This is a genomic window from Pleomorphomonas diazotrophica (assembly GCF_002844595.1).
GTDB lineage: Bacteria > Pseudomonadota > Alphaproteobacteria > Rhizobiales > Pleomorphomonadaceae > Pleomorphomonas > Pleomorphomonas diazotrophica.
In genome coordinates this window covers 169687-224417 of sequence record NZ_PJNW01000011.1, presented here as the reverse complement: position 1 = coordinate 224417, position 54731 = coordinate 169687, and the positions used below count along the sequence as shown (strand labels likewise).

The following is a 54731-nucleotide window of genomic DNA, read 5'->3' as shown; positions in this document are numbered from 1 at the left end:
CGAGGCGCCCCTGGTGCCGGTTGACGATATGCTTGACGATGGCAAGGCCCAGGCCGGTCCCGCGCTGTTCGCGGCTCCTCGCCGCGTCGACCCGGTAGAAGCGTTCGGTAAGGCGCGGCAAATGTTCCGCCGCTATGCCGGGGCCGTCGTCGGACACGCTGGCTCGGAAGCCGGCACGGCCGTCGTCACCGATCTCCTCGCGAATTTCCAGCGTGATGCGTCCGCCGTCGCGACCATATTTGACGGCATTCTCAACGAGATTGGCGAACACCTGTGTCAACTCGTCGCGGTCGCCGGCGGTCGGCGCGGCAGCAAGGGTGTTTTCCGCAATGACGACTGCGTGTCGGTCGGCTGCCACCGGTGCCAGCATGTCGGCGACCGCCGGCAGCACCTCGGCAAGGTCCACGGCGCCAGTCGGGCGGACATGTGCCTTCATTTCGAGGCGCGACAACGACATCAGGTCGTCGATCAATCGCCCCATGCGCCGCGCCTGCTCCAGCATGATGGTGAGGAAGCGCTCGCGATTGGCTTCGTCGCGCCGGGCCGGACCGAGCAGCGTCTCGATGAAGCCGGTCAGCGAAGCAAGCGGCGTCCGGAGTTCGTGGCTGGCGTTGGCGACGAAATCGCTCCGCATGCGGTCGAGCCGGACGGCCTCGCTTTCATCGCGCAGGCGCAGCAACACGAAGTCCGGCCGTTTGCGCGGCTCGGGACGCGGCAAACGCAACGGAGAGCAGCGGACGACGAAGTGCCGTTCGCCACCAATGCCCCGTTCGATGAAGCGCACCGGCGGCAGGGTCTCCCCTCGTCCGGCACGCTGGAGCGCGTCGAGGATCTCCGGCGCGCGCAGGCGGAAGGCGAGCGGGTCGCCGATGCGGGCCGACCCGAACTCGGCGGCCGCGGCAGCGTTCTGGTAGCGCAGCGTGCCATCGGCATCGGTCAGAAAAGCCGGCTCCTCCATCCCGTCGAGCAACAGCTTCATGCCGGTGTCCGGCCAGCGGCGGGCCGGCAGTCGGTCGGCCGGCCGAGGTTGCGCCGTCTTTCCGCCGGTCGGCAACACCGAGACGGCGGCAATGGCGGTGGCAACGAACCCCATAAGCGCCACGGCCGTCGGCAGGTCGGCGATGAACAGCATGATCAGCCAGAAGGCGGCCGCGGCGGCGAGCACCGTCTGCAAGCGTCCTTCGGTGATCGCCTCGGCGAGACGCCCCCGCCCCTCGCGCGGCGTATCCTCCGGCCTGTCCGGCGTGGAACTCATGATGTTTATTGGTCCTTAAGCGGAAGAGCGGACTCTGTCATATTGATAAACGTCTTTTATGACGCTTGTAGCGTGGTTTGCCGTGCCCGTGCCGATTGAGAGCGCGCGGATTCTGGGGGAAAGCCGATGGGAAAGAAAGACAAATCGACGAACGACATGACGCGTCGCTTCGTATCGAGCGTCGAGCTGATCGCTGCCCGGGAAGGGGCCGCCGTGCTGGCGACGCAGGCGCCCGACGCACCGCCGATCACGCTCGGCAAGGTTACCTTCGATCTCGATAACCCTTATCTCCCGGAGGAGATCGAGATGGAGGCGCTCGGCTCCGGCGGCTACCCCTACAAGGAAAGCCTGAAGGAAAAGGCCTATCTCGAAGAACTGCGGGTGCTGCAGATCGAACTGGTGAAGCTGCAGAAATGGGCCAACGACACCGGCCAGCGCATCGTGCTGCTGCTGGAGGGCCGCGACGCGGCCGGCAAGGGCGGCACCATCGGCACCTTCCTCGAATACATGAACCCGCGTTCGGCCCGCCATGTGGCGCTGGCCAAGCCATCCGACGTCGAACGAGGCCAGTGGTATTTCCAGCGCTACGTCAAGGAGCTGCCGACCAAGGGCGAAATCGTGTTCTTCGACCGCTCCTGGTACAACCGCGCCGTCGTCGAGCCGGTGATGGGCTTCTGCACGCCCGAGGAAGCCGAGCTGTTCCTCGAGGAGGTGCCGCATTTCGAGCGCATGCTGATCCACGACGGCATCGTGCTGATCAAGATCTGGCTCGACATCGGCCGCGAGATGCAGCTCAAGCGGTTCCACGACCGCCGTCACGATCCCCTGCGCATCTGGAAGCTGTCGCCGGTCGACCTCAAGGCGCTGGGCATGTGGGATCAGTATACCGCTGCCCGCGACCGCATGTTGAAGGCCAGCCATTCCGACCTCAGCCCTTGGGTCGTCGTTCGCTCCAACGACAAGAAGCGGGCTCGTCTCAATGCCATCCGCTACCTGCTGTCGAGGCTTGACTACGACCGCAAGAACCTGGCCGCCATCGGTGAGATCGACGACAAGATTCTCGGCAAGGGTCCGAAGTTCCTGAAGATCAAGGATGCCAAGGGCAAGGATTGAGGAGCGGCATCAGGCCAGCCTCAGGTACCAGTGGATGTCGCGATCGCTCACTTCGGCGAAGAAGCGGTCGCACTCCGTCTCCTTGATGGTGAGATAGATGTCGGTGAGCCGTTCGCCGAGCCGTCGCTTCAGGAAGTCGGAGCTACGGGCGCGCCGGAGCGCTTCCGGCCAGAAGCGTGGCAGCGACGGCGGCACCTGCGAATAGCCGTTACCGGTGACCGGCTTCGACGGCTCGCGCTTTGCCTCGATGCCCTCGATCATGCCGGCGATCACCGTGGCGAGCGCCAGATAGGGATTGGCGTCGGCGCCGGCCACCCGCTGTTCGAGATGGCGCGCTTGCGGTGGGCCGCCGGTGACGCGGATCGGCACCGAGCGGTTGTCCATTGCCCAAGCCGGGCCGAGCGGCGCGTAGGAGTTGGGCTTGAAGCGCCTGAAACTGTTGGCATTGGGGGCGAAGATCGCCATGCTCTCGGCCATGGTCGCCTCAAGACCGGCGATGGCGTGGCGGAGAAGCGCATTGCCCTCCGGTTCGCTGCCGGCGAAAAGGTTGTTGCCGGCTTCATCGCAGAGACTGACGTGGAAATGGGCGCCGGAGCCTGCGAAGGCTTCGTAGGGCTTGGCCATGAACGTGGCGACGAAGCCGTGGCGTTCGGCGACGCCCTTGACCAGCCGCTTCCAGAGAATGGCGTCATCGGCGGCGCGGAGCGCATCGTCGCGGTGTTCCAGCACGATCTCGAACTGGCCGGGCGAGTATTCCGAGATCAACGTGCGGGCTGGCAGACCGGCCACCTCGGCGGCGGCGTAGACGGCTTCCAGGAACTCGGAAAAATCGGAGAGATCCTGAACGAGATAGGCCTGGAGGTCGGTCTGGCGGAATCCATTCGGCGCCGCCGGCGGCACCACCCTGCCCTCGGCCGCCGCCCGACCATCGATCAGATAGAATTCCAACTCGACCGCGGCGACCGGCCGGAAGCCGAGGCTTCTTGCCTCATCGACGACCCGGGCGAGTGCGTGGCGAGGATCGCTCGCCGATCCCGTTCCGTCGCCCTCGAAGGACGTGAGAAGAAACTGGGCGGTGGGTGCCTGCCGCCAGGGCGAGCGGACGAGCGTGCCGGCAACCGGCCGACACATGCGGTCCGCATCGCCCTGCTCCCAGAGAAGGCCGGTTTCCTCGACGTCGGCACCCTTGATGTCGAGCGACAGCACCGAACAGGGTAGCGGGCGGCCGGCGCGGTAGGCGCCGAGAAGCTCGGATCGACGCAAGATTTTGCCGCGCTGCACGCCGGAGCAATCAGTCAGAAAACACTCGAACTGAACGACGTCGGAGTTGGCGGCGAGGAAGGCTTCGGCCTCGGCGACATCGGCGATCTTGGCGGCGGACATGAATGACGGCCCCGACATGTCGGCAACCGGAAGAGCCGGCGGCGACAGGATGAAGAACCAGGCTGTCATGGCATTTCCCGCCGGCCGTTGTCCAGCCGGCGAGTTCGGCATGGTCTCTTGGCATTCGCTCCGCTAGAACTGCATTGTTCTTGTTGCAGGTCGCCATGCGCTTTCGCCTTGCCCTTGTCCTTTCCCTGCTGTTCCTCGCGGCTTGCGCCGGGTCGCGCCCCGATGGCGGCGCCCTTGAGGTGACGGCGCTACCGGCCTCCGGCGCCATCGAGCATGAGTTGCTGGTGGCGGCCACCCGCGAGCGTGCTGCGAGCGGACCGGCAATGTTCAATGGCGAGCGGGCAAGCCGGCTCGATTTCGCCGATCTCTCCATCTCGGTGCCGGCAAAGCATCGGTCCGGCGACATCGAATGGCCGTCACCGCTGCCGGGCGACCCCAAGACGCAGTTCGTGGCGCGGTCGCTCGCCTATGTCGACGGTGCCAGCACTTTCAAGAAGCGTCTTTCGGAACGGGTCGCCGCCTTGCCAAAGGGGCGGCGCGCCGTGGCGGTGATCGTCCATGGTTTCAACAACGATTTCGACGAAGCCGTTTTCCGCGCCACTCAGATCGTCCATGACACGGGGTTTGACGGCGTCCCCGTACTGTTCACCTGGGCTTCGCGCGGTTCAGTGTTCGACTATGTTTACGACCGCGACAGTGCCACCATCGCTCGCGATGGCCTGGAAGAGCTGCTGCGCATTGCCTCCGACAGCGGCGTCGAAGACCTCTATGTGTTTGCCCATTCCATGGGAACCTGGGCGACCGTTGAAGCGCTGCGTCAGGCCAAGATCGCCGGCAATGGCGATTTCAAGGGCAAGCTCCGCACCGTGGTGCTGGCCGCACCCGACATCGACGTCGACGTGTTCAAGTCTGAGATGCAGGTGATCGGCCGGCCGAAATATCCCTTCATTCTCTTTTCTTCATCCGACGATCAGGCGCTCTGGCTGTCCGGCCTGATCGCCGGCGAAAAGCCGCGTCTCGGCGCCTATACGGAAGACAAGAAGGCCATCGCCGATCTCGGCGTCATCGTCATCGACATATCGGGTACCGAGGCCAAAGACTCGCTTGCCCACAACAAGTTCGCCGTCGTCCTGCCCGAGTTCGTGAACAGGATCGGCGAGCGCCTGCGGCATGGCGACCGCCTGGCAACGGGGCGCAGCAGCCTTTCGGAGTCGGCCCGCAGCCTGACCGGCTCCTTCGGCAGCCTCCTCGGCACGACGGCCGGAGCCGTGGTGACCTTGCCGGCTTATCTCCTGACGCTGCCGGTGAAGGCCGTGGGTGGCTGAATCCTTGTCGGGTCAGCGTCTGCCCAGGAGGTCGATCATTTGATCGAGCCGGCTCTCGTCGAGGCTGCCGATGCGTTCGGCAAGACGGTTGGCGAGCTCGGTGGCCTTTGGCGTGAGGCCCTCGGTATCGATGACGATGCGCGGATGCGACAGGTCGGCCAGCCGTTCGAGTTCCTCGGCCTCGTCCCAGATGATGTTGAGGTGGCCGATGATCCGCTGCAGAAGATCCCAGGTCGGGCGGCCCCGTCGGCCGTGCTCCAGCGCCGACAGATAGGCCGGCGACACACCGATCGCCGCCGCCATCGACTTCAGGGTCATGCCGCGCGCCTCACGCAGCTCGCGCAGGCGGGCGCCGAACGGGGTCATGTCACTTCCTCTTGCGGATCCGCACATAGAGCGCGCCGCCGCCGCCGTGCCCCGGCCCGGCATCCTCGTAGCCCAGCACGACCCGGCGGAACTCCGGCAGGCTCAGCCAGAGTGGCACGACGCGTCTCAGCACGCCACGCTCATGATCGTGCAGGCTCTGGAAATCCCCTCCCGGCCGCCCCTTGCCGGTGATCACCAGCACCACCTTCCAGCCCATGACCTGGGCGTGGGAAAGAAAACCGGAAAGGCGGGCATGCGCCTCGTCCTGCCGGTAACCATGCAGGTCGAGGCGGCCGTCGATGGCGATGCGACCGCGATTGACGGCTTGCCGCTCGCGCTTGCCGAAGGGGTGCAGCTTCGGCAGGGTCGGCTTGGGCGGCGGGGCGGGGGCTGCTGTAGGCGGTGCGTGGACAAGCGGCCGCTGCGCTTCGGGCTCGGCGGCCGAAAGCGCTGCGGGTGGTGGTGGCCCTATCTTCTCGGGAAAGAGCGGCGTCACGGTCTTCTTCACCGCCCGCCAGAGGTCTTCCTCCTCGGGGGCGAGCGGCCGACCTCTGCGGCGGGACATCGGTCAGCCCTCCCGCGGCACGAGCAAGGTGAAGCGGGCCGCATCGCGGACCCGCGCCGCCAGCGCGAAAGCGGCGTCACCTGAGCCGAAGAAGATGTCGCCGCGCGCCGGACCGATGATCGCCGAACCGGTATCCTGCGCCATCATCAGGTGGCGGAACGGCCCGGCGGCGAGATCGGCTTCGACGAAGACCGGCGCATGAAAGGTGATCAGCGATCGGTCGACGGCCAGCGATCGTCCCGGTGTCAGTGGCACGCCGGCAGCGGCGACCGGCCCTAGAGCAGGATCATCGACCGGCGCCTCGCGAAAGAAGATGTAGGAGCGGTTTCGGATCAGCGCGGCCCGTCGTTCCTGAGGAGCGAGGCCTTCGAGCCAGGCACGCAGGGCATCGGCGGTGGCTTCGGCGGCGCTGGTGACGATGCCGCGTTCGAGCATCAGGCGCGCCACCGGAAAATAGGGGTGGCCGCTTTTGGCTGCGAAGGTGATGCGTAGGAGATCGCCATCCGGCAGGCGCAGCCGCGCCGCGCCCTGCACATGGATGAAGAAGGCCTCGACGGCACTCTTCACATAGGCGACCGGTCGTGCCCGCCCGTCGAGGGCTCCGGCCATGATCGCTCCCCGGTCGGGGCAGGCGGCAAGGCGCCCCAGTCCATCCTCGAGCGCCCAGGTCAGCGCCGGATCGAGGTTTCGCCGATCGTCGTCCGTGCCGATTTCTCTGAGGCCACGCGGCGGCGCAAGCAAGGGCACCGGAAAGGCGAGCGAAGGCTGAAGCCGCGCATCCACCTCTGGCTCGAAGAAGCCGGTGACGAAGCCTTCTCCGGCGATCGGCTCGACGCGGAACGGCTTGAAATGGGTCTCGAAAAAGGCACGGGCATCCGCAGGGCCAACCGCCTCGCCCAGTTCAAGAGCCAACCGACCCTTTTTGACCAGCGCCGCGCCCTCCGGACCAAGCGCCTTGGTGGTGGGCGCCTTATCGGTGAGGCGGACCGCCGAGCGACGGAAGGCCGTGAAAGCGGCAGCGTGATCGTCATCGGTCCAGCCAGGAAGATCGGCGAAGGCCACGGCGACGAGGCGGGCGGCGGAAAAAGCGTCGGCCAAGATGCTGTCAGCCCCCGGCGTCGGTGGCAACCAGCTTCCAGTTCGGGTCGGACGACCTGACTTCGCGGGCGAAGGTCCAGACGTCGGTCACCTCGGCGACTTTCTGTGGGTCGCCCTCGATCACCGAGCCGTCGCGGCTGCGGGTGACCGAAATGAGCTGCGAGGAGAAGCGCACCGTCACCTGTGCCACGCCGCCCTCAAGCCCGGCGTCGACCACGTCCGACTTGTCGATGCCGACGAAGGTGAAGTCGATCTTCTCACCGCGTCCCTCACGCTCGGTGATCACACCGGAAAATCCATCGAACACTTCGCGCGACAACAGCGGCTTCAACGTCGCCCGGTCGCCGGCGGCAAAGGCCGAGACGATCATCTCATAGGCGGCGCTGGCGCCACCCATGAAGCTGTCGATGTCGAAGTTCCGATCGGCGGCAGCGATGGCCTTGAGGCCGGCGTTGGCCTTGCCCTCAGGGATCATCTCGTCGATGCGGGCGAGCACCGTCTCCCGCGGATCGGACCGGCCCTCGCGTGGCAGCGTCACCACGTTGTCGCCGGCCGGCGGCGCCTCGACTTCCGCCTTGCGACCGGCAAAGGGATCGAAGGGTGGCTTTTCATTGCCGGTGCGCGTGCCGAGAACGCTTCTGAGGCGCCAGAAGATGACAACGGCGATCACGAGGAAGATGAGGCTGGTCAGATCGAGGAAGGCGTTCATCCGAGCTTCGTTTCCCTCAGTTGGCGCCAACAGGGCGCAGCATCGCGTTTGTGTCGTCTGCCTATGTAGGCGACCGCGGCGGCGAGGGAAAGACGGACATGCGGTGAATCTGCGGCGACTTCTATGATGGCGCCACCGCTTGCAGTCTCCATCACTCCGACCATATGGAGCGATGCCTACCCTTGCGCCGGGCGGGCCGGGCGGCGCATCATGTCTAACCACGCCGATCGAACCGGAACCGCCATGCGCCTTTCGCCTTACCTGCCTCTTCTTCTCATCGCTTGGCCGATTGCCGAGATCGCGGCGCTCGTCTGGGTAGGCGGCCATCTTGGCGTCATCAACACCATAGCCTTGGTCCTGCTCGCCGCGTTCGGCGGTCTGGTGCTGTTTCGCTATGTCGGCTTCGGTCTTCTGCGCCGGGTGCAGGCCGAGCTTGCCGGCGGCCGCATGCCGACCGGGACGCTGCTCGAAGGCTTTGTGGTGCTTGTGGCCGGCGTGCTGCTGATCCTGCCGGGCTTCCTGTCCGACGTACTGGCCTTCCTGTTGCTTTTCGCCCCGCTGCGGCGGCTGATCATCGCGGCGATCGCCACCCGATTTGTGGTTTCGACCGTTTCGCCCGGCCGCGCCCGTCCCAAGGAAGACGGCGTCGTCGATCTCGATGAGGACCAGTGGGAAAGCCGGAGCAGCGATGAGTCGCCCTGGTCGGATCGCCCGCCCATCCCGCCGCCGGATCGCAACGGCAATCGGCCTTGATCTCATCCGCCAAGCCTGATAGCGCTCGGACCCGCAGGAAAACCGGGAAACGGCCACCAACAGCCGCCGGTTCCAACAAAACAACGGGTCATCCTTGTGGGCGCTGGTGCCCCGGCTGGCCGGAGGAGTGCGGAGAATGAGTTCGGTTCAGCCCGAAAACGGGGCCGCTGAAGCCCAGCCGTCGATGAGCGTCGTCGCCCAGTACGTCAAGGACCTGTCCTTTGAAAACCCGAAGGCGCCTGACAGCCTCAGGGCTCGCGAAGCCGCGCCGCAGATTTCCATCGGCGTCAACGTGAATTCGCGCCAGCGCAGCCAGAGCGACTACGAGATCGAGCTGCATCTCGAGGCCAAGGCGGCGATCGGTGAGGAAGTGGTCTTCAACGTCGAACTGACCTACGGCGGCCTCGTCACCGTGCAGAACGTGCCGGCGCAGCACCTGCATCCTTACGTCAACATCGAGGGGCCGCGCCTTCTGTTCCCCTTTGCTCGCCAGATCATCGCCGATGCCGTCATCCGTGGCGGCTTCCCGCCGCTGCTGATCGACCCGATCGATTTTGTCGCTCTTTATCAGCAGTATCTCGCTCGCCTGCAGCAGATGCAGCAGCAGCAGGGCGCCGCTGCCGCCAACTGAGGCGGACGCTGGCTGGATTTCGCGACGGCGCGTTCCGCAAGGGCGCGCCGTTTGCATGTTGGCCTCTCCATCAGGCTTTGAGATCGGACAGATAGGTATTTTCGGCGCGCGAGCGGGCATAGGTTTCGGGGACGATCGGCGCGAACAGCAGCGCCTCGTCTCGGCCGCTCGGCGCGGCGAGAATAGCGCCGTCAGGCGCGGCGATGCGGGTGAGGCCGGCATAGGCGAAATCGCCATCCCGGCCGCAGTTGTCGACATAGGCGACGAAGACCTGATTCTCGAAGGCGCGCACGGCGATCATGTGCGCGGCGATGAAATCGCCCGACCCGCCGGCCGGCAGGGCCGTCGGCACCAGCACCGCGTCGGCACCGGCCTTCGCCAGACGGCGAACATTTTCAGGGAATTCAATATCATAGCAAATGAGAAGGCCGAAGTTCAGCCCCTCGTGGCGGAAAAGTTGGGCCGACGGTGGCGCAGCTCGGAACCAACGCTTCTCATAGGGACCGTAGAGGTGGCTCTTGCGGTAGACCGTCCGGCTGTCGCCGGCAACGAACAGCGCGCTGTTGTAGACCGCGTCGCCGTCGCGTTCGGCAAATCCCGCAACGATGCCCAGGGAGTGCCGCCGGGCGATGGTTGCGACGCTTTCGACGAGCGAGCCATCGGGCGGTTCCGCAAGAAGCGGCAGATCCGGTCCCGTGCCATAACCGACAAGACCGAGTTCCGGCGTTACCAGAAGGCGGGCACCACCGGCCGCCGCCTCGCCGGCAGCCCTGTCCAGCCGGTCTAGGTTGGCGGCGACATCGGACGGTCGGGATCGCATCTGCAAGGCGGCGAGAAGCATCGGCAGCTCCACGGAAGAAGGTGAGCCAGCGAGGCATACAGGCGGGGAAAGCCTGGCTCAAGCCGCTGCGGTCCGCAGAGCAAAAAATGCTCCGATTACAGGCGTCTTTGGCGTCCTGACGGACTGGATCGCTCCCGGTTTTGGCTTAAAACGGTAGCGACGCTACCGGCGGTGACCGGTGCCTTCCGAGGAGTTTGAAAAAGATGGGTCCGCAGGTCGATCCCGTTCCGTCCGACATCGCCATGCCGAAGGAGGCCGACGTCGTCATTGTCGGCGGTGGCATCATCGGCACCACGTCGGCTCTCTATCTGGCCGAGCGGGGCCTCAAGGTGGCGCTCCTCGAGAAAGGCCATGTCGGCGGCGAGCAGTCGAGCCGCAACTGGGGCTGGGTGCGGCAGGCCGACCGCGATCCGCGCGAGTTCGATCTGATCCGCGAGGCGCTTCGTCTATGGCGGGAAATGGGCGCCCATGGCGTTGGTAATCCCGGCTTCAGGGAGACGGGCATCTTCTTCGCCGCCCGCAAGGCCCGGGAGGTCGATGGCTACCGCGCCTGGGTGAAGGCGGCGGCCGAACATGGCATCGCTGCCGAAGTGATTGAAGGCGAGGCAGCCCGAGCCGTCATGAAGGACGATACTGCGCCGCCTCCGGCCGGTCTCTGGTGCCCGAGCGACGGCTGCGCAGAGCCGCAGAAGGCGGCGCCGGCTATCGCGCTCGCCGCTCGCGCCAAGGGCGCCATCATCGTCACCGATTGCGCGGTGCGCGGCCTCGAGACGGCATTGGGCGAGATCGTCTCGGTGGTTACCGAGCGCGGCGTCATCAAGACCAAGCGCGTGGTGCTCGCCGCCGGCGCCTGGTCGCGGCGGTTCCTGAAGGATCTCGGCGTCACGTTGCCGCAGCTCAAGATGCGCTCGACGGTGTCGCGTACCAATCCGGTGACGGGCGGACCCGATGCCGGCGTCTGGGACGACGTGATCGGCATCCGCAAGCGGGCCGATGGCGGCCTGACGGTGGCGAACGGCGTTGCCAATGTCGCCGACCTCACGCCCGACCATATCCGCTTTACCCTGGATTTCCTGCCGGCGCTGATGGCCGACTGGAAGCACGTGTCGCTCTCCTTCGGCTCGCGCTTCTTCCGCGAAATCGATGATTGGCCGACCAAGCCGCTCGACAAGACGTCGCCCTATGAGAAGACCCGCGTCCTCGATCCGAAACCCGACGTCCGCTTCCTGCGCCGCACCATGACCGAGCTGAAGCGGCGCTTCCCTTCGTTCAAGGAGACGCGCATCGTTCAGGCTTGGGCCGGTTATATCGACGTGACGCCCGACGTGGTGCCGGTGATCTCGGAAGTGGACGGGTTCTCGGGCCTCGTCGTCGCCACCGGCTTCTCAGGCCACGGCTTCGGTATCGGGCCAGGTGCCGGCTGGCTGGTCGCCGACCTCGTCACGGGGGCGACGCCCTTCGTCGATTCCAGGCATTTCCGTCTGTCGCGCTTCTCCGACGGGTCGAAGCCGAAGCCGGCTTCGCGACTGTAGAGGCCTTACGCGGCAAGATCGGCGACCACGGCATCCAGGACAAAGGCGCCGGCCGGTGTGGTGCGGATGCGGCCATCAGGTAGCACCTCCACCATGCCGTGGGTCACCAGGTCGGAAATCCGTGCCGGATCGAAACGCCGGCCGGATAGCCGCTGATACCGGGCCGCGTCGATACCCTCGACGAGGCGGAGACCCATCAGCAGCATTTCGTCACCGGCCGTTTCGCCGAAGATTTCTTCGGTCTCGATCACACTATGGCCGGTCTCGGCCACCCGCTTCATCCAGGCTTCCGGGTTGCGCTCGGCAATGGTGGCGAGGCGGCCGCGATCATCACCCTGGACGATTCGGCCATGGGCGCCCGGCCCGAGGCCGACATACTCGCCATAGCGCCAGTAGAGGAGATTGTGCCGGCTCTCGCCGCCCGGCGTGGCGTGGTTTGAAATCTCATAGGCCGGCAGGCCCGCCGCCCCGGCGACCGCTTGCGTCAGCTCGTAGAGGTCGGCCGCCGCGTCGGCATCGGGTACCACCAGCTTTCCGGCGGCGTGAAGCTTCTCGAAGGCGGTGTCCGGCTCGATGGTGAGTTGGTAGAGCGACAGATGATCGGCCGCAAAGCCGATGGCACGCCTCAGCTCCGCTTCCCAAGCTTCAAGGCTCTGGTCGGGCCGGGCGTAGATGAGGTCGAAGGACAGGCGAGGAAACGTCTCGCGCGCCAACTCAAGCGCCCGGAGCGCTTCGCCAACATTGTGCAGCCGCCCGAGGAATTTGAGATCGGCATCATTGAGCGCCTGCACGCCGAGCGACAGGCGGTTGACGCCGGCTGAGCGGTAACCCCGGAATCGCTCGGCTTCCACCGACGACGGATTGGCTTCAAGCGTGATCTCGGCATCGGCCGATATTTGCCAGTGACTGCCGATCAGTTCGAGGAGACGGCCGACGCTTTCGGGCTTCATCAGCGATGGCGTGCCGCCACCGAGGAAGACCGAGGTCACCGTACGGTTCGGCGTCAGGCGGGCATGGGCGGCGATCTCCCGCTCCATGGCCTGGAGATAGCCGGCCTCGTCGATGCCCTTGGGGCGGACGTGGCTGTTGAAGTCGCAATAGGGACACTTGCGGGCACAGAAGGGCCAATGGATATAGACGCCGAAACCGATGTCCGGCGTGCCCTCAATCGCTGCTTCCACACCTGAAAGAAGATCCCGCTCGCTCATCGGTTCAGCCCTGCGGTCCGAAGCCGATAGGGAAAGCGCCTTCGACCAGCAGCTTCAATGAGCGTGACCGGTGCGACAGGGGGCCTGGCGGACCCCAGATGGAGCCGTGCTTTTCAGCTTCGGTCATTTCGCCGAAGGTTCTGGTTTCGCCATCCGGCATGAAGACCGGGTCGTAGCCGTGGCCGAAGTCGCCCGAGCGCGGCGGCCAGACCAGCGTACCATCCCGCTTGCCAAGATACTCCTGGGTATGTCCATCCGGCCAGGCAAGACAAAGCAGCGACACGAAGGTGCCTTTTCGCTGCTCCGGCGTCGTGGCGCCCGCTTTGTATAGCTCTTCCTCGACGAGGCGCATGGCCATCGACCAGTCGCGGTTGGGTCCGGCCCAATCGGCGGTGTAAACCCCCGGCCGGCCGTCGAGCGCTTCGACACATAGCCCGGAATCGTCGGCAAGCGCCACTTCGCCGGCGGCGCGGGCGGCGGCCAACGCCTTGATGCGAGCGTTCTCAACAAAGGTCTGGCCATCTTCCACCGGCACCGGCAGGCCGAGATCGCCGGCCGACACCAGCTCGATGGAAAGGCCGCCCAGCAGGAAGTAGAACTCCCGGAGCTTGCCATTGTTGTGCGTCGCGACGATGAGACGCTTGCCGTCGATGCGGCGCTGTTCGGTCATATCAAGCCCCTTCAGGACGCGATGGCCGCTTTCTGCAGCTCGACCAGCTTGGCGATGCCGCCCTTGGCCAGCCCGAGCAACTGCTGCAGCTCGGCTTCGGAGAAGGGCGCGCCTTCGGCGGTACCCTGGATCTCGACGAGGCCGCCGGAGCCGGTGATCACGAAATTGGCGTCGGTCTCGGCCGAGGAGTCCTCGATATAGTCGAGGTCGAGCACCGGCACCCCGTCGGAAATGCCGCAGGAGATGGCGGCGACATGGTCGCGCAACACCTTGGCGTTGGCGGGCACCAGATTGCGTCGGCGCATCCATTCGATGGCATCATAGAGCGCCACGTAGGCGCCGGTGATCGAGGCGGTGCGGGTGCCGCCGTCGGCCTGGATCACGTCGCAGTCGATGACAATCTGCCGCTCGCCGAGAGCGATCAGGTCGACGACGGCACGCAGGCTGCGGCCGATCAGCCGCTGGATCTCCTGCGTGCGGCCGGACTGCTTGCCGGCCGCCGCCTCGCGCTTCATGCGCTCGCCGGTGGCACGCGGCAGCATACCGTATTCGGCGGTCACCCAGCCCTTGCCACCGCCCCTCAACCACGGCGGCACCTTCTCGTCCACCGAGGCGGTGACGAGCACGTGGGTGTCGCCGAATTTCACTAGACAGGAGCCTTCGGCATGGCGCGACACGCCGCGCTCGAGGCTGACGGGACGCAACTCGTCGGGAGCGCGACGGGACGGACGCATGATCTCTCCATAGATACTGGTCGCGAGGCGGCAGCCGCGCGAGGTTTGCGCCCTTGTATCCTTGTCGGGGAAGTCCCGTAAAGGGCGGCGATCAATGAACGGCCAGGAATGCGGCGCTTCATTCCGGCCGGGGGGCGTGTATAAGGGGCCGAAGTACCTTTCCTGCCGGACAACCGCCTTGGCCAAGCCACCCTTCCCCACCAAATCCTCCCCTCGCACTGGCCGCCCTGCCGCCCGCCGGCCTGAAAGACCCGGAGACGCGGCCAAGGTGGAGGCGCGCACTCAGGAGTTGCGCGGCCCAGCCCGCCCGTCGGGCGCCGCAACGCTCAAGCGCCCCATGCCCGCCGTGCTCGGACCGCGTATCGTCAGCGAGGAAGTTGGATCCCTGCTCGTCACCGAGGGTTGGGACGATTATCGCCTTCTCGACATGGGCGAGGGCGAGAAGCTCGAACGCTACGGCGCGCTGACGGTCATCCGGCCGGAGCCGCAGGCCATGGGACCACGACGGCTGGCGCCGTCGATCTGGGCCGCGGCCGGCGCCGCTTTCACCGGCGATATCGAAGAGGATGGTCCGGGCCGCTGGCGCACCGAGCCCGGCATCGGCACGGCCTGGGAAATGCGGGTGATGGATATCCCCGTCGTCTGCCAGCTGACCTCGTTCCGTCATGTTGGCATCTTCGCCGAGCAGATCGCCCACTGGACCTGGATGGTCGAGCGTCTCAAGGCCCATCGCGGCCCGGAAAAGCCGAGACTGCTCAACCTGTTCGGTTACACTGGCATCGCCTCGCTGATTGCCGCTCAGGCTGGCGCCGAGGTGACGCATGTCGACGCCTCCAAGAAGTCGGTCGCCTGGGGGCGGGAAAACCAGGCGCTCGCCGGCCTCGATGCGGCGCCGATCCGCTGGATCGTCGACGATGCCGTCAAGTTCGCCGAACGGGAGGTACGACGCGGCAAACGCTACGACGGCATCCTGCTCGACCCGCCGCGCTTCGGCCGCGGACCGGATGGCGAGGTCTGGTCGCTGGAAGCCGACCTGCCCTATCTCCTCGACCTGACGCGCCAGATTCTCGCGCCCGGTCCGTCCTTCATGGTGCTGACGGCCTACGCCATCCGCGCCTCCTTCCTGTCCATCCACGAGATTACGGCCGATCTCCTCGGCCACCGTGCCGGCACGCTGTCCTCGGGCGAACTCGCCGTGCGCGAAACCGGCGATCCGACACGGCCGGGCCGATTGCTCGCCACCTCGATGTTCTCACGTTTTCTCGGAGCCTGAGCCATGGCCGACAGGGAAAGGGCGCCTGGCGCCGTCCGGCAGATCACCTCGCTGACCAACCCGCTGGTCAAGGATATCCGGGCGCTCGCCATGAAGAAGGCGCGCGAGGAAACGGGCCGCTTCATCGGCGAGGGTCTGAAGCTCGTCACCGATGCTCTGGAAGAAAACTGGCCGATCGCCGCCATCGCCTATGCGCCGGCGGTGCGTGACCAGCCGCATGTCGCCAAGGCCGCCGCCGCCGTGCGGGCGCGTGGCGGCGACGTGCTGGAAATGGGCGAGGCGGTGCTCGCCAAGATCACCCATCGCGACAATCCGCAGATGGTGGTGGGCGTGTTCGGCCAGCGGTTGAAGCCACTGGCCGAGGTCAAGGTTGGTGAGGGCGAGGTCTGGGTGGCGCTCGAGCAGGTGCGCGACCCCGGCAATCTCGGCACCATCATCCGCACCGTGGATTCGGTGGGCGCCAAGGGCGTCATCCTGGTTGGCGAGACCTGCGATCCCTTCTCCTTCGAGACAGTGCGCGCCACCATGGGCTCGCTGTTCCATGTGCCGCTGGTCAAAACCGGCCGTGACGCCTTCCTCGCCTGGGCGAAGGGAGCGGGCGTTCGCCTCGTCGGCACGCATCTCAAGGCGACGCACGACTATCGCAAGATCGAGAGCCGCGCGCCGACGGTGCTGGTGATGGGCAACGAGCAGGCCGGCATGACCGAGGACATGACTAGGGCTTGCGACGTTCGCGTCAAGATCCCGATGGCCGGTCGTGCCGACAGCCTCAATCTGGCGGTGGCCACCGGCGTCATGCTCTACGAGCTCCGGCGCGGCCAGTTGAGCTAGGCCAACTCCTTGTAATAGTAGAGCGTGCCGGTGTAGCCGCCATGCGGCTTCAGCGCATAGTTCGGGATCTCGCCGGCGAGACGAAAGCCGCAACGCTCGTAGAGCGGCCCGGCGCCACCGTCGCTCGCCGTGTCCAGCACGATCAGCGTCCGTCCCTTGGCGCGGGCGATTTGCTCAGCAGCGCGGATCAACGCCGTAGCGACGCCGCGCCCACGGTGGCTTGGCCGCGTCATCATCTTGGCGAACTCCGCCCGATGAGGCTGGTTGGGCGGGCAGTCGAGCAGCAGAGTCAGCGTGCCCACCAGCATCCCGCCGTCGAAGGCCCCGAGCACGATGCGCTGCCCCTCGTCGGCCGCCGTCAGCGATCCACGCCAGAAAGCGCGTGCATCCTCCAAGGCGAATGGGTGCATGAAACTGACCGAACCGCCGCCGGCCACCGTCTCAACGATCAGCGCGGCCAGCGCATCGACGGTGGCGGCATTGAGACCGAGCGGGTGAATGGTGATGTCCGACATGTCAGCTCCTCGACAGCGCCACCACGTAGCGGGCCGGCGCATCGCTCTCGTTTGAAATGGTCACGTCGGCAGGCGGTCCGAAGCCGAGGCAGTCGCCGGCGGCGAGAACATGCCGACCGTCCGCGTCGCTGACGGTGAGCTCGCCCTCGATCAGCCAGACCACCTGCCGGATGAAGGCGTAGGAAGCCGCCGGCAGCACCGCGCTCTTCCCGGCGGGCATGGAGACCTCGACGATTTCAAGCGGATGGTCGGGACGGATGAAGACCTGCCGGCGGAGATAGCCGGTATCCGGGTCGCGCCAGACGGATTGATCCGACGCACGAACCAGCCGGTCGGCGCCGGCTTCGGCCCGCACCAGCAGGCTTGCGAGTGTCAGATCGAAGGCAGCCGCGAGACGGACCAGGATGCCGGCGGTCGGCGAGGCGTCGCCGCGCTCGATCTTGGAAATCGTCGCCTTGCCAACGCCGGAGCGGGCAGCAAGGTCGGCCAGCGACCAGCCACGTCCCTCGCGTTCAAGGCGGATGCGGGCGGCAAGCCGGGTGCTGGTTTCGTCTTCAAAAGTATCCATACGTCTCTTTTAAGAGACGAAAGGGTGAAAGGCAACAAGAAAGCAAGGCTTTCCCTGCGGGAACAAACGACCTTGCTTTGTTCTCTTCTCGTTCTTGACAGCGGCTCAAATGTCCGCTTAGGTTGCAGCGGCTCGGGAGCAATACGATGGTTGCGCACGTCAGAACCGTGTGTTTTCAGGGCGTCGAGGCGACGCCGGTCGACGTTCAGGTCCACATGGGGCCGGGCAAGGTGCTGTTCAACATTGTTGGTCTCGGCGACAAGGCAGTGACCGAGAGCCGCGAGCGCGTCCGCGCTGCGCTGGCCGCCTCCGGCCTCGCCCTGCCGGCCAAGCGCATCACGGTCAATCTGGCGCCCGCCGACTTGCCCAAGGAAGGCAGTCATTACGATCTGCCCATAGCGCTTGCCCTCATGGTGGCGATGGGCGCACTGCCGGGTGATGCCCTCACCGACTATGTCGTGCTCGGCGAGCTTTCGCTTGACGGGACCGTCGCACCGGTGGCCGGCGTGCTGCCGGCGGCAATCGCCGCCAATGCCGAAGGGCTGGGGTTGATGTGCCCGCGCGCCTCCGGACCGGAGGCGGCCTGGGCGGATGCCGAAATGCCGATCCTGGCGCCGATCAGCCTGATCGCCGTCGTCAATCACTTCAAGGGCACCCAGGTGCTGTCGCGGCCCGAACCGAAGGTGGCCGATGCCTTGGCGGCGCTGCCCGACCTCGCCGATGTCAAGGGCCAGGAGAGCGCGCGGCGGGCGCTGGAGGTGGCGGCAGCCGGCGGACACAATCTCATGATGGTCGGCCCGCCAGGGTCCGGCAAGTCGATGCTTGCGAGCCGTTTGCCCTCCATCCTGCCGGCGTTGAGGCCGCAGGAGCTCCTGGAAATCTCGATGATCGCCTCGATTGCCGGCACGCTCGCCGATGGGCGGCTTTCCGATCGGCGGCCGTTCCGCGCGCCGCACCATTCGGCGTCGATGGCGGCGCTGGTGGGTGGTGGCGTGCGGGCAAAACCGGGCGAGATCTCGCTGGCCCATCGCGGTGTGCTGTTCCTCGACGAACTGCCGGAGTTCAATCCGGCCGTGCTCGACAGCCTGCGCCAGCCGTTGGAAACCGGCGACGTGGTGATCGCCCGCGCCAACAACCGCGTCACCTATCCGGCCCGCTTCCAGCTCGTCGCCGCCATGAATCCTTGCCGCTGCGGCCTTGCCGGCACGCCGGGCCATACCTGTCGTCGCGGACCGGCCTGTGCCGCCGAGTATCAGGAACGCATCTCCGGCCCGCTGCTCGACCGCTTCGATCTCACCGTCGAGGTGCCCGCCGTGTCGGCATCCGACCTGATCGGCGCGCGTCGAAGCGGCGAGCCATCGTCGACGGTTGCCGCTCGCGTCGCGGCGGCGCGGGCCATTCAGTCCGATCGTTACGTCTCCCTCGGCCTCGATGCCTCGGTCACCAATGCCACGGCGCCGGCCGCCGTGATCGACGGCGTTGCCGAGCCCGACAGCGCCGGCCTTTCCCTGCTGAAACAAGCCGCTGAACGGCTGTCGCTCTCGGCGCGTGGCTATCATCGTGTGCTGAAAGTGGCCCGTACCCTCGCTGATCTCGACGGTGCGGATAACGTCAGCCGCCTGCATGTCGGCGAGGCCCTCGTCTATCGCACCGGCCCCGATCGGCGGGTGCGAGCGGCGTAACCGGCTCGCAGCGATCCGAGCGAAAGACAACCGGGCGTGGCGCGGCCGTCTGGCGGGCCGCACACTCAACCATTTGACACCGCTGCGTAAAAACTGGTCGGAGGTGGCGGCCCGCCCTCCCGCTCATGCCACTTGAGCGCATTCCGAATCCGCGCCACGCAATGTCATTAAACCAGGTGGTTGACCATGCTAGGTCGAGTCGATATAAAACCATATGGTTGAACGAAATCTCGATGCGACATTTACCGCTCTCGCCGATCCGACCCGCCGGGCAATGCTCGCGGCGCTATCGACCGGCGAGAAATCGATCGGAGAGCTTGCGGCGCCACACGCGATGAGCTTCGCGGGAGCTTCCAAGCATGTCGGCGTTCTGGTTCGCGCCGGCTTGGTTCGACGCCGCAAGGTAGGACGTCAGCAAGTCTGTACATTGGAAGCCGCCCCCCTTCGGGATGCCGAGGAATGGTTGCATCGCTGGGAAGGCTTCTGGACGCGCAGACTGGACGCCCTGGAAGCTGCCTTGAGGGACAAGCCCCAGTGAAGGGTACCTTCCCTCGCGACCAGCATCAGGAGGACACGGATTTGGCCGACCACATATCGACGTCCAAGCTTGTCCTGGAACGCCATTTCGACGCTTCCATCGAAAGGGTCTGGCAGTTCATTGTCGACCCGGATCTCCGGGCGCGCTGGTTCATGGCGGCGCCCGACGACCTGCGTCCCGAGGGTACCATCGGGCTCACCATGGATCACGACCGGTTGTCGGATCAGGTGGTTCCCACGCCATCGCAGTACCGTGACTTCATCGGCCAAAGCTGGACAGAACGCATACTGGCCTTCGAGCCGCCGCATCGCATGGTGTTCACCTGGGAACAAGGCGCGGCCGGAGAGGTCGAGATATGTCTTCTTGCCGAAGGTGCCGGCACGCGACTGGTCCTGACCCATTCGCGGCTGCGCGGCCGCGAGGATGCCATCGACTTCGGTAGCGGTTGGCACTCGCACCTCGCCGCACTTGCTCGGCGGATCGCCGGCGAGGGCGTCGCGGATTTCTGGGCACTGGTCTCGGAGGGAAAGCGTGCGATGACAGACGCACTCGACGGCAAGTAGGAACTTTCTCCTGGACGAAACATGGGAATCTAGGGTGCCATTGCATGCCGGAGCGAGACGGTCGCCTTCTATCGGGATAGTGTCGGCTTGGACGTCGTGCGCCAACTCGAAGCAAGCATCGGTTTTCGCTTTGGCGGAGTGACGCTTTGGATCAAGCAGGTCCTCGAACGGTATCGTTATCGGTTCCCTTCATATCCGGTCGAGGTAGCGTTCCAGCCGATCGAGCCGCTCCTCAGCATGCCGGCGCTCATTAGCCATCCAGTCTGCCGCCTCGTCGAAACGCTCCGGCACCAGCCGGCACCAGCGGCTCCGTCCGCGCTTTTCACTGACGATCAGACCACACTCCTCCAGCACCCTAAGATGCTGCGCAAAAGAGGGCAGGGCCATATCGTATGGTTCCGCCAGCTTGGTCACCGGCAGTTCGCCATCGCGCAACTGCGATATTACCGCGCGCCGCGTCGGGTCGCTCAGGGCGTGAAAGGCTAAATCCAACGGGCTCGAATGGTACGGCATGGCCGAGGCCTAACCCCACCCGTTTGCCCCGTCAATATAAAAAGGCACTTGCCTCACTGTCAGCGCCATAATATGAAGGTAACTACCTTAGTAATCCCGTTTGGGAGCTTATCCATGATTGTTCGCGTCGACCTGATGATTTCGCTCGATGGCTTCGCCACCACCACCGATATCACCCCTGAAAAGCCCTTCGGTGACGATTGGGGACGGCTCACTGCTTCCTATGTCGCCACCCGCACTTTCCGCGAGCGCGTCTTCCATGACAATTCTGGGGCTGGCACCACAGGCCTCGATGATGCCTACGCACTCGCTTATTTCGAGAACACCGGAGCCGAGATTATGGGCGCCGGCAAGTTCGGCCTCCATAACTACCCCGACGATCCGGACTGGAAGGGCTGGTGGGGCGACGAGCCGCCCTTCCACTGCCCGGTTTTCGTGCTCACTCACAACCCGCGGCCCACGTTTAAGCTTTCCGACACGACCTTTCATTTCATCGATGCCAACATCGAAGACGCGATGGCCCAGGCCACGGCCGCCGCCGGTGGTAAGGACGTTCGCATCGGCGGCGGCCCCACCACCGTACGAGCTTTCCTCGAGGCAGATCTTGTTGATCACCTGCACGTCGCCATCGCGCCGATCGTGCTTGGTAGTGGCGTCCGCCTGTGGGACAACCAGCGAGGCCTCGAAACCCGTCTGCCCACGGTTAAGTCCGAGGTCGCCGAGAGCGGCACCATTCACCTGACTTTCGCGCGCTGAGATCACCGGCGAGGTGAAAGTCTCCACCTCACCATCATAGGTGGCTTCGCCACGGCCCTGAGGGCCACTCCAACCTCACAGCATAACGTCGAGCCACGCAGTTCCAGGATCAGTAATGGTATTCACTGAGCTATTTGTGCGCTCGAAGTCGACATGGCAGCAGCCATTCCCGGCAAAAAACTGGGCGGTACGATCAACCCTGCTCGCACAATTGGCCCGCTGCATCTCGCGCACGTCAGGTCAACGTTTGAGAATCGGCATCGACGGGCGGACCGGCGCGGGAAAAACCAGTTTTGGCCACGAGATTGCTCAGCATCTTGCACAACTTGGACGTCCGGCGTTCAGAGCCTGCCTGGACGATTTCAAGAAGTCCTGGAACGACGGTCATCTGTATGATCGGTCAACTGGTGAGGGTTACTATCGAAATGCGTACGATTACCAGGCTGTTCGGAGCCTTCTTCTCAATCCCTTAGGACCTGCAGGAAGCGGAAATTGCTCCCTCTGCAGCATCGATCCCATTACGCAGACAGACTACTCTAAAGAGTCAATCTATATTCCTCCCAATGGGGTACTGGTTGTTGACGGAGTCTTCGGCTTCCGCCCCGAACTTGTTGGCCTCTGGGAGGTGAGAATCTGGCTCGAAGCGGAGAGAGAAGAGGCATTCAAACGCGGTACTGAGCGCGACGCTGGTCAAGGAGTGACGCTTCGCAGAGTTCATGATGTGCACAAAAGCCGCTACGAAGCCGCTGACGATATCTACATCCAGGAAGTGAACCCAGCGGTTTGTGCTGACATTGTGGTCGACAACACGGAGCTGGCCGCGCCAAAGCTTGTGAGGCTGTGCAAACGGCTCGGCTGATCTGTCCAAATTCGGTGGGTGCATGGATTCGCAACTGTCCCGACAGGTTCACCAAGGCACCTGCCGCCAACTCTGCGGCTTCTTCAGCGGCACGGCCTTGCGCGCGGCAGATGGACCTGGCCCGCCTTGGTCAGTGCCAGTTCTCGCGTTGTTCGGTTCAGTAGACGAACCCTTAGCTGCGATTTGAGCGCACTTATCTCTGGCCGGCGCCGCGAGCCGGACAGAGCCGACCTTTCCTTGCTGAAACAGGCCGCTGAACGGCTGTCGCTCTCGGCGCGTGGCTATCATCGTGTACTGAGAGTGGCCCGCGCCCTCGCCGGTCTCGACGGCGCGGCTGAAGTCAGCTGCCTGCATGTCGGCGAGGCGCTCGCCTATCGCACCGGCCCCGATCGGCGGGCGCGAGCCGCGTGATCGAAAGGCATCGGACGGAAAAGCTCATATTTCGCCAAGCCATCAACCGATTGGCAACCTTGCCGGCCTAGCCTTCGCATGCCCCGTCGAAAGCGGCGGGGTGGGCGCATTCCCCCGCCGGGAGCGTCGCAGGATCGCGCCGCACCTCCGGGACGGACATGACCAACCAACCGCATAGCTCGTCCGACGACGCCTCGTCGCCACACCCGTCTGCCGGCCGGTTGCGCCTGTCGCGTCGCCGGTGGCGTCGTGCTCTGTTCATCAGTGCGGCGGCGCTGGCACTGACCGCTGCCGCCGGAACCGTTCTCGTGTCGCTTGCTGCGTCGCCGGCGCTTGTTGTTGCCATCGGCGCTGCCCTGTTAGGCGCCGGCCTGTTTGAAGCGGGTCGCCGCTCGGCCCGCCGCGCCCTCGGTCGCCTTTATGATGCCGCCATCGGCCCGACCGATGAGGGCGAAGGGCTCGGCGACCTCGTCATCTGTCGCGATGACGCCGGCCGGATCACCTCCACCAACACGGCCACGACCGCACGCCTCGGCCAGTCGCCGGGCGCGTTCATCGGCCTGGATTTCTCAACCTTTGCCGCTGATCTGGCCGCCGGCGACCTGTTCGTCGCGTCCGATGTGGTGGCAAGCGACGTGCATCAGCCGCGCGCCGACCCTTGGCAGCAACTGCGCCGCCGGCTGACGGCGCTCGCCGCTCTGTCCGGCCATGGTGCGGGTGAGCAGAGCATAAACGGGCTCTTGGGCGACATCCGTATCGAGACGGTCGACGGCCCCCGCTGGTTCTCCTTCTCGGAGGCGCCGATCGTCGAGGACGGCAGGGTGACCGGAACCCGCACCCTTGGCCGCGACATTACCGAGCGCAAGGCCATCGAGGCGGCGCTCGAAAAGACCCGCGACGAGGCCGAGGCGGCGAGCGCCGCCAAGAGCCGCTTCCTTGCCATGGTCAGCCACGAAATCCGAACGCCGCTCAATGGCATCCTGGGCATGACCGCGCTGATGCAGAAGACGCCGCTGTCGGCCGAGCAACGGACCTATGCCCGCGCCATCGAAACGTCCGGCGAGGCTTTGCTTACGCTGATCGAAGATCTTCTGGACTTCTCCAAGATCGAGGCGGGGCGGCTGAGCCTGCAGCTTGAACCGACCTCGCTTGCCACCATCGTCGAGGACCTCGTCGAACTGATGGCGCCGCGTGCCGAGATGAAAGGCATCGAGCTTGCCGCCTATATCGACCCTCGGCTCGATCGCCTTGTTCAGGCCGATCCAATCCGCGTCCGTCAGGTACTGTTCAACCTGGCCGGCAACGGCATCAAGTTTACGGCCGAGGGCGGTGTTGCCATCGAACTGCAGATGACGAACGAAGAGGATGGCGCGGTTGGTGTCTCCTTTCTGGTTCGCGACACCGGTATCGGTATCGCCGAAGCCGACCAGCAGCGCATCTTCGGCGAGTTTGAGCAGGCCGATCCCGGCCCGGCCCGCTCCCATGGCGGCACCGGTCTCGGCCTTGCCATTGCCCGCGAGCTGACCCGCCTGATGGGCGGTGACATTCGTTTGATATCGACGCCCGGCGAGGGGGCAAGTTTCAGCTTTGCCTTGCGCTTTCCGCTGGCAGAGGCGGGCATGCCTATCGCCATCCCGACGCAGACGGCTCCGGTGGAGACGGCAGACATCGCCGAGGTTCCGTCTTCCAGCGATGCGGTTGGGGCGCGTGCCGCTCTGGCGCTGCTCACCGCCAGCTTTGCGGCAAAGGGCGACGCGCCGCTTCCGGCGCCATCGGTCTCTCCGCCGACCGATCGGCGTTTCGCCGGCCGACGCATCCTTGTGGTGTCGCACGCGCTCATCGAGGGACCGTTCCTCATTCGTCGCCTGTTCGATGCCGGCGCCGACGTGACGCTGGCAACCCAGAAGGACATCGAGCAGGAGGTGGTCGGATCCTGGCAGCCGGATGCCGTTCTCATCGACGCCGCCGCCGGCGACCCGCTCGCGGTCATCGAGCGCATCCGCGCCTTCTCGACGACACCGGTCGGCGTCCTGATCAGTGCCACCGAGCGGCCGATGCTGCCGGAGCTTCAGGCTGCCGGCTATGGTGCCTATCTGGTCAAGCCGGTCAGGGCACGCTCTCTTTCGGCGGTCATCGAAACACTGCTCGGCCATGGCCAATTCGCCGCCGCTGCCGAGCCGGTTCTCGCCGAACCGCCGTCGCCGCCCCATCGTCTCTCGGTTCTGCTTTGCGACGACAACGAGATCAACCTTCTGCTCGGCCGGGCACTGGTCGAGCGGGCCGGCCACGCCGTCACGCTGAGCGCCGATGGCCAGAAGGCGCTGACGGCCACCGCGGCCATGCTGTCGTCGGGCGGCGGCTTCGACGTGGTGCTGATGGACCTGCACATGCCGGAAATGGACGGCATCGAGGCGGCGCGGCGCATCCGCGCCATGATCGCCGACCGTGACGGTCGCCAGCCGGTGATCGCCGCGCTGACCGCCGACGCGCTGCCGGAGACGAGGGCGCGCTGTGAAGACGGCCTGTTCGACGCCTGGCTGTCGAAGCCGCTGCGGCCGGCCGACCTTGAGTCGCTTCTGGAGGCCAGCGCCAACGGCGAGGTCGCTCACGCCTCCTGAGTGGTCGAAAACGATCTGAAGACAAGAAAGAGGCGGGACCGTCGGGTCCCGCCTCCTTGCTTTGAACTATCCTCGTTCCGGTCTCAGCCGCGGCGGCGGCGCAACTGGTCGAAGTAGACGATCAGGATGATCAGGAGACCGGTGATGATGCGCTGCCAGAACGAGTTGACGTTCAGGAGGTTGGCGCCGTTGTTGATGGTGGCGAGGATGAAGGCGCCGATCAGCGGACCATGCACCGAACCGATGGCGCCGAACAGCGACGTACCACCGATCACCGAGGAGGCAATGGCTTGCAGCTCCCAGCCGTCGGCCTGCATGGCGTTGCCGACGCCGATGCGGGCGGCGAGCAGCAGGCCGACGAAGGCGGCGCAGGTCGAGGACAGGGTGTAGGCCAGGTAGACGGTCAGCTTGACGTTGACGCCGGAAAGGCGAGCCGCCTCCATGTTGGAGCCGACGGCGAAGATGTAGCGGCCGTAGCGGCTGTGGTGGAGGAAAATGTAGGCGGGTACGCCGACCAGGATCACCATCCAGAACAAGTTCGGCAAGCCCATGAAGTCGTTGCGCGAGAACTCGGTGAACGTGTCATTGACGATGTTGATGGTGGCACCGTTGGTGATCAGGAGGCCGATGCCGCGCAGCGACGTCAGCGTCGCCAGGGTGATGATGAACGGCGGCAGTCCCATCTGCACGATGCCGAAGCCATGGAACATGCCGATGGCCACGCCGACGCCCAGCGTGATGATCACCGTCGTCATGATAGAAAAGTCGTGGGTCAGCAGCCAGGCCGCGATGACGGTGCAAAAGCCGACCACCGCGCCGACGGACAGGTCGATGCCGGTGGTGATGATGACGAAGGTTTCGCCAACCGCCAGGATGGCGATCATGGCGCCCTGGCGCATCAGGTTCATAATGTTGGCTTCGGTCAGGAAGCTCTTGGTCGTCAGGCTTAAGACAATGCACATGGCAAGCAGAAGTCCCAGCAGCGTCAGGCCGAACAGCCAGTTGGCGCTGCTTTTGCGGGCGACCGTCGCCGTCTTGGTATCCGTGGACATGTATTTCTCCCCCGTGAACGCTCCCCGTTCACACACCGATCGCTTCGGACAGAATTTCCTCGTGGCTCGCCGTATGATAGGCGTGCCGGGCGACATCCTCGCCGCGCCGGAAGACGTGCAGCTCGTCAGCGAGCTCGTAGACTTCTGGCAGGTAGGACGAGATCAGGATGATGCCGGCCCCTTCGGCCAAGAGGCGCGCCAGCAGGCGATAGATCTCTGCCTTCGTGCCGACGTCGACGCCGACCGTCGGCTCATCGAAGATGAACAGCCGGGCACCGTGATTGAGCCACTTGCCAATGACGATCTTCTGCTGGTTGCCGCCTGATAGCGAGGACACCAGCGCGCCGCGGCCGGAGGTCTTCACCTGGAGGTCGGCGATCTGCCGATCTGCGCGCTGTCGATCCGCAGAGAACGGCACCAGGCCAGCCATGGTGATGTGCGGGAAAATCGGCAGGTTGAGGTTGAAGCCGACCGGAAGGTTGATGCAGAGGCCCTGGTCGCGGCGGCTTTCCGGCGCGAGCGCAATGCCGAGGTCCATCGCCTCGCGCTCGGAGCGGATGTCTACCTCTTTGCCCTGCCAGAAGATGCTGCCGCCGGTCTTGCGATGGCGGCCGAACAGCGACATCACGAACTCCGAACGACCGGCGCCGATCAGTCCATAGAGGCCGACGATCTGTCCGGCACGAACGCTGAGTGACACGTCGCGGAAGCCGGGACCGCTGAGGTTCTTCGTCTCGATCAGCACGTCGCCGGCCGGGAAGAACTCCTTGTGATAAATCTGCTCGAGCGAGCGGTTGATCATCAGCGAGATCAGCTCGGTCTCGTTGGTTTCCGCCGTCACGCGCGTGCCCACCAGCGTGCCGTCGCGCAGGATCGACACGCGGTCGGACAACTCGAACACTTCCTCGAGACGATGGCTGATATAGACGATGGTGACGCCACGCTCCTTGAGGCGGCGGATCAGCGCGAAGAGCTGTGCTGCTTCGGTACGCGTGAGGTAGGCGGTTGGCTCGTCGAAGATCAGGAAGCGGGTGCCGCGGATGGCGGCGCGAGCTGTGGCGATCAGCTGCTGCTGGCCGATCGTCAGATCGCCGAGCAACACATGCGCCGGCAGATCGAAGCCGAGGTCGTCGAGGATCGCCTGCGCCTTCCGCGTCATCTCACCCTTGCGAAGAAGGCCGAAGCCGACGGCCTCGTCGCCGAGGAACATGTTGGCGGCAACCGTCAGGTGACGGCAAAGCACCACCTCCTGGTGGACGGCGTTGATGCCGAACTCGATGGCTTCGTGCGGCGTGGCGAGCGCCACCGGCTGTCCTTCCCAGAACACCTCTCCGGAGGTACGGGTGATGACGCCGGTCAGGAGTTTGATGAGCGTCGACTTGCCTGCGCCATTCTCACCAACGATGGCGTGAATTTCGCCGCTGACGAAGGCGAGATCGGCTGGCTTCAACGCATGAGTGGCGCCGTAGCGCTTCTCGAGGCCGCGCAGCTCGAGAATGGGCACACTCGCGGTGGCGACGACGGCCTCGGCCGCCTGCCCGTGGGGATTGGTTCCGACCATGATCGACCCGCGTCAGTTGGAAATGCTGGGCATGCGGCCACAAGCGTGGCTACAGATGCCGACATCAGCCGGCACCGGCGGCGAGCCGCGGCTCGCTCGGCATGCAGGGACGCCGAAAAGGATGGCGTGGAGTTTCCGGCGCCCGGCCGACCCCGTATAGGGTTAGCCGGGCGCCGGAGCCTTGCTTACTTCACCTTGGGATACAGCAGTTCCTGGGCGCGCGGCTCGTTCATGTTGGCCGTGGTCACCAGATTGGCGCCGGTATCGACGAAGGCTTCGACCTTCTCCTTCTTGACGGCGGCGAGCGCCGTCTTGATGCCGTCGTAGCCCATGCGGTAGGGGTCCTGCACCACGAGCGCGTCGATCACGCCGTCCTTCAGGAAGCCGACCAGCTTGTCGTCATTGTCGAAGCCGATCAACCCAACCTTGTCGCCCATCTTGTTCTCGGCGATGGCCTGGCCGGCGCCCTGGGCGGCGATCAGGTTCGAGGCGAACACGCCCTTGAGGTCGGGATTGGCGGTCAACAGGTCGGTCATGATGTTGAGAGCGGTGGTCGCCTGACCGTCGCCGACCTTGTCGGCCACCAGCTTCAGGCCGGGATACTTGGCCGCCAGCTGTTCCTTGAAGCCCTGGGCGCGCTGCTCGAGCGAACCGGCGCCCGGCAGGTTGGTGATGAGGGCAACATCGCCTTCCACCTTGCCACCATTGGCGGCGCCGATGGCGGCGGCGAGACCGTCAGCGGCGATGCGACCGCCCTGGACGTTGTCGGTCGTCAGGAACGACGTGAAGGCCTTGGAGTCGGCACCCGAGTCGATGCCGATCACCGGAACGGACTTCGCGGCTTCATCGATCGGCTTGCCAAGCGCCTTGAACTCGGTCGGCGCGACGACGAGGGCGTTGGCACCCGAAGAAACGGCGTTTTCAATGATGGAGATCTGGCCGTTGATGTCGGCCTCGGACTGGGCGCCGAGCTCGGGCACGTTCACGCCGAGATCCGTGCCGGCCTTGCGGGCACCGGCCAGAACGATCTGCCAGTAGAAGGACGTGGTGTCCTTAACGATGATCGGAATCGTGTAGTCTTCCGCATGCGCGGCGACCGGGGCGACGGCCGACAGCGCGACGGCGCCAGCCAGCGCGACGAGCGTGCGACGTGTAATGCCAACAGCTTTCATGTTGCGATCCTCCCGAGATCAGCGTCGCCTTCAACAAAGGCCCGATCTTGCTCCTCAGCCATCGGACTTTATCGATAAAAAACAGCGACAGATGACAATTAGCCGAAACTCCTTTGCGACGCAAGGCCCACAGACCCGAGGCGACCGACCCTTTGGTCGACACCGCCCGCATTCCTCAATGCCGCCATCAAGCGAAGCTGGACAGGAGCTTCTTACCCCATTTCGCGCAAAAATGAAACGAACTTGTTTCAGCCTTTCGGGCATCCTCCATATTTTCTAATTCTCAGAACATTTCATAACGTTTCAATATCAACCAATACATTATAAATCAATATGTTATATGTAGACATCGACTTTTGTCGAATATCCAAGTTGGAACTCACGTTCTCGGTGTGGTACGTGAGGGAATATATATTCTGCCAAAAATGGTTTCAGCAGGCTGAACGAGACCGAGGCGGGACTCTTTTGATTGACGGCGTGGCCCGCGCAGCTCTTGCTTCGACGTCTTCATAACCATCGCGACCAAGTTGGGATGGATTGGCAACCCGTGCTACCGACCCTTGCGAAAGACTTGTTCCGTTTTGTGTTCTTTGTCGATAAAGTGCAGCCCGGCGCCGCCGCATCCGTCCGCCGCGCCCTGGCAGATCCGCTTCGGAGCGTCCGGCTAAAGCATCTGGCTGCCAGGGCTGGTTGCGGGCTTCCGCGTGGAGCTGCGGCAAGAAGTTGGGGTGCGGGTCGGTTCGATCCGCCGAGCCATGCCTTTCCGTGATCGGGCATGGTCATATGAGGTGCACATGCCGAAGCAGAACACCGTCTTCAAGGATGCCTACAACAGGTGTCTGCGGTTGCTGGTGGTAGGCGAGAGCTTGCCGTCCGAGCCCGAACTTTGCAATCTGCTTGGCGTTTCCCGGACAACGGTGCGCTCGATTCTGTCGCAAATGGTCGAGGCCGGCCTCATCGAGTGGAACAAGCGCTCCAAGGCGGTGCAGAGATCGCCCGTCAAGGCCGATTTCTTTCCCGAACACGAAACGAACTCGCTGTCCGAGGTGATCGAGCGCACCTTCATGAAGCGCATTTTGATTGGCGGCGGCGAACCGGGCATGCAGATAAACGAGCTGGAGCTGGCCCGCGAAATCGGTGTCGGGACAACATCAGTGCGGGAGTTTCTGATACGCTTCAGTCGCTTCGGTCTGATCGAGAAGCGGCCGAACAGCCACTGGGTGCTGAAGGGCTTCACCCGTCAGTTTGCGGAGGAACTGATCGACGTCCGCGAAATGTTCGAGCTGAAGTCGGCCGCCGCGTTCGTCAGCCTTCCCGCCGAGGATCCCGCCTGGGTCGAGCTTGAAGCCCTGCGTCGCGCTCATGTCGAGGTTCTCGCCGATATCGACAGCCGCTATCTCGAATTTTCCGAACTCGACGACCGCCTCCACCGGCTCATCCAGCAAGCCTCGGGCAATCGCTTCATCATCGACTTCTACGACATCATCGCCATCGTCTTCCACTATCATTACCAGTGGAACAAGGCGAACGCCCGCGAGCGTAACGGCAAGGCGATCCTTGAGCATCTTGACTATATCGAGGCCCTCAAGACGCGCCGGCCGGAGGCCGTCGAGGCCGCCTGCCGGCTGCATCTCTCATCGGCGCGCCTTTCGCTGATGCAATCGCTGTCAACCGCCGCTTGAGGGGACGGCATCGCTCAATAGAGCGCCACTTTCTGGTGCTGCTCGCCCAGCCCCTCGACGGTGAGGCGCAGCATATCGCCCGCCTTGAGAAACTCCGGCGGCTTACGGCCCATGCCGACGCCCGGCGGCGTGCCGGTGGTGATGACGTCGCCCGGATCGAGCTTGATGAAGCGGGATACGTAGGACACCAGCGTCCGGACGCCGAACACCATCGTCGCGGTGTTGCCGCGCTGGCGCGGCGCGCCGTTGAGGTCGAGCTCCATGGCAAGTTTCTGGACGTCGGTGATCTCGTCCGGCGTCACCAGCCATGGGCCGAGCGGGCCGAAGGTCGGGGCGCTCTTGCCCTTCAACCACTGGCCGGTGCCTTCCATCTGAAAGGCACGCTCGGATACGTCGTTGCACAACACAAAGCCCGCGATGTGGTCGAAGGCGCCGGCTTCCTCGACTTGCCATGCGGTCTCGCCGATGACGATCGCCAGCTCCACCTCCCAGTCCAGCTTTGTAGCTCCTGGGGGAATCAGAATGTCGTCGTTCGGGCCGACGATGCAGTTGGGCGCCTTGCTGAACAGCAGCGGCTCGGGTGGCACCGTGCCGCCGGTCTCGGCGGCATGGTCAGCATAGTTCATGCCGACGGCGATGAAGTTGCGCGTGCCGGCCACCGGCGCGCCGAGACGCGTTCCTTCCGCCACCAAGGGCAGGCTTTCCGGATCGATGGCGGCAAGCTTCGCAAGCGATGCCTTGGACAACGCAGCGCCGGAAAGATCGTCGATATGGGCGGAGAGATCGCGGTGGCGACCGGCAGCGTCGACAAGGCCCGGCTTCTCAGCGCCGACAGCGCCATGGCGAATGAACTTCATGAGGATCATCCCGTAAAACAAGCGGTATCCGCTTCTATCGCAGGATGGCCATGCCGGGAAGGCGCCAAACGATCTCTCCTGACGAGGGGGGAGTTTGCAACCTTCGTCGGACTCCTGAGGCCGCCTTTTTCCTTTACTGTTCGGCTGTCACCGACCACGCCCTGCTAGCCCGAGGCTTCTGATGAGTGTTCCGACGCGCCTGATCGATACGCATCTGCACCTCGTCTACCGGGACAGTCTTGTCTATCCCTGGCTCGGCAGCGAGCCGACGCTTGCCGCTCACGACTGGACCTATGAGCTTTATGCCGCCGAGGCGCACCCGCTTGGCGTCACCGACTGCCTTCACATGGAGGTTGACGTCGTCGAGGCGGATATCGACCGGGAGATCGAGTTCATTCGCGATCTTGCCGGCGGCCCCGTTCGCCACATCCGCGCCGCCATCTCCAATGCGCGGCCCGAGCATGCCGGGTTCGCTCAACAGGTGGAGCGTGCCTGCGCCGATCCGTTCATCCGCGGCTTCAGACGTATCCTGCATGTCGTGCCGGATGAGGTCTCTCGTACGCGGCTTTTCCGCGAGAACGTCGGCCGCCTCGCCGGCACCGGTCTCACCTTTGACATCTGCGTCCGCCCCGATCAGCTCGGCATCGCCGCCGAGCTCGTCGACGCCTGTCCCGGCGTCGCCTTCGTGCTCGATCACTGTGGCGGCGGTTCGGCCTCGCGGCCGGATCTATTTGCCACCTGGAAGACGGCTCTCGTTGAACTCGCGCGCCGCCCAGGCGTTGTTGCGAAGGTGTCCGGTGTCATCGGCACCGTTGCCGATGGCTGGACGGTGGATGACCTCAGGCCTGTGGTCGAGACAACCATCGAAGCCTTCGGTTGGGATCGTGTGGTCTGGGGAAGTGATTGGCCGTGGTCGGCGCAGCGCGCCTCGCTGACCGACTGGATCGAGGCAACGTGGCGCTTGGTTGAAAGCGCCAGTGAAACGGAGCGGGAAAAGCTGTTCCACCGCAACGCCACCCGCATCTATGGAATAGGCTGATCCGTAGCCCGGCGATCTGCCGGCAGAAGGAGGTTCGCCATGGAAGACGACGCACTGTTCCTCGGCTTCGATCTCACTGCCGTTGAGCCGGAGGACGGCGGGCCTGACCCTGACCGGATCATCAAGGGCAATCCGAGGAGCCGAACTTGGCTCGTCGAGGAGCGCGACGCCGAAAAGCTTTATGCCGGCGTCTGGGAATCGACACCGGGCGCTTGGCGTGTCGCCTATGACGAGTGGGAGTTCTGCACCATCCTCTCCGGCGTCTCCATCGTGCATGAGACGGGCAAGGAAACGCCGCGCATCCTCAGGACCGGCGACAGTTTCATCCTGCGGCCTGGTTTCTCCGGCATCTGGGAAGTGGTGGAAACCACGCGAAAGATGTTCGTGGTGCGCATGCCCTGAGCGTGTCACCGAGAGACACGACTGAGGGTAGGGGAGAGGCCTGCAATCCCGTGCATTCGACGGACAGGCAGAAGCGAAAAAGCGAGGCTGGACGCCTTGCAAACACACACTCTCGGGCGGCGACAGGGTGCCGCCGCCCGGAGTTATCGATTGTCGTGGCGATCAGTCGAGAAGGCTGATCTCGACCGCCTCGCGCCCCTTCGGGGTTTCGACGATCTTCATGGCAACGCGCTGACCGTCGGTCAGCGGCCCCATGCCAGCCGACTGCAGGACGGAGATGTGGACGAACACGTCCTTGCCACCATCCTCGCCGGCCACGAAGCCGAAGCCCTTCTCGGGGTTGAACCACTTGACCGTGCCATCGAGCGGCGTCGCAGACGACGTGTCGACCGAACGGCGCGGCGGGCGAGGAGCACCAAAGCCGCCGCCGCCGAAGCCGCCGCGGTCACCACCAAAGCCGCCCGGACGCGGACCACGGTCACCGCCGCCGAACCCACCCGGACGCGGCGCGCGCGGCGCCTGCGGCGTCGCAGTGGACTCGTCGACCTCGACCACCTTGACAACCTGCTTGCCCTTGGCGCCCTGCGCCACCTGGACTTTCAGCGTGGCACCCGGCGGTACGCTGTCGCGCCCCACCGCCTGCAGCTGGCCGATGTGCAGGAAGGCATCGCCCGAACCGTCGGTGAGCGCGGTAAAGCCGAAACCCTTCTCGGGGTTGAACCAGGATACCGTCGCTTCCACCACCGGACCGGCCGGGGGGGCGCTGTCATACGGCGAAGGACCGCCGAAACTGCGCGCCGGCCGCTCGGGACGAATGTCGAACGACGGCATCATGTCGTCATCAAATCCGCCACGCCGCCGCGGCGGGCGGAAATCCTTACCCTTACCCATTCTGTCTTCTCATCTCCGCCAAAACATAGCCCCAGACCGATGCCCGCGGAGAGCTGCATCGAGCCAGTTTGTTTCTAAAAGAGCTATTCCACCGCCGAATTCGTCTTTTTACCCGGCACATCGCGCCATCGCCATGGCAATGACGCGCCAGACCGCCCGCACTTCAGAACCGCTCCACTCCTAGTCTTACCACAGAAGTTAGCGTTTCTGCTGCTTGAAAATCGCGTGGAGGGTGTCCGGCGGGTCACTTTTTGCGTTTTTTTACGTGCTTGACGCACCCTGTGCGCCGACCAAAGGCGAGCATCCCCAAACGAATCGCCGATGTCGGCCACCCGTGGGCCGAGGGGAGCGAGGATTGGCTGTCATTGGCCAAGTCGAATCGTCCTGCGAGCAGTGCCCACCCTTCTCGCAAGATCAGAATGGTTCCAGTCCCTCGTCCAAAAAAGTCCTCGACGGCTCTTGAAGGCGGCTTTGACCAGGGCCACTTCGGTATCGTTGCTCGGAACACTCCGAAAGGGAAGAAAAATGAGAAGCTGCGTGATGAGGCCCGGCTTTCATCCGCTATCCATCGCGGCGATGATCGTCGGTTTCGTGATCTTCTGGCCGATCGGCCTGGCAGTACTTGCCTATATACTTTGGGGGGATCGCATGCGCGCCCGCTGGAACGACCTTCGCCCGGACCTCGAACGCGCCGCCCGTCGTGCCGGCTTCGAGCGTGGCGGCTTTCAACACTACCGTGCCGGCTCGACTGGCAACACGGCCTTCGACGCCTACCGCGAAGCCGAGCTGAAGCGCCTCGAAGAGGAGCGCGCGGCCCTCGACCGGATGCGGGACGAGTTCGACGAGTTCCTCGCCAACCTGCGTCGCGCCAAGGACCAGGAAGAGTTCGACCGCTTCAAGGCGAGCCGCAATCCGGCGCCGGATGCAGGGGTCTGACCCGGCTCCCTCCACGACCGGCAGGCCAAGAGCCCCCGCGCTCCAACCGAGCGCGGGGGCTTTGTCATATCAGCTACCGCCCCTACACTCTCGCCATGTCGATTCGTCTGCCCTTCCTGCAAACTCCCGAAAAGAAGCGCTCGGCGCCCGCGAGCTTTCCGATCCTGGCCGGCGACAGCATGGTCGAGGTGGCGGTGCGCCGGAACGCCCGCGCTCGCCGTTACACCTTGCGGCTCGACCGGCGGGGCGACGGCGCCGTTGTCACCATTCCCCGTCGCGGAACGCTCGCCGAGGCCAAGGCTTTCGTCGCCCGTCATGCCCAATGGATCGCCGAGCGGCTCGCGGCGAGGCCCGACACCCCTGAATTGCCGGTCGCCGTTCCGATCCGTGGCGTTGTCCATCGCGTCATCTCCACCGGCTTGTCGCGCGGCCGCATCCGGCTCGTTGCCAGCGACGAGGGCCCGGCGATCGAGGTGCCCGGCGACACGCCACATGTTCGTCGTCGTCTTGCCGACCATCTGAAGAAAGAGGCACGCGCCGATCTCGCTGCCGCCGTGGCGCACCACGCAGCGGCGCTCGGCGTCCGACCCTCGGCCATCCGACTCAAGGACACTACGTCCCGCTGGGGATCGGCATCGGCGCGTGGCGTGTTGGCCTTCTCATGGCGGCTGGTCATGGCACCGCCCTTCGTTCTCGATTACGTGGCCGCCCACGAGGTTGCCCATCTCAAGGAAATGAACCATTCCGACCGTTTCTGGGCGATCTGTCATCGGCTCTGTCCGGCAACGGAGGCGGCCAAGGACTGGCTGAAAAAGAACGGAGCCGGTTTGCACCGGCTGCCGTGATCTCCGGTCAGTTGCCGAACAGGCGCTGCAGCAGTCCCCTCTCGGCAGGGCTTGCCTCGGTGACCGGCACGTTGAGCGGCGGTGCCGGCATGTTGCCTGGCAACTGCGGCCCCTGCATCGGCAGACCGTCCGTCTCGCCAAAGCTGACGCCGACATTGGTGGGCGGCGGCACCAGTTCGACGCCCGGTAGTGGCCTGGCCGGCATGTCGCGAGCGGCTTCGGTCATGAACCGGTTCCAGAGCAGGGCGGTCAACGCGCCGCCGGTTGCCTTCTTGGTCGGCGTGTTGTCGTCGTTGCCGAGCCAGACGCCGGCGGTAAGGCCGTTAGTGTAGCCGATGAACCAGGCGTCGCGGAAATCCTGGCTGGTGCCGGTCTTGCCGGCCACCGGCCGATCGGAGAGCAGCGCCTTCTGCCCGGTGCCGTCGGTGACGACGGTCGACAGCATGCGGTTCATGGTGCCGACGGCCACCTCCGAGATCACCCGGCCGGGCCCGTCGCCCTGGCGATGGAACAGCACCTTGCCGTCCTTGGTGCGAATGTCCTCGACGAGATAGGGAATGATGCCCCAGCCACCGTTGGCGAAAGGCACGTAGGCGGCGGTGATTTCGAGCGGCGTCACCTCGCCCGTGCCGAGGGCGATGGACGGGTTGTCGTGGAGCTGGCTGACGATGCCGACGCGACGGGCAGTCTGTACCACGGTGTCCGGTCCGAGCGTGGCGGTGAGACGGGCCGCAACCGTGTTGAGCGATCGGGCCAGCGCCGTCGTCAGCGTCACCGGGCCGAGATACTCGTTCTCATAGTTCTTGGGCGCCCAGCCGTTGATGGAAATCGGCTCGTCGACGACGATCGAATCGGGCGAGAAGCCGTGCTCGATAGCGGCGAGGTAGACGAAGGGCTTGAAGGCCGAGCCGGGCTGGCGCCGCGCCTCGATGGCACGATCGAACTGGCTTGCCGCGTAATCCTTGCCACCCACCAACGCCTTGACGGCGCCGTCGTTGTCGACGGCGACCAGGGCGCCCTGGCTTACCTTGTACTTGACGCCTTCCTTGTCGAGCGTCGCGCGGATGGCGTTTTCCGCCGCCACCTGGAGGCGGGCATCGATGGTTGTCGTCACCACGAGATCGGTGCGGTAGCGGGCAACGTAGCCGGGCAGCAGATCCATCACCCAGTCGGCGACGTAATTGGCGGCCGATCCGCTCTTGGTGGGCAGGGGTGGCGCTCCGACGGCGGTGGCCCGTGCCGCCTCGTCGCGGCTGACGTAGCCTTGGTCGACCATGGCGGCGAGGACCACCTTGGCGCGCTCGGCGGCGAGCTTGGGCGAGTTGGTCGGCGCGTAGCGTGACGGCGCCTTCAGAAGGCCGGCGATGGTGGCGGCCTCGGCAAGATTGACGTCGCGGGCCGACTTGCCGAAATAGCGCCGCGCCGCCGCATCGACGCCATAGGCGCCAGCGCCGAGATAGACCCGGTTGAGATACATCTCCAGGAGCTCATCCTTGGAGAAGCGCCATTCCAGCCAGAGGGCGAGCACAGCCTCCTGCAGCTTGCGCTCGAGCGTGCGATCCGGCTGCAGGAACAGGTTCTTGGCGAGCTGCTGGGTTAGCGTCGAGCCGCCCTGCACCACCGATCCTGCGGCGAGATTGGTGACCATCGCGCGAGAGAGGCCGATCGGGTCGACGCCGAAATGGTGATAGAAGCGCCGATCCTCGATGGCCACCACAGCCTCGGGCAGGAAGCGCGACATGTCGGATAGCGTCACCTCTTCGCCGCCGGTGTCGCCGCGATTGGCGATGATCGTGCCCGAAGCGTCGACGATCTCGACGTTGGGCGGCCGGGCGGGAACCTTCCAGTCGTCGATCTGCGGCATGGTGGCGACGGTGTAGCCGATGATCCCGGCGACCCCGATCAGCCCCCAGATGCAAAGCACGATGCTCCAATAGACAAGGCGACCGACCAGTCCCATGCTTGACCGGCGGGCTCGTTTCGCCGAGCGTTTCGAGGATTTGCGGCGACGACGCGGCTGCCGTTCGGCCATCTCCGTCTCCTCGTCGTAGCGGTCGTCGTCAAAGCGCGGCTCCACCCGCTCCGGTCGCGCTGATCGGCTGCCACGCGAGTTGGGCAGGCTACGGGGTGGCGTGAAGCGGTCGCCGTCGCGCGCGGCGAAGTCTCCCTCGCGGGACGGCGTCTCGAACGTCGGCTCGGCCCGGTCGCGCCGAATGTCACGTCTGTCGCTCCGCATCGTCCGCCGCCACTCCTTGGATCTCGGCCACGCTGGCCCATGGAGCATCCGATTCACCTTAAATGCGGCAGTTTAAGGGGCCGTAAAGGATAACCACTCCGTCGCTCGGTTGACTTTGGCTCGCAACAAGCCGCAAATGGCCCGGCGCGACGGTCCCTCCTCCCGGAGGAGGGCGAAAGAGGGAACGCGGAATCGGAGTTTCCGAAAGCCGCGGCTGCCCCCGCAACTGTGAGCGGCGAGCCGGATGCTCAGCGTGCCACTGGTCGAAAGACCGGGAAGGCCGCATCCGGTGACGAACCGCGAGCCAGGAGACCTGCCGCCGCGCGCGGAAGTCAGACCGCCGGTGGGGCGGGAAAGGACCAGATCATGACGCGTGCCCCGGCAGCTTACGGCTGCCGCTTTTCGACGTTTCCGGAGTGCCGAGCATGACGGCGCATCCGGTCACCCTGCATGTTTGCGTCAACTGCCGCGCTGCCGACGATGACGAGACCTCGCGGGCCGGCGCGCGCCTCCATGCCGCTCTCGTCGATCGGCTCGAGGGCCGGAGCGACGTCTGCGTTTCCGGTGTTGACTGCCTTTCGGTCTGTAAACGGCCCGTTACGGTCGCCTTCGCCGCGCCGGACAGATGGACCTATGTCGCCGCCGACGCCGCCGATCCCGACGAAGTGATCGTTGCGGCCGAGCGCTACGCCGCGAGCGAGGATGGCCGTGTGCCCTGGCGCGAGCGGCCGCCACTCCTCAAATCGGGCCTCGTCGCCCGCATCCCGCCCCAGTCGGAGACCTGCCGATGAACGCCCAGCCGAAAATTCCAGTCACCATCGTCACCGGCTTCCTCGGTTCCGGCAAAACGACGCTGATCCGCCATGTCATCGAGCGGGCCGGCGGCCGCCGGCTCGCGCTGATTGTCAACGAGTTCGGCGACGTCGGTGTCGACGGCGACATACTCAAATCCTGCGGTGCGGCGGATTGCCCGGAGGATGCGATCGTCGAGCTTGCCAACGGCTGCCTCTGCTGCACCGTCGCCGACGATTTTCTGCCGGCCATTGAGGCGCTGACTAGAGGGGACCGGCGGCCGGACCATATCATCGTCGAAACCTCGGGTCTGGCGCTGCCCAAGCCGCTGATCAAGGCTTTCGACTGGCCTGATGTCCGCGCCCGCCTCACGATCGACGGCGTGATCGCCGTGGTCGATGCCGCCGCCGTGGCGGCCGGACGCTTTGCCGACGATCCCGAGGCCGTGCTCGCCCAGCGGCAGGACGACCCGTTGGTCGATCATGACAACCCGCTCGAGGAAGTCTACGAGGACCAGCTGCTGGCGGCCGATCTCGTCGTGCTCAACAAGGCCGACCTTCTCAGCGCCGAGGAACTGGCCCAAGTCTCCGGCGATATTGCCGCTTCGCTGCCCAAGGCGGTGCGTGTCGTGCCGACCTCCGAGGGTGAGATCGCGCCTGAAGTCCTGCTGGGGATTGCGGCTGCTGCCGAAGATGATCTGTCGAGCCGACCCAGCCATCACGACGGCCTCGGCGATCACGACCACGACGATTTCTCGACCTTCGCCGTCGAGATCGGTGCGGCCAGCGATCCGGACAGCCTCATCGCCCGGCTGAAGGCGGTGGCCGAGGCGCACGACATCCTGCGCATCAAGGGCTTCGTGGAAATCGCCGGCAAGCCGATGCGCCTTTTGGTGCAGGGCGTTGGCGGCCGCTTCCGTCACGCCTTCGACCGGCCGTGGCCCTCCGGCCCGCGCCGCAGCGCGCTGGTGGTGATCGGCGAAAAGGGCATCGACGAGACGGCCATCCGGGCCGCTCTTGCCTGACCTCGTCAAAGGAGGACCGCCTTGCACATTCTGGCCGAACAGATTCGCTCGCTCGACGACAGCGTCGCAGCGGTCGATCTCGGCCAGACGCCAGCCGACATTGTGGTGCTGTCCTTTTCCGACAGCGACCTCGGTCTCGTCGCCGCCATGCACGGCCGGCTCGGCCCCGATGCGCCGAGTCTTCGCCTCGCCTCGCTCGCCGCCCTGCGCCATCCCTATTCGGTCGACCTCTATCTTGAGAAAGTCGCCGCCAAGGCGCGCTTCGTTTTGGTGCGGTTGTTAGGAGGTGCCGATTACTGGCGCTACGGCGTCGATGAACTCGCCATGCTCGCGCGTTCCAAAGGCATCCACCTGGCGATGATCCCCGGCGATGATTGGCCGGATCCGCGTCTTGTCGAGGCGTCGACGCTACCGGCCGAAGACCTGGCCCGGCTCGAACGTTGGTTCACCTTCGGCGGCCCCGACAACATCGCCGCCGCGCTCGCCTTCATCACGGCCCGTCTGGGACATGACACGATTTGGCAGGAGCCGGCACCGCAGCCCGCCTTCGGCGTCTTCCCAGAGGCGGGCCGCACCGGTGATCGGCGGGTATTGGTCGTCGGCTACCGCGCGCTCGTCAACGCAGGCGATGCCGCGCCGATCGCGGCGGTGGCCGAGGTGCTGGCAACGGCCGGCTTTGGCGTGCTGCCGGTATGGGTCACGTCGCTGAAGGATCCCAAGGTTGCGCGCCCGCTTGCCGAGGCCATCGCCGCCTTCAAGCCCGACGCCATCGTCAACTGCACCGCCTTTTCCGCCCGCCGCGACGATGGCACGACGCTGCTCGACATCGCCGACGTGCCGGTCATCCAGGCGCCCCTTTCCACCCTGTCACGCGAAGCCTGGGCGGCTTCGTCGCGAGGCCTGTCGGCCACCGATCTCGCCATGAGCGTGGTGCTGCCGGAGGTCGACGGCCGCCTCGACGGCCCGGTGATCAGCTTCAAGGCGCCAGCCGATCGTGCCGAGGCCCTCGAATACACGCCGATCCGCCATCGGCCGGATGAAGGTGGTATCGCCCGCCTCGTGAGGCTCGTCGATGGATGGACGCAGCTCAGGCGAACGCCGCGCGCCGATCGCCGCGTCGGTCTGGTGCTGTCCAACTATTCCGGCAAGGGCGGCCGCACCGCCTACGCCGTCGGGCTCGACGGACCGGCGTCGTTGATCGCCATTGCCGATGATCTCAGGACAGCCGGCTACGCAGTTGGACCGCTATCGGATGAAAAGGCGCTGATCGCCGCGCTGGAGGGCGGGAAAGCCACCATCGATATTCCGCTTGCCGACTATCACGGCTGGCTTGCCGAGCTGCCCGAGGCGCTACGCGCTTCGATGATGGCGGCCTGGGGGGCACCGGAAGCCGACCCGCAGGTCCAGAGCGGCGTTTTCCGCCTCTCCGCGATCATCGCCGGCAATCTCGTCATCGCCGTACAGCCCGATCGGGGCCGCTCCGACAGTCGCGCCACCGATCATCACGACCCCAACCTTCCCCCGCGCCACGCCTATGCGGCGTTCTATCTCTGGCTCAGGCACGGCTTTGATGCCCACGCCATGGTCCATCTCGGCACCCACGGCACGCTCGAATGGCTGCCGGGCAAGGCAGCAGGGCTCTCAGGCGACTGTGCACCGGTAGCGCTGACGGATGGTATGCCGGTCGTCTATCCGTTCATCGTCAACAACCCCGGCGAGGCGGCCCAGGCCAAGCGCCGCATCGCGGCCATCGCCTTGGGGCACCTGACGCCGCCGCTCACCCGTGCCGGCGCCTATGGCGACATTGCCGACATCGAGATGCTGGTGGACGAGTTCGCCAACGCGCAGGCGCTCGACCCGCGGCGGGCGAAGCATCTCGCCGCAGTGCTGACCGACAAGGCGGAAGCCGCCGGCATCGCCGAGGCAGCCGGCCTTTCCGCCGATCTCGACCCGGCCGACAAGCTGGCGCGCCTCGACGCCTGGATCTGCGACGTCAAGGACATGCGCATCGCCGACGGTCTGCATGTCTTCGGCCGCGCTCCGGACGAAGCGCGTATCGCGGCCCACCTCGAGGCGCTCGCTGGCGATCTCTCCACTGCCGGCGCTTTCCTCACGTCCGCCGATACCGAACGGGAGGGTCTGCTGGCCGCTCTTGACGGCCGGCGTGTCGCCCCCGGTCCTTCCGGTGCACCGGGGCCGAGGCGGCTCGACGTGTTGCCGACGGGACGCAATCTCTACGCCATCGATCCGCGTGCCGTGCCGACGCGCACCGCCATGGAGATCGGTGCCCGCACCGCCGAGGAGGTCGTTGCGCGCTATGCCCAAGATCACGGCGACTGGCCGAAATCCATCGTGCTCGATGTCTGGGCATCGGCGTCGATGCGCACCGGTGGCGACGATATCGCGCAAGCCCTGGCGCTGATCGGCGTGCGACCGACCTGGGACGCCGCTTCCGGTCGTGTCTCCGGTTTCACGGTGCTTGCACCCGCTCGGCTCGGCCGGCCGCGCGTCGACGTGACGTTGCGCGTCTCCGGCCTCTTCCGTGACGTTTTTCCCGGCCAGATCGCTCTGTTCGATCAGGCGGTGAAGGCGGTGGCGGCACTCGATGAGGACGCGGAAACCAATCCGCTCGCCGCAGGGCGCGAACCGGCGCCTTCCCGCATCTATGGCGCAGCCCCCGGCGCCTTCGGCAGCGGCCTCGGCGAGATGACGCCAGACGATCTTTCGGCCGACCGCAATACGCTCGCCGACGCCTATCTCGCTGCTTCAGGCTATGCCTATGCCGCCGACGGAGAAGCCGCCGATGCCCCGGGCTTTGCAGCACGCGTCGCCGCCGCCGACGCTTTCGTCCACGTCCAGGATCTCGACGGCCAGGATCTCCTGTCCAACGACGCCTTTCCCGCCCACGAGGGCGGCTTTGCCGCCGCTTCGGAAGCGCTCGGCGGCCGGGCGACGCTCTACCACGTCGACACCACCGGCGACGCGCCGAAGGCCCGCAGCCTCAGTGAGGAAATCGGCCGCGTCATTCACGGTCGCGCCGCCAATCCGCGCTGGATTGCCGGACAGATGCGCCACGGTCACCGCGGCGCCGCTGAAATTTGCGAGGCGGTAGCCAATCTCTGCGCCTTTGCAACGCTGTCGAATGCCGTCGACGTCAGGCATTTCGACCGGTTGTTCGACGCCACCTTCGGCGACGACCGGGTGCGCGATTTTCTGGTCGACGCCAATCCCGCGGCTGTTCGCGATGCGCTTCTGCGGCTCAGAAAAGTGATCGATCGGGGTGCCTGGGCGCTGCGGCGCAACTCGGTCGCGGCCCGCCTCGCCGAGACGGAGGCGCGCCTCGGATGAACGAGCCCCTCATTCGCGGTTGGTGTCCCGGTGCGCGTCGCCCCATGCAGAGCGGCGACGGCCTGATCCTTCGCCTTCGCATCACCGGGGGACGTTTTGCTCTAGGGTTGGCCCATACCGTTGCCGAGATTGCCCGCCGCTACGGCAATGGCGAACTCGACCTTGGCCGACGTGGCGGTTTGCAGCTTCGGGGCGTTCGCAACGACGATTATGCGGCTGTCGAGACCGAACTCGCTATGCTCGGCCTTATTGATGCGGACGCCGATGCCGAGGCGGTACGCAACGTGGTCGCCTCCCCTCTGTCCGATCTCGACGAGATGGCCCAAGGCGACGCCTTCCTACTGGCCAAACAGTTGGAAGCGGCACTCGTCGCCGATGAGTCGCTCCGTCAACTGCCCGGCAAGTTTGGCTTTTCGATCGACGATGGTGGACGCTTTGGCCTCTCCGACGTGTCCACCGACATACGTCTGAGCTTCCTGCAAGACGGCGTCGCTCTTTCGCTCAACGGCGATGCCCGGGCGATCGTGGTTCGGACCGAAGACGCGGTGGCCGGTGCTCTCCGGCTCGCCCACGCCTTTCTCGATCTCGCATCACGCATCGATCCGCCGCCGCGCCGCATGGCGACGTTGGTCGGTCATGTCGGCCCCGAGGCCATTTTCGCCGCCGCCGGCCTGGGGCGGGAAGGCGTTACGCTGGCCGCCAGATCGGATGCTGCCCCGCTGATCGGCGCGTTCCCCACCCATGTCGGCATAGGCCTGCCCTTCGGCCGGCTCACGGCCAATCAGCTTCATCTCCTTGCCGACACAGCCGCATCCGATCTGCGGCTGACACCCTTCCGGGCCGTGTTGTTGCCCGGCGTTCCGGCCGATGTTCTGCCCCGTCTTGCGGAAGCAGGCTTCGCCACCGCGTCAGACGACCCGCTCCTCGCCGTCGCCGCCTGCCCCGGTGCACCCGCCTGCGCTTCGGCGACCATCGAGACACGCGATCTCGCCCGCCGCCTTGCAAGGCTGAAACCTGCCGCTCGCGGCATCTGGCTGCACGTTTCGGGTTGCGAAAAGAGCTGCGCCAGTTCCGCCGCCCACGCCGTCACGTTGGTCGGTCGTGACGGCGGCCTCGACCTCGTGCTAGACGGCAGACCAACCGATCCACCTCGTCACGCGGGCCTTACGCCCGAAGCGGTCGAGGCACTTATCCGTTCCGGGACAGTTGAAAAATGAGCCATGACTACATCCGCGACGGCGCGGAAATCTACCGCCGGTCCTTCGCCATCATCCGGGCGGAAGCCGATCTCGCCCGTTTCGCCCCGGAAGAGGAAAAGGTGGCCGTCCGCGTCATCCATGCCGCCGGCATGGTGGAGGTGGCTGCCGATCTCGCCTTCGGTCCCGGTGCGGTGGCCGCGGCGAAGGCGGCGCTGGAAGCCGGCGCGCCGGTGATCTGCGATTCCCGCATGGTGGCCAATGGCGTCACCCGCGCCCGCCTGCCGGCCAGCAACGAGGTGATCTGCACGCTCGACGATCCCTCCGTTCCGACGCTGGCGCTCACCATCGGCAACACCCGTACGGCGGCGGCCATGATGCTGTGGGGCGAACGCCTCAAGGGCGCCGTCGTCGCCATCGGCAATGCGCCCACCGCGCTTTTCCATCTGTTCGAGATGCTCGACGCCGGCGCGCCGCGGCCGGCTGCGGTGATCGGCATGCCGGTCGGTTTCGTCGGCGCTGCCGAATCCAAGGAAGCGCTGATCGCCGATGGTCGGGTTCCCTATATCGTGGTGCGCGGTCGGAAAGGTGGATCGGCCATGGCAGCTGCCGCCATCAACGCGCTGGCGAGCGACCGCGAATGACCAACTCTGGAACGCTTCACGGTGTCGGCGTCGGTCCCGGTGATCCCGAGCTCGTCACCGTCCGGGCGGCAAGGCTGATCGGCTCGGCGCCGGTCCTTGCCTATTTCGCCAAGAGGGGCCGGCGCGGCCACGCCCGCACCATCGTCGACGCCTACGTGCGGCCGGGCACCGAGGAGCTGCCACTTCACTACCCGCTCACCACCGAGATGAGCTTTGCCGATCCGCTCTATGTGCGGGAGGTCGGCGGCTTCTATGCCGAGGCGGCCGAGGCGCTGGCCGCGCACTTATCGGCCGGGCGCGACGTGGTGCTGATCGCCGAGGGCGACCCGCTGTTCTACGGCTCCTTCATGCACCTTTACGTGCGCCTCAAGGACCGCTTCTCGGTCAGGATCACGCCGGGCGTCACCGGCTTCTCCGGCTGCGCCTCGGCGGCTGGCCTGCCGATGACCTGGGGCGACGACGTTCTGGCCGTGCTGCCGGGCACGCTCGCCGAAGACGATCTCACTGCCCGCCTCCAAGGCACCGACGCGGCCGTCATCATGAAACTCGGCTCCAACTTCCCGAAGGTCAGGCGGGCAATCGACCGGGCTGGTCTTGCCCATCGCGCCATCTACATCGAGCGCGGCTCGATGGAGGGGGAAGTCGTGCTGCCGCTGCCCGAGAAGACCGACGATGCCTCGCCCTATTTCTCGCTGATTCTGATCGGCGGTGAAGGACGGCGGCCATGAACGGAGCGGGCGAAATTCTGGTGGTTGGCCTTGGACCCGGCCCAGACTGCTGGCGAACACCGGAGGTCAGCGCCGCGCTCGAACGGGCAACCGACCTCGTCGGCTACGAGCCCTATATCGCCCGCTGTCCGGAAAGACCCGGCCAGGCGCGCCACGGCAGCGACAATCGCGTCGAGCTGGAACGGGCGCGTTTTGCCATCAATCTGGCCCGCGCCGGTCGCATCGTCGCCGTCGTCTCGGGCGGCGACCCCGGCGTCTTCGCCATGGCGGCAGCTGTCATCGAAGCGGTGGAGGTCGACGAAACCGCCCGCGACCTGCCGGTCACCGTTATGCCCGGCGTGTCCGCCATGCAGGCGGCGGCAGCCCGGCTCGGCGCGCCGCTCGGCCACGATTTCTGCGCCATCTCGCTGTCCGACAACCTCAAGCCTTGGGCGCTGGTCGAAAAGCGGCTTCGGGCCGCTGCTGAAGGCGACTTCGTCATCGCCCTCTACAATCCCGCCTCGAAGGCGCGGCCAACACGAATCTTCGAGGCTTTCGATTTGCTGCGGAGTTTGAAGGCCGGCTCGACGCCGGTTGCCTTTGCCCGCGCCGTCGGCCGGCCGGATGAGCGGATCGTCGTGACGACGCTCTCCGATGCCGACCCTTCCATCGCCGACATGGCGACGATGGTGATCATCGGCTCTTCGGAAAGCCGATTGATCGACCGGCCGGGCGGAACGCCTTGGATTCTCAGCCCGCGTCAGGCGAGGGGAGGGGCGGCATGAGCAAGCCGCGCCATGATGTCGGCCATCACGTCATCGAGCTCGTGATAGGTGGTGACAGTCACCGGTTCGGGTGGCGCCACCATGATCACCGGCAGGCCCAGGCGTCGGGCCGCCGCGACCTTGCCATAGGTGGCATCGCCGCCGGCATTCTTGGTGACCATGATTTCCACCCGCTCGGCCTGCATCAGCCGGGCTTGCGATTCTTCGTCGAACGGGCCGCGTTCAAGCAGCAGCCGGTAGTCCGGCAGGTTCAGCTCGTGCGGCGGGTCGATGGAGCGGACGACATAGTGATGCTGCGGTGCCGCCTCGAAGGCGGCAAGGCCGAGCCGGCCGACGGTCAGGAACACGCACTTCGGCTCGGGGCCGAGCGCCGCGCAGGCGGCGTCGAGGTCGGGAACCTCCAGCCAGTTGTCGCCCGGCACCGGCTTCCACGGCTCGCGCGTGTAGCGGATCAGCGGCACGCCGGTCATCTCGCTGGCCGCCACGGCATTGGCCGAGATGCGGGCGGCGAAGGGATGGGTGGCGTCGATCAGAAGGTCGATCTGCTGGTCGCGCAGGAAGGTGGCAAGGCCCTCGATGCCGCCAAAGCCACCAACGCGGGTGTTGAGCGCCTGCGCCGCCGGTTCGTGGGTACGGCCGGCCAGCGACAGCAGCGCCCAGATGTCCTGGCGCTTTTGCAGCCGTTCGGAAAGGCGCGAGGCCTCGGTGGTCCCACCCAGGACGAGAATGCGCATCGGTCTTGCGGAGTCCCCCATGGCTGAAACCTCCCTTCCACCCTGGCTGACGATCGTCGGCCTCGGAGAGGACGGTCTCGACGGCCTCTCTCCTGCGGCAGTTTCGGCAATCGCACAAGCGGGTTTCATCGTAGGTGGCCGTCGCCATCTTGATCTCATCAAGGCCGATCCGGCGATTTCGCTGGTGTGGCCGTCGCCGCTCAAGGACGCTTTTCCTGCCATTCTCGCCCGACGCGGCAGTCCGGTGGCGGTGCTCGCCTCCGGCGATCCCTTCTTCTACGGCGTCGGCTCGCTTTTGGCCGAAATCGTCGATCCCCGGGAAATGACAGTTCTGCCGGCACCCTCGGCTTTCGCGCTGGCCGCCGCCCGGCTCGGCTGGCCGGGGCAGGATGTCGTCCGCGTCAGCCTGCACGGCAGGGCGCTCGAGCGCGTTCTGCCGCATGTCCAACCCGGCGCCCGCTTGCTCGCGCTGTCCTGGGATGGCACGACGCCGGCAAAGCTCGCGACACTGCTGACCACGCGCGGCCTCGGCAAGAGCCGCCTCACCGTGCTCGAAGCGATGGGTGGTCTCAGGGAGCGCCGCCGCTCGGCCTCTGCCGATGCCTTCGATATCGACGATATCGATCCGCTCAATCTTGTCGCCATCGAAGTGGAAGGCGGGCGAGACGCCCGCGTCATTCCCTTCACGCCCGGCCTGCCGGACGACTGGTTCGAGCATGACGGCCAGATATCCAAGCGCGAGATCAGGGCATTGACCGTCGCCGCGTTGCGGCCGACGCGCGGCGAAACGCTATGGGACGTCGGTGCCGGTTCGGGCTCCGTCGCCATCGAATGGATGCTCTCGGATCCCTCGCTGCGCGCCTTTGCCCTCGAGGAAAACGCGCCGCGCGCCGCTCGCATCATGCGCAACGCCCTGAGCTTCGGCGTCCCTGATCTGCAAGTGATCGAAAGCAAGGCGCCGGATGGTCTCCACAATCTCCCCGATCCCGATGCGATCTTCATCGGCGGTGGTTCGGGCGATCCCGGCGTCGTCGATACCTGCGTCGACCGGCTGAGATCCGGCGGACGGCTGGTCATCAATGCAGTCACCGTGGAAACGACAGCCGAGGTCTTTGCCCTGCAGGCGCGTCTGGGCGGCGAACTCACGCAGATCGCCATCTCCCGCCTGGACCGCATTGGCGGCTTCCATGCGCTGAGGCCGGCGCTTCCGGTGGTCCAGTGGACCTGGGTGAAGCCGTGAGCGGCCGGCTAGCCATCGGCGTCGGCTGCCGCCGCGGCGTTCCGGCCGAGGCGATCATCCGGCTGGTCAGTGCGGCGACGGCTGGCTTGGCATCCGCCATTGGCCTTTTCACCATCGAGGACAAGCGCGGCGAAGCCGGACTGCGCGAGGCAGCCGAAAGCCTCGCGTTGCCGCTGGTCTTTCTGTCCCACGACGCGCTCGCCGCCATGGCCGATCGCATTGCCACGCCGTCATCAGCCGCGCTCGCCCGTTTCGGCACCCCATCGGTGGCGGAGGCTGCCGCGCTCGCCGCTTTCGCCGGCCATGCCCGCCTGATCGGTCCGCGCCGCGCCGAGGAGGGCGTCACCGTCGCGGTGGCCGAGGAGATTGTGGAATGACCGTGCATTTCATCGGCGCCGGCCCCGGCGCGCCCGACCTTCTGACGCTGCGCGGCCGTGACCTGATCGCTGCCTGTCCGGTCTGCCTTTACGCCGGCTCATTGATTCCGCCGGCCATTCTGGCCCATTGCCCCGAAGGCGCCCGCATCGTCGATACGGCGCCGCTGTCGCTCGAAGAGATCGAAGCGGAGTATCTTAGGGCGCAGCGGGATGGCCAGGACGTGGCCCGGCTCCACTCCGGCGACCTCTCGGTGTGGAGCGCCCTCGGCGAACAGATCCGTCTGCTCGAAAAGCACGCCATTCCCTACACGGTGACGCCCGGCGTGCCGGCCTTCGCGGCGGCGGCCGCGGCGCTGGGCCGCGAGCTGACATTGCCGGAGGTCGGCCAATCGCTGGTGCTGACGCGCACCTCCGGCCGCGCCTCCGCCATGCCGGAGAAGGAAAAGCTTTCCGCCTTCGCGGCCACTGGCGCGACGCTCGCCCTGCATCTCTCCATCCACGTCCTCGACCGCATCGTCGAGGAACTCATTCCCCACTATGGCGCCGACTGTCCGGTCGCCGTCGTCTACCGGGCGAGCTGGCCCGACGAACGCATCGTCAAGGGAACGCTGGCCACCATTCTCGGTGAGTTGCAGAACAGGCCGATGGAGCGCACGGCGCTGATCTTGGTGGGAAGGGTACTCGGCGCAGAGGACTTCCGGGCGAGCGCGCTCTATTCAGTCGATTACCAACGCCGTTTCCGGGGGCGGGATTCCCGGGCCGGAGAGGGCGAAGATTAGGCTTTTCGGAAACCGGTACTGGCCAGAAACCCGCCGGTCCGGTCGAACAACACGACTTCCAGCTCCATGCCGATGCCACCTATCAGTGCGGCAGCCGTCGCAAAGCCGCGTTCGGCCACCGCCTCGGCAATGGGAATGCCGGCGGCGCGGCAGAGCGTCAGCGCTTCCAGGGCGGTGTTGGCGCCGTTGACGCTTCGAACGAGCGTATCGCTGCCACCGAGATCGGCGACGATCGCCGAGAGCGCTTCAAGGTCGACCGAGCCGCGCTTGGAATGAAGGTCGAGCAGGCCCTGGCCGAGTTTCACGCCCTTGGCAAAGCCGAGCGCCAGCGTCACGCGCGGTACAGGCGCTTTCCTCAAGTATTTCAGCGTGCCGCCGGCAAAATCGCCCATGTCGATCAGCTGAACGTCGTCGAGGTCATGGAGCGCCTTGACCGCCTGCTCGGACGTATTGCCGGTCGAGGCGGCGACATGCGTGAAGCCCGAAGCGCGCGCCACGTCGATGCCGCGCTGGATGGAGGCGATCCAGGCGGCGCAGGAAAAGGGCACGACGATGCCGGTGGTACCGAGGATGGACAGGCCGCCGACAATGCCGAGCCGGCCGTTGAGCGTCCGCTCGGCCAGCTTCTCGCCGTGCTCGACCGAGATCTCCACCTCGATATCCGCAGGGCCGCCGATTGCGGCGCGGGCCTCATCGAGCGTTCGTGCGATCATGGTACGCGGCACCGGATTGATTGCCGGCTCGCCGACAGCAAGGGGCAGGCCGGGGCGCGTGACGGTGCCGACGCCGGGGCCGGCGCGGAAAACGAGGCCTGCGCCTGTCGCTGCCGGTCTCACCGTTGCAAGAATGAGAGCGCCGTGGGTGACGTCGGGATCGTCGCCGGCATCCTTGACCACGCCGGCGCGCGCCCAACCCTCGCCGGAAGCGGTGGTTGCCAGCGCGAAAGATGGTGTCTGACCGCCCGGCAGCGTGACCGTCACCGGGTCGGGGAAGTGACTGCTGACGAGACCCTCGAAGGCGGCGCGCGTCGCGGCGGTGGCGCAACTGCCGGTGGTCCAGCCGCGTCTCAGATGCGGCGTCCCGCCATCCGCTTCCTTGTCCGTGTCCGCCATCAATCCGCCCGATCCTTTCGGGCGACAAGGTCGGCGCTGTCTGCTATCGGGTCAAGGGGAAAGGTGAGGCGGCGATGAAGGGCTTTCTGATCGCATCGGTGCGCTCTGGCGCCGGCAAAACGACGGTATCGCTGGGGCTGATGGCGGCCCTTGCCCGGCGGGGCTTGAGAGTTGCGCCGGCCAAATGCGGCCCAGACTACATCGATCCGGCCTTCCACGCCGCCGCCACCGGCCGGCCCGGCGTCAACCTCGACAGCTGGGCCATGACGCCGGCGCAGGTGACGGGACTCGCTGCGCAGCAGGCCGAGGATGCCGACCTGCTGGTGGCCGAGGGGCTGATGGGGCTTTTCGACGGCGTCGGTCAAGAGCCTGGTCGGACCGGATCGTCAGCCGACATTGCCGCCGCCCTCGGCCTCAAGGTGTTGCTGGTGCTCGATGTCACAGGCCAGTCGACCTCGGCTGCCGCCGTTGCGCTTGGCGCCAAGCTTCTTGATCCCAGGCTGACCATCCTCGGCGTGGTGCTCAATCGCGTCGGGTCGGAGCGGCACCGCCGGCTGTGCTGTGAGGCGATCGAAGCGCTCGGTCTTCCCGTCCTCGGGGCATTGCCGCGCGAAACAGCCGTCGAGTTGCCGGAGCGGCACCTTGGTCTTGTCCAGGCTGAGGAGACGGACGATCTCGCCCGCCGTCTCGATGCGCTTGGCGATTTCGTGGGACATCATGTCGACATCGACCGCCTGATCGACCTTTGCGGCGACACGGCGCCGGCGGCAGTGGCTCGCCCCACGCCGCTCCTGCCGCCGCCCGGCCAACGCATCGCGCTCGCCCGCGACGCGGCCTTCAGCTTCGTCTATCCGCACCATCTTGCGGCCTGGCGAGCGGCCGGCGCCGAAATCCTGCCCTTTTCGCCGCTCGCCAATGAGCCTCCCGAACCCACGGCCGACGTCTGCTGGCTGCCGGGAGGCTATCCCGAGCTTCATGCAGATGCCCTTGCGGCGGCGGATCGGTTCCTTGGTGGGCTCAGGGTCTTTGCGGAGAAAAGGCCGGTTCACGGCGAATGCGGTGGCTACATGGTTCTAGGGCAAGGTCTTGTCGACGCCGGCGGAACCCGCCACGCCATGGCCGGTCTGCTCGGCCTTGAGACCAGCTATGAGAAACGCCGCCTGCACCTCGGCTACCGACGCGCCAAACTTCTCGGCAACGGGCCGCTCGGACCAGCCGGCGCCGTGCTCAGCGGCCACGAGTTCCACTACGCCTCGATCCTGACGAGTGGCGACGACCAAGCGCTCGCCGACGTCTCGGATGCCCACGGCGGCGCTCCCGCGCCGGACGGCTCGCGGCGCGGTCAGGTGAGCGGCAGCTTCTTCCACGTCATTGCGCGGATGGAGTGACGGTCAAGTGAGACGCGCCGCCTTCTCGATCAGAGCGGCGACGACGCGCTCCAACTGCGCCGCCGCCTTGTCGTTGGAGAGATTGCCCCGTTCGTCGAAGGCCTTGTCGGCATAGGGCACCGCCACCTGCTGCGTCAGTACCCGCGCCCCGAGGGCATTCTCCAGGATCAGCCTCAGCTGCATCAGCGAGCGGATGCCGGCGAAATGGCCGGGCGACGCGGCGCCGATGGCGAAGACGCGGCCTGTCCATAGGTTGCGATAGCGGTCATCCCGAATGCGACTCAGCCAGTCGATGGTATTCTTCAGCAGCGGCGTCACCGACTGGTTGTATTCCGGCGAGGCGATGAATATGCCCTGCGACGCCATCATGAGATCGGCCAGTTTCAAGGTCGGCTCCGGCACGCCGCGCGCACCCTCCAGATCACCGTCATAAAGAGGCATCAGGTAGTCGGCGAGCGATATGAGCCGTACCTCGGCATCGCGCAACGCCAGTTCGCGCGCCATGAGCGCCGCGAGGCGGCCGTTATAACTGCCGCCGCGCGTCGAGCCGGAGAACACGAGTAACTCTGGCCGGCCTCTCAAGATAGCGCTCCGGCACCGGGCATTGGGCAGGCGACGCCGGTGCCGCCGAGACCGCAGTAGCCACCCGGGTTCTTGGCGAGATACTGCTGGTGGTAGTCCTCGGCGAAATAATAGGGTCCGGCCGGCTCGATGGTCGTGGTGATGTCCGCCGGCCGGCCCGCCTTGGCAAGCGCTTGGGCGTAGGCGTTGCGCGCCGCCTCCGCCACGGCGCGCTGGGCTTCGTCATGTACGAAGATCACCGAGCGATACTGAGTGCCGACATCATTGCCCTGGCGCATGCCCTGCGTCGGGTCGTGGCTCTCGAAAAACAGGCGCACCAGATCGGCGTAGGAGACGGCATCCGGATCGAAGGTCACCTCCACCGCTTCGGCATGACCGGTGCGGCCCGAACAGACCTCTTCATAGGTCGGGTTCTCGGTGAAGCCACCGCTGTAGCCGACCGAAGTCAGGTAGACGCCGGGCAGGCGCCAGAACAGTCGCTCGGCGCCCCAGAAGCAGCCGAGTGCGAAGGTGGCGACGGCATAGCCCTGGGGCACCGGACCCTTCAGCGGCCGTCCGTTGACGAAATGGGTTTCGGCGGTGGCGAGCGGCCGATCGCGGCCCGGCAGCGCCGTCTCGGGCGTCGGCAGAACGGCCGGCTTTCGGAACGTCTCGAAAAAGGCCATGGCTCTTCCTTGTCTCCCCGTCCTGTCGTGGAAACGGTCCGCCCCTGGAACCGGCTTCCCAAGATGGGACTGTCGCTATTGCTTTGCAAGACAGGCTAGCTGGCGCTCGACGACCGCTTTGCTATAACGGGCGGCAAGAGGAGTTGTTTATCCATGGCGTCCCGCAAACTCGACCGTTCGCTGATCCGCGGCTTCGATCTGTTCCGTGACATGACGGAAGAGAACCTCGACGCCGTGCTCGCCACCGTGCAGGTGCGCACCGTCGAGCCCGGTGAGCCGGTGTTCAGCCAGGGGGCGCCCGCCAACGAGTTTTACCTGCTTCTGCACGGCCATCTGAAAGTGATCCAGATCACGCCGTCCGGGGAGCAGGTGGTGGTGCGCCACGTGCTGCCGGGCGAGGTGTTCGGCATCGCCAAGGCGATTCGCCGCACCGACTACCCGGCCACCGCCGAGGCGGTGACGGAGAGCATCGTTCTCGCCTGGATGTCCTCGCAGTGGCAGGATTTCGTGGCGCTCAATCCCGTTCTCGCCTTCAACGCCCTGGAGGCCGTCGGTGAGCGGCTCCAGGAGGCGCACACCCGCATCCGCGAGCTGTCGACCGAGGAAGTGGAGCGGCGCGTCGCTCATGCCTTGCTGCGCCTCGTCCGGCGCGCCGGCCGCAAGGAGCAGGACGGCAGCACCCTCATCGACTTCCCGTTGACCCGGCAGGACATCGCCGAGATGACCGGCACGACGCTGCATACGGTCAGCCGGCTGCTCAGCGCGTGGGAAGGGCAGGGCGTCGTCAAGAGTGCTCGCCGCCGCATCGCCGTCACGGATGAAGGTCGGCTCGCCGCGCTGGCCCGCGGGTAGAGCAACTCCAGCAAAAGTGGGAGCCGGTTTGCGCCCGGAGTTGTGTGAAAACAGAAGACTGGAGCATGTTGGCGAACCAGAGTTCGGCGGACAGGCTTCAGCTTTCTAAAGCCAGCCGAGGCTCGAGGCGGCAATCACCGCCAGCGACAGCGCGCCAACCCAGAGGGGCAGAGCAACGGTACGGCGCCGCCGCCGGCTCTCGTCGACGGCCTCCGTCCGGATGGCGATCGTCTCGATGGCATCGAAGAGGCGCGGCAGGCGCGGAGCGAGGGCGATAAGGTCGCCGACGGCCGACACAGCCGTCTCGATGCGGCCGATCGGGCCGAGGTTGCGAGTGATCCAGGCGCTGACCACGGGCTCCGACACCTTCCACATGTCGAGGTCGGGATCGAGGCTGCGCGCGACGCCCTCGACCACCACCATGGTCTTCTGCAACAGGATGAGTTCGGGCCGCGTCTGCATGGCAAACAGCTCGGTGGTCTCGAACAACTGGTTGAGCAGGCGCGACATGGCG

55 protein-coding genes and 1 riboswitch (2 of these 56 only partly in view) are annotated in these 54731 nt (G+C 65.8%); of the genes, 31 read left to right on the top strand and 24 right to left on the bottom strand.

Annotated elements, in window-relative coordinates; all coding sequences use genetic code 11:
• Positions 1–1255 carry the 5' portion of an ATP-binding protein gene (locus tag CXZ10_RS14420; protein WP_101290037.1) on the bottom strand. The gene continues 125 nt to the left of window position 1, outside the view, so the window shows 1255 of its 1380 coding nt (coding positions 1–1255); its start codon is at positions 1253–1255; its stop codon lies beyond the left edge, outside the window.
• A 126-nt stretch (positions 1256–1381) separates the two neighbouring features.
• On the opposite strand from CXZ10_RS14420, the gene ppk2 reads away from it, so the two are divergent.
• Positions 1382–2368 (top strand): polyphosphate kinase 2, encoded by a 987-nt coding sequence (gene ppk2 / locus CXZ10_RS14415; protein WP_244617166.1) that lies wholly within the window; start codon positions 1382–1384, stop codon positions 2366–2368.
• A 9-nt stretch (positions 2369–2377) separates the two neighbouring features.
• On the opposite strand, the gene CXZ10_RS14410 is transcribed toward ppk2, so the two are convergent.
• On the bottom strand, positions 2378–3820 hold the full coding sequence (locus tag CXZ10_RS14410; RefSeq protein ID WP_244617165.1) for a glutamine synthetase family protein: 1443 nt from the start codon (positions 3818–3820) through the stop codon (positions 2378–2380).
• 95 nt (positions 3821–3915) lie between these two features.
• Here CXZ10_RS14410 and CXZ10_RS14405 point away from each other — a divergent pair, with 95 nt between their 5' ends.
• The gene (locus CXZ10_RS14405; protein WP_143741533.1) at positions 3916–5085 is read left to right on the top strand and encodes an alpha/beta hydrolase; all 1170 of its coding nucleotides are present in this window, start codon (positions 3916–3918) and stop codon (positions 5083–5085) included.
• A gap of 12 nt (positions 5086–5097) precedes the next feature.
• On the opposite strand, the gene CXZ10_RS14400 is transcribed toward CXZ10_RS14405, so the two are convergent.
• The 4 genes from CXZ10_RS14400 to CXZ10_RS14385 are packed head-to-tail and all read right to left on the bottom strand — an operon-like array spanning position 5098 to position 7823.
• Positions 5098–5451, bottom strand: a complete 354-nt coding sequence (locus CXZ10_RS14400) for a helix-turn-helix domain-containing protein (protein WP_101290035.1) — start codon at positions 5449–5451, stop codon at positions 5098–5100.
• 1 nt (position 5452) lies between these two features.
• Positions 5453–6016: a Smr/MutS family protein gene (locus tag CXZ10_RS14395; protein WP_101290034.1), complete on the bottom strand. Its 564-nt coding sequence runs from the start codon at positions 6014–6016 to the stop codon at positions 5453–5455.
• A 3-nt stretch (positions 6017–6019) separates the two neighbouring features.
• The gene (gene mltA / locus CXZ10_RS14390) at positions 6020–7114 is read right to left on the bottom strand and encodes a murein transglycosylase A (RefSeq protein WP_244617164.1); all 1095 of its coding nucleotides are present in this window, start codon (positions 7112–7114) and stop codon (positions 6020–6022) included.
• Positions 7115–7121: 7 nt separating this feature from the next.
• The gene (locus CXZ10_RS14385) at positions 7122–7823 is read right to left on the bottom strand and encodes a Tim44/TimA family putative adaptor protein (RefSeq protein WP_101290033.1); all 702 of its coding nucleotides are present in this window, start codon (positions 7821–7823) and stop codon (positions 7122–7124) included.
• Positions 7824–8033: 210 nt separating this feature from the next.
• On the opposite strand from CXZ10_RS14385, the gene CXZ10_RS14380 reads away from it, so the two are divergent.
• Together CXZ10_RS14380 and secB are read left to right on the top strand one after the other, a co-directional pair.
• Positions 8034–8576, top strand: a complete 543-nt coding sequence (locus tag CXZ10_RS14380; protein ID WP_180336001.1) for an FxsA family protein — start codon at positions 8034–8036, stop codon at positions 8574–8576.
• A gap of 136 nt (positions 8577–8712) precedes the next feature.
• Positions 8713–9207 carry a protein-export chaperone SecB gene (gene secB / locus CXZ10_RS14375; protein ID WP_101290031.1) on the top strand — a complete coding sequence of 165 codons (495 nt, stop codon included), beginning with the start codon at positions 8713–8715 and terminating at the stop codon, positions 9205–9207.
• A gap of 70 nt (positions 9208–9277) precedes the next feature.
• Here the strand turns inward: secB and CXZ10_RS14370 are convergent, their stop codons facing one another.
• Positions 9278–10048 (bottom strand): carbon-nitrogen hydrolase family protein, encoded by a 771-nt coding sequence (locus CXZ10_RS14370; protein ID WP_101290030.1) that lies wholly within the window; start codon positions 10046–10048, stop codon positions 9278–9280.
• 203 nt (positions 10049–10251) lie between these two features.
• Here CXZ10_RS14370 and CXZ10_RS14365 point away from each other — a divergent pair, with 203 nt between their 5' ends.
• Positions 10252–11580 carry an NAD(P)/FAD-dependent oxidoreductase gene (locus tag CXZ10_RS14365; RefSeq protein ID WP_101290029.1) on the top strand — a complete coding sequence of 443 codons (1329 nt, stop codon included), beginning with the start codon at positions 10252–10254 and terminating at the stop codon, positions 11578–11580.
• A 5-nt stretch (positions 11581–11585) separates the two neighbouring features.
• Here the strand turns inward: CXZ10_RS14365 and hemW are convergent, their stop codons facing one another.
• From hemW to rph, 3 genes are read right to left on the bottom strand one after another with little or no spacing between them, the layout of a single operon-like run.
• A complete protein-coding gene (gene hemW / locus CXZ10_RS14360; RefSeq protein WP_101290028.1) occupies positions 11586–12788 on the bottom strand; it encodes a radical SAM family heme chaperone HemW in 1203 nt (400 codons plus the stop codon).
• Between the two features lie 4 nt (positions 12789–12792).
• A complete protein-coding gene (locus tag CXZ10_RS14355; protein ID WP_101290027.1) occupies positions 12793–13458 on the bottom strand; it encodes a non-canonical purine NTP pyrophosphatase in 666 nt (221 codons plus the stop codon).
• Positions 13459–13469: 11 nt separating this feature from the next.
• The gene (rph, locus tag CXZ10_RS14350) at positions 13470–14192 is read right to left on the bottom strand and encodes a ribonuclease PH (RefSeq protein ID WP_101290026.1); all 723 of its coding nucleotides are present in this window, start codon (positions 14190–14192) and stop codon (positions 13470–13472) included.
• Positions 14193–14286: 94 nt separating this feature from the next.
• Here rph and CXZ10_RS14345 point away from each other — a divergent pair, with 94 nt between their 5' ends.
• Entirely contained in the window at positions 14287–15465 is a 1179-nt protein-coding gene (locus CXZ10_RS14345; RefSeq protein ID WP_101290025.1) for a class I SAM-dependent methyltransferase, read from the top strand.
• Positions 15466–15468: 3 nt separating this feature from the next.
• On the top strand, positions 15469–16296 hold the full coding sequence (locus CXZ10_RS14340; RefSeq protein ID WP_101290024.1) for a TrmH family RNA methyltransferase: 828 nt from the start codon (positions 15469–15471) through the stop codon (positions 16294–16296).
• On the opposite strand, the gene CXZ10_RS14335 is transcribed toward CXZ10_RS14340, so the two are convergent.
• Both CXZ10_RS14335 and CXZ10_RS14330 read right to left on the bottom strand, forming a co-directional pair.
• The gene (locus CXZ10_RS14335; protein WP_101290023.1) at positions 16293–16811 is read right to left on the bottom strand and encodes a GNAT family N-acetyltransferase; all 519 of its coding nucleotides are present in this window, start codon (positions 16809–16811) and stop codon (positions 16293–16295) included. The genes CXZ10_RS14340 and CXZ10_RS14335 overlap by 4 nt on opposite strands.
• A gap of 1 nt (position 16812) precedes the next feature.
• Complete coding sequence (locus tag CXZ10_RS14330; RefSeq protein WP_101290022.1) at positions 16813–17379, bottom strand: helix-turn-helix domain-containing protein; 567 nt, start codon at positions 17377–17379, stop codon at positions 16813–16815.
• Between the two features lie 146 nt (positions 17380–17525).
• Between CXZ10_RS14330 and CXZ10_RS14325 the strand changes: the two genes are divergently transcribed.
• From CXZ10_RS14325 to CXZ10_RS14315, 3 genes are all read left to right on the top strand, one after another.
• Positions 17526–19061 (top strand): YifB family Mg chelatase-like AAA ATPase, encoded by a 1536-nt coding sequence (locus CXZ10_RS14325; protein ID WP_101290021.1) that lies wholly within the window; start codon positions 17526–17528, stop codon positions 19059–19061.
• A gap of 214 nt (positions 19062–19275) precedes the next feature.
• Complete coding sequence (locus tag CXZ10_RS14320; protein ID WP_101290020.1) at positions 19276–19599, top strand: ArsR/SmtB family transcription factor; 324 nt, start codon at positions 19276–19278, stop codon at positions 19597–19599.
• A complete protein-coding gene (locus CXZ10_RS14315; protein WP_244617163.1) occupies positions 19596–20162 on the top strand; it encodes an SRPBCC family protein in 567 nt (188 codons plus the stop codon). Before CXZ10_RS14320 ends, CXZ10_RS14315 begins: the two co-directional genes overlap by 4 nt.
• A gap of 189 nt (positions 20163–20351) precedes the next feature.
• Here the strand turns inward: CXZ10_RS14315 and CXZ10_RS14310 are convergent, their stop codons facing one another.
• On the bottom strand, positions 20352–20675 hold the full coding sequence (locus tag CXZ10_RS14310; protein WP_101290018.1) for an ArsR/SmtB family transcription factor: 324 nt from the start codon (positions 20673–20675) through the stop codon (positions 20352–20354).
• A gap of 114 nt (positions 20676–20789) precedes the next feature.
• Between CXZ10_RS14310 and CXZ10_RS14305 the strand changes: the two genes are divergently transcribed.
• The 4 genes from CXZ10_RS14305 to CXZ10_RS14290 all read left to right on the top strand — a co-directional run bounded on the left by CXZ10_RS14305 (position 20790) and on the right by CXZ10_RS14290 (position 25319).
• Positions 20790–21431: a dihydrofolate reductase family protein gene (locus CXZ10_RS14305; RefSeq protein WP_101290017.1), complete on the top strand. Its 642-nt coding sequence runs from the start codon at positions 20790–20792 to the stop codon at positions 21429–21431.
• Positions 21432–21546: 115 nt separating this feature from the next.
• Positions 21547–22290 carry a nucleoside/nucleotide kinase family protein gene (locus CXZ10_RS14300; RefSeq protein ID WP_101290016.1) on the top strand — a complete coding sequence of 248 codons (744 nt, stop codon included), beginning with the start codon at positions 21547–21549 and terminating at the stop codon, positions 22288–22290.
• Between the two features lie 18 nt (positions 22291–22308).
• Positions 22309–22701 carry a magnesium chelatase subunit ChlI family protein gene (locus CXZ10_RS21915; RefSeq protein ID WP_280178921.1) on the top strand — a complete coding sequence of 131 codons (393 nt, stop codon included), beginning with the start codon at positions 22309–22311 and terminating at the stop codon, positions 22699–22701.
• Positions 22702–22859: 158 nt separating this feature from the next.
• Positions 22860–25319 carry an ATP-binding protein gene (locus CXZ10_RS14290; RefSeq protein WP_101290014.1) on the top strand — a complete coding sequence of 820 codons (2460 nt, stop codon included), beginning with the start codon at positions 22860–22862 and terminating at the stop codon, positions 25317–25319.
• A gap of 83 nt (positions 25320–25402) precedes the next feature.
• Here CXZ10_RS14290 and CXZ10_RS14285 read toward each other — a convergent pair whose 3' ends face one another.
• From CXZ10_RS14285 to CXZ10_RS14275, 3 genes are all read right to left on the bottom strand, one after another.
• Complete coding sequence (locus CXZ10_RS14285) at positions 25403–26371, bottom strand: ABC transporter permease (protein WP_101290013.1); 969 nt, start codon at positions 26369–26371, stop codon at positions 25403–25405.
• Between the two features lie 28 nt (positions 26372–26399).
• Positions 26400–27932: a sugar ABC transporter ATP-binding protein gene (locus CXZ10_RS14280; RefSeq protein WP_101290012.1), complete on the bottom strand. Its 1533-nt coding sequence runs from the start codon at positions 27930–27932 to the stop codon at positions 26400–26402.
• Positions 27933–28117: 185 nt separating this feature from the next.
• Positions 28118–29104, bottom strand: coding sequence for an ABC transporter substrate-binding protein (locus tag CXZ10_RS14275; RefSeq protein ID WP_101290011.1), 987 nt, complete (start codon positions 29102–29104; stop codon positions 28118–28120).
• Between the two features lie 794 nt (positions 29105–29898).
• On the opposite strand from CXZ10_RS14275, the gene CXZ10_RS14270 reads away from it, so the two are divergent.
• Complete coding sequence (locus tag CXZ10_RS14270) at positions 29899–30786, top strand: GntR family transcriptional regulator (RefSeq protein WP_101290010.1); 888 nt, start codon at positions 29899–29901, stop codon at positions 30784–30786.
• A gap of 14 nt (positions 30787–30800) precedes the next feature.
• On the opposite strand, the gene CXZ10_RS14265 is transcribed toward CXZ10_RS14270, so the two are convergent.
• Positions 30801–31643 carry a fumarylacetoacetate hydrolase family protein gene (locus CXZ10_RS14265; RefSeq protein WP_101290128.1) on the bottom strand — a complete coding sequence of 281 codons (843 nt, stop codon included), beginning with the start codon at positions 31641–31643 and terminating at the stop codon, positions 30801–30803.
• A gap of 181 nt (positions 31644–31824) precedes the next feature.
• On the opposite strand from CXZ10_RS14265, the gene CXZ10_RS14260 reads away from it, so the two are divergent.
• Both CXZ10_RS14260 and CXZ10_RS14255 read left to right on the top strand, forming a co-directional pair.
• Positions 31825–32682: an amidohydrolase family protein gene (locus CXZ10_RS14260; protein WP_101290009.1), complete on the top strand. Its 858-nt coding sequence runs from the start codon at positions 31825–31827 to the stop codon at positions 32680–32682.
• Positions 32683–32721: 39 nt separating this feature from the next.
• Positions 32722–33084, top strand: a complete 363-nt coding sequence (locus CXZ10_RS14255) for a cupin domain-containing protein (protein WP_101290008.1) — start codon at positions 32722–32724, stop codon at positions 33082–33084.
• Positions 33085–33246: 162 nt separating this feature from the next.
• Here the strand turns inward: CXZ10_RS14255 and CXZ10_RS21910 are convergent, their stop codons facing one another.
• Positions 33247–33975, bottom strand: a complete 729-nt coding sequence (locus CXZ10_RS21910) for a cold-shock protein (RefSeq protein WP_101290007.1) — start codon at positions 33973–33975, stop codon at positions 33247–33249.
• Between the two features lie 540 nt (positions 33976–34515).
• Between CXZ10_RS21910 and CXZ10_RS14245 the strand changes: the two genes are divergently transcribed.
• On the top strand, positions 34516–34911 hold the full coding sequence (locus CXZ10_RS14245; RefSeq protein WP_244617161.1) for a DUF2852 domain-containing protein: 396 nt from the start codon (positions 34516–34518) through the stop codon (positions 34909–34911).
• Between the two features lie 95 nt (positions 34912–35006).
• Positions 35007–35756, top strand: a complete 750-nt coding sequence (locus CXZ10_RS14240) for a M48 family metallopeptidase (RefSeq protein ID WP_101290005.1) — start codon at positions 35007–35009, stop codon at positions 35754–35756.
• Between the two features lie 7 nt (positions 35757–35763).
• Here CXZ10_RS14240 and CXZ10_RS14235 read toward each other — a convergent pair whose 3' ends face one another.
• Positions 35764–37992, bottom strand: a complete 2229-nt coding sequence (locus CXZ10_RS14235) for a transglycosylase domain-containing protein (protein ID WP_101290004.1) — start codon at positions 37990–37992, stop codon at positions 35764–35766.
• A 133-nt stretch (positions 37993–38125) separates the two neighbouring features.
• A riboswitch (cobalamin riboswitch) is annotated at positions 38126–38327 on the top strand.
• A 90-nt stretch (positions 38328–38417) separates the two neighbouring features.
• Here CXZ10_RS14235 and CXZ10_RS14230 point away from each other — a divergent pair.
• Genes CXZ10_RS14230 through cobJ form a run of 7 tightly spaced genes read left to right on the top strand, consistent with a single transcriptional unit; the run spans position 38418 to position 46488 of the window.
• Positions 38418–38783, top strand: coding sequence for a DUF1636 family protein (locus CXZ10_RS14230; protein WP_101290003.1), 366 nt, complete (start codon positions 38418–38420; stop codon positions 38781–38783).
• On the top strand, positions 38780–39808 hold the full coding sequence (gene cobW / locus CXZ10_RS14225) for a cobalamin biosynthesis protein CobW (protein ID WP_101290002.1): 1029 nt from the start codon (positions 38780–38782) through the stop codon (positions 39806–39808). The genes CXZ10_RS14230 and cobW overlap by 4 nt, the downstream gene beginning before the upstream one ends.
• A 21-nt stretch (positions 39809–39829) precedes the next feature.
• Positions 39830–43156, top strand: coding sequence for a cobaltochelatase subunit CobN (cobN, locus tag CXZ10_RS14220; RefSeq protein ID WP_101290001.1), 3327 nt, complete (start codon positions 39830–39832; stop codon positions 43154–43156).
• Positions 43153–44373, top strand: coding sequence for a precorrin-3B synthase (gene cobG / locus CXZ10_RS14215; RefSeq protein WP_101290000.1), 1221 nt, complete (start codon positions 43153–43155; stop codon positions 44371–44373). Before cobN ends, cobG begins: the two co-directional genes overlap by 4 nt.
• The gene (locus CXZ10_RS14210) at positions 44370–44996 is read left to right on the top strand and encodes a precorrin-8X methylmutase (RefSeq protein WP_101289999.1); all 627 of its coding nucleotides are present in this window, start codon (positions 44370–44372) and stop codon (positions 44994–44996) included. Before cobG ends, CXZ10_RS14210 begins: the two co-directional genes overlap by 4 nt.
• Positions 44993–45724: a precorrin-2 C(20)-methyltransferase gene (locus CXZ10_RS14205; protein ID WP_101289998.1), complete on the top strand. Its 732-nt coding sequence runs from the start codon at positions 44993–44995 to the stop codon at positions 45722–45724. Before CXZ10_RS14210 ends, CXZ10_RS14205 begins: the two co-directional genes overlap by 4 nt.
• On the top strand, positions 45721–46488 hold the full coding sequence (cobJ, locus tag CXZ10_RS14200) for a precorrin-3B C(17)-methyltransferase (RefSeq protein WP_101289997.1): 768 nt from the start codon (positions 45721–45723) through the stop codon (positions 46486–46488). The genes CXZ10_RS14205 and cobJ overlap by 4 nt, the downstream gene beginning before the upstream one ends.
• Here the strand turns inward: cobJ and CXZ10_RS14195 are convergent.
• Complete coding sequence (locus CXZ10_RS14195; RefSeq protein ID WP_244617160.1) at positions 46464–47243, bottom strand: cobalt-precorrin-6A reductase; 780 nt, start codon at positions 47241–47243, stop codon at positions 46464–46466. The two genes, cobJ and CXZ10_RS14195, sit on opposite strands and share 25 nt — an antisense overlap.
• Between CXZ10_RS14195 and cbiE the strand changes: the two genes are divergently transcribed.
• Genes cbiE through cobM form a run of 3 tightly spaced genes read left to right on the top strand, consistent with a single transcriptional unit; the run spans position 47242 to position 49618 of the window.
• Positions 47242–48462 (top strand): precorrin-6y C5,15-methyltransferase (decarboxylating) subunit CbiE, encoded by a 1221-nt coding sequence (cbiE, locus tag CXZ10_RS14190; RefSeq protein WP_101290127.1) that lies wholly within the window; start codon positions 47242–47244, stop codon positions 48460–48462. The two genes, CXZ10_RS14195 and cbiE, sit on opposite strands and share 2 nt — an antisense overlap.
• The gene (locus CXZ10_RS14185) at positions 48459–48839 is read left to right on the top strand and encodes a cobalamin biosynthesis protein (RefSeq protein ID WP_101290126.1); all 381 of its coding nucleotides are present in this window, start codon (positions 48459–48461) and stop codon (positions 48837–48839) included. The genes cbiE and CXZ10_RS14185 overlap by 4 nt, the downstream gene beginning before the upstream one ends.
• Positions 48836–49618: a precorrin-4 C(11)-methyltransferase gene (gene cobM, locus CXZ10_RS14180; protein WP_101289995.1), complete on the top strand. Its 783-nt coding sequence runs from the start codon at positions 48836–48838 to the stop codon at positions 49616–49618. Before CXZ10_RS14185 ends, cobM begins: the two co-directional genes overlap by 4 nt.
• Here cobM and CXZ10_RS14175 read toward each other — a convergent pair.
• On the bottom strand, positions 49615–50730 hold the full coding sequence (locus tag CXZ10_RS14175) for a cobalt-precorrin-5B (C(1))-methyltransferase (RefSeq protein WP_101289994.1): 1116 nt from the start codon (positions 50728–50730) through the stop codon (positions 49615–49617). The two genes, cobM and CXZ10_RS14175, sit on opposite strands and share 4 nt — an antisense overlap.
• Before the next feature lie 74 nt (positions 50731–50804).
• On the opposite strand from CXZ10_RS14175, the gene CXZ10_RS14170 reads away from it, so the two are divergent.
• On the top strand, positions 50805–52118 hold the full coding sequence (locus CXZ10_RS14170; RefSeq protein WP_101289993.1) for a cobyrinic acid a,c-diamide synthase CobB: 1314 nt from the start codon (positions 50805–50807) through the stop codon (positions 52116–52118).
• Positions 52119–52121: 3 nt separating this feature from the next.
• Here the strand turns inward: CXZ10_RS14170 and CXZ10_RS14165 are convergent, their stop codons facing one another.
• Both CXZ10_RS14165 and msrA read right to left on the bottom strand, forming a co-directional pair.
• A complete protein-coding gene (locus CXZ10_RS14165; protein ID WP_101289992.1) occupies positions 52122–52700 on the bottom strand; it encodes an NADPH-dependent FMN reductase in 579 nt (192 codons plus the stop codon).
• Positions 52697–53365 (bottom strand): peptide-methionine (S)-S-oxide reductase MsrA, encoded by a 669-nt coding sequence (gene msrA, locus CXZ10_RS14160; protein ID WP_101289991.1) that lies wholly within the window; start codon positions 53363–53365, stop codon positions 52697–52699. Before msrA ends, CXZ10_RS14165 begins: the two co-directional genes overlap by 4 nt.
• 153 nt (positions 53366–53518) lie before the next feature.
• Between msrA and CXZ10_RS14155 the strand changes: the two genes are divergently transcribed.
• Complete coding sequence (locus CXZ10_RS14155; protein WP_101289990.1) at positions 53519–54217, top strand: Crp/Fnr family transcriptional regulator; 699 nt, start codon at positions 53519–53521, stop codon at positions 54215–54217.
• A gap of 105 nt (positions 54218–54322) precedes the next feature.
• On the opposite strand, the gene ubiB is transcribed toward CXZ10_RS14155, so the two are convergent.
• Positions 54323–54731: the 3' end of a 2-polyprenylphenol 6-hydroxylase gene (ubiB, locus tag CXZ10_RS14150; protein WP_180335999.1), read on the bottom strand. The gene runs 1124 nt beyond the window's last position; only the last 409 of its 1533 coding nucleotides appear in the window; the start codon falls outside the window, past its right edge; the stop codon is at positions 54323–54325.

Excerpts from the sequence above, each read along its gene's own strand:
- ppk2 (WP_244617166.1), top strand. The coding sequence starts at position 1,382 with ATGGGAAAGAAAGACAAATCGACGAACGACATGACGCGTCGCTTCGTA.
- CXZ10_RS14410 (WP_244617165.1), bottom strand. The coding sequence starts at position 3,820 with ATGACAGCCTGGTTCTTCATCCTGTCGCCGCCGGCTCTTCCGGTTGCC.
- CXZ10_RS14405 (WP_143741533.1), top strand. The coding sequence starts at position 3,916 with ATGCGCTTTCGCCTTGCCCTTGTCCTTTCCCTGCTGTTCCTCGCGGCT.
- CXZ10_RS14400 (WP_101290035.1), bottom strand. The coding sequence starts at position 5,451 with ATGACCCCGTTCGGCGCCCGCCTGCGCGAGCTGCGTGAGGCGCGCGGC.
- CXZ10_RS14395 (WP_101290034.1), bottom strand. The coding sequence starts at position 6,016 with ATGTCCCGCCGCAGAGGTCGGCCGCTCGCCCCCGAGGAGGAAGACCTC.
- CXZ10_RS14385 (WP_101290033.1), bottom strand. The coding sequence starts at position 7,823 with ATGAACGCCTTCCTCGATCTGACCAGCCTCATCTTCCTCGTGATCGCC.
- CXZ10_RS14380 (WP_180336001.1), top strand. The coding sequence starts at position 8,034 with ATGTCTAACCACGCCGATCGAACCGGAACCGCCATGCGCCTTTCGCCT.
- secB (WP_101290031.1), top strand. The coding sequence starts at position 8,713 with ATGAGTTCGGTTCAGCCCGAAAACGGGGCCGCTGAAGCCCAGCCGTCG.
- CXZ10_RS14370 (WP_101290030.1), bottom strand. The coding sequence starts at position 10,048 with ATGCTTCTCGCCGCCTTGCAGATGCGATCCCGACCGTCCGATGTCGCC.
- CXZ10_RS14365 (WP_101290029.1), top strand. The coding sequence starts at position 10,252 with ATGGGTCCGCAGGTCGATCCCGTTCCGTCCGACATCGCCATGCCGAAG.
- hemW (WP_101290028.1), bottom strand. The coding sequence starts at position 12,788 with ATGAGCGAGCGGGATCTTCTTTCAGGTGTGGAAGCAGCGATTGAGGGC.
- CXZ10_RS14355 (WP_101290027.1), bottom strand. The coding sequence starts at position 13,458 with ATGACCGAACAGCGCCGCATCGACGGCAAGCGTCTCATCGTCGCGACG.
- rph (WP_101290026.1), bottom strand. The coding sequence starts at position 14,192 with ATGCGTCCGTCCCGTCGCGCTCCCGACGAGTTGCGTCCCGTCAGCCTC.
- CXZ10_RS14345 (WP_101290025.1), top strand. The coding sequence starts at position 14,287 with ATGAACGGCCAGGAATGCGGCGCTTCATTCCGGCCGGGGGGCGTGTAT.
- CXZ10_RS14340 (WP_101290024.1), top strand. The coding sequence starts at position 15,469 with ATGGCCGACAGGGAAAGGGCGCCTGGCGCCGTCCGGCAGATCACCTCG.
- CXZ10_RS14335 (WP_101290023.1), bottom strand. The coding sequence starts at position 16,811 with ATGTCGGACATCACCATTCACCCGCTCGGTCTCAATGCCGCCACCGTC.
- CXZ10_RS14330 (WP_101290022.1), bottom strand. The coding sequence starts at position 17,379 with ATGGATACTTTTGAAGACGAAACCAGCACCCGGCTTGCCGCCCGCATC.
- CXZ10_RS14325 (WP_101290021.1), top strand. The coding sequence starts at position 17,526 with ATGGTTGCGCACGTCAGAACCGTGTGTTTTCAGGGCGTCGAGGCGACG.
- CXZ10_RS14320 (WP_101290020.1), top strand. The coding sequence starts at position 19,276 with ATGGTTGAACGAAATCTCGATGCGACATTTACCGCTCTCGCCGATCCG.
- CXZ10_RS14310 (WP_101290018.1), bottom strand. The coding sequence starts at position 20,675 with ATGCCGTACCATTCGAGCCCGTTGGATTTAGCCTTTCACGCCCTGAGC.
- CXZ10_RS14305 (WP_101290017.1), top strand. The coding sequence starts at position 20,790 with ATGATTGTTCGCGTCGACCTGATGATTTCGCTCGATGGCTTCGCCACC.
- CXZ10_RS14300 (WP_101290016.1), top strand. The coding sequence starts at position 21,547 with ATGGTATTCACTGAGCTATTTGTGCGCTCGAAGTCGACATGGCAGCAG.
- CXZ10_RS14290 (WP_101290014.1), top strand. The coding sequence starts at position 22,860 with ATGACCAACCAACCGCATAGCTCGTCCGACGACGCCTCGTCGCCACAC.
- CXZ10_RS14285 (WP_101290013.1), bottom strand. The coding sequence starts at position 26,371 with ATGTCCACGGATACCAAGACGGCGACGGTCGCCCGCAAAAGCAGCGCC.
- CXZ10_RS14280 (WP_101290012.1), bottom strand. The coding sequence starts at position 27,932 with ATGGTCGGAACCAATCCCCACGGGCAGGCGGCCGAGGCCGTCGTCGCC.
- CXZ10_RS14275 (WP_101290011.1), bottom strand. The coding sequence starts at position 29,104 with ATGAAAGCTGTTGGCATTACACGTCGCACGCTCGTCGCGCTGGCTGGC.
- CXZ10_RS14270 (WP_101290010.1), top strand. The coding sequence starts at position 29,899 with ATGCCGAAGCAGAACACCGTCTTCAAGGATGCCTACAACAGGTGTCTG.
- CXZ10_RS14265 (WP_101290128.1), bottom strand. The coding sequence starts at position 31,643 with ATGAAGTTCATTCGCCATGGCGCTGTCGGCGCTGAGAAGCCGGGCCTT.
- CXZ10_RS14260 (WP_101290009.1), top strand. The coding sequence starts at position 31,825 with ATGAGTGTTCCGACGCGCCTGATCGATACGCATCTGCACCTCGTCTAC.
- CXZ10_RS14255 (WP_101290008.1), top strand. The coding sequence starts at position 32,722 with ATGGAAGACGACGCACTGTTCCTCGGCTTCGATCTCACTGCCGTTGAG.
- CXZ10_RS21910 (WP_101290007.1), bottom strand. The coding sequence starts at position 33,975 with ATGGGTAAGGGTAAGGATTTCCGCCCGCCGCGGCGGCGTGGCGGATTT.
- CXZ10_RS14245 (WP_244617161.1), top strand. The coding sequence starts at position 34,516 with ATGAGGCCCGGCTTTCATCCGCTATCCATCGCGGCGATGATCGTCGGT.
- CXZ10_RS14240 (WP_101290005.1), top strand. The coding sequence starts at position 35,007 with ATGTCGATTCGTCTGCCCTTCCTGCAAACTCCCGAAAAGAAGCGCTCG.
- CXZ10_RS14235 (WP_101290004.1), bottom strand. The coding sequence starts at position 37,992 with ATGCGGAGCGACAGACGTGACATTCGGCGCGACCGGGCCGAGCCGACG.
- CXZ10_RS14230 (WP_101290003.1), top strand. The coding sequence starts at position 38,418 with ATGACGGCGCATCCGGTCACCCTGCATGTTTGCGTCAACTGCCGCGCT.
- cobW (WP_101290002.1), top strand. The coding sequence starts at position 38,780 with ATGAACGCCCAGCCGAAAATTCCAGTCACCATCGTCACCGGCTTCCTC.
- cobG (WP_101290000.1), top strand. The coding sequence starts at position 43,153 with ATGAACGAGCCCCTCATTCGCGGTTGGTGTCCCGGTGCGCGTCGCCCC.
- CXZ10_RS14210 (WP_101289999.1), top strand. The coding sequence starts at position 44,370 with ATGAGCCATGACTACATCCGCGACGGCGCGGAAATCTACCGCCGGTCC.
- CXZ10_RS14205 (WP_101289998.1), top strand. The coding sequence starts at position 44,993 with ATGACCAACTCTGGAACGCTTCACGGTGTCGGCGTCGGTCCCGGTGAT.
- cobJ (WP_101289997.1), top strand. The coding sequence starts at position 45,721 with ATGAACGGAGCGGGCGAAATTCTGGTGGTTGGCCTTGGACCCGGCCCA.
- cbiE (WP_101290127.1), top strand. The coding sequence starts at position 47,242 with ATGGCTGAAACCTCCCTTCCACCCTGGCTGACGATCGTCGGCCTCGGA.
- CXZ10_RS14195 (WP_244617160.1), bottom strand. The coding sequence starts at position 47,243 with ATGGGGGACTCCGCAAGACCGATGCGCATTCTCGTCCTGGGTGGGACC.
- cobM (WP_101289995.1), top strand. The coding sequence starts at position 48,836 with ATGACCGTGCATTTCATCGGCGCCGGCCCCGGCGCGCCCGACCTTCTG.
- CXZ10_RS14175 (WP_101289994.1), bottom strand. The coding sequence starts at position 50,730 with ATGGCGGACACGGACAAGGAAGCGGATGGCGGGACGCCGCATCTGAGA.
- CXZ10_RS14170 (WP_101289993.1), top strand. The coding sequence starts at position 50,805 with ATGAAGGGCTTTCTGATCGCATCGGTGCGCTCTGGCGCCGGCAAAACG.
- msrA (WP_101289991.1), bottom strand. The coding sequence starts at position 53,365 with ATGGCCTTTTTCGAGACGTTCCGAAAGCCGGCCGTTCTGCCGACGCCC.
- CXZ10_RS14155 (WP_101289990.1), top strand. The coding sequence starts at position 53,519 with ATGGCGTCCCGCAAACTCGACCGTTCGCTGATCCGCGGCTTCGATCTG.